Consider the following 51,224-nt stretch of genomic DNA (forward strand, 5'->3'; position numbering starts at 1 on the left):
CTCGTGCGGCAGGTCTTCCTCGCCCCGCCGGGATCGGACCGGCGGCGGTACCGGCTGTCGGACCTGGCGGCGTTCTCCCGGATCGCGGCCCGGGACCTGCGCGTCACCGCCGCCCGCTACCCCGACGACCCCGAGGTGGCGGCCCTGGTGGGCGACCTCCTCGCGGGCAGCGCGGAGTTCGCCCGGCTGTGGGCCGCCCACGACGTGGGCCCGGCCCCCGCCCTGCGCAAGACCATCGAGCACCCGCTGGTGGGGCCGGTCACCCTGGACTGCGACGTCCTGGACGTCGCCGACCGGGACCAGCGGGTCGTCATCTACACGGCCGAGCCCGGCTCCCCGTCGGAGGGCGCCCTGCGCCTGCTCTCGGTGGTCGGCACCCAGCGGCTGGACACCCCCGGCTGAACCGGGCCCCGGGCCGCCCCTCAGAGCCGGGCGACGAGCTGCGCGACCAGGCCGTGCACCAGGGAGCGCGGCTCCATCTGGTTGACGGTGGCGGCCACGTACAGGTCCCGTCCGGGCAGGTGGTAGAGGGCGTTGCCGAAGGCGCCGGAGTGGCCGACCATCGTCGGGACCGGCGCGAACGGCGACAGCACGCGGGGCACCCGGAACCGCATGATCCCGGTCCCGTAGTCGATGGGGGTCAGGCGTGAGAAGACCGGGTTCCAGCGCGCGGTCATCTCGGCCAGGTAGTGCTCCGGGAACAGCCGGCCGCCGGTGAACGCCCGCAGGAACCGCAGCTGGTCGGAGACGGTGGAGACCACCGCGCCGTCGGGCGGGAACGAGGCGATCGCGCGGGGGATGCGCAGGGCCCGGCGGCGGTGCAGGAGCGGGGCGGCCTCGCCGTAGCGGTCCAGGGTGTCCGGGGTGAGCATCCAGGTGTCGCGCAGGCCCAGCGGGCCGGTGATCCGGGTGCGCAGGGCCTCCTCCTGGCTCCCGGAGGTGACGGTCTCGATGATGCGCCCGACCAGCTGGTAGTTGGTGTCGCTGTAGTACGCCCGGCCCGGAGTGGAGGGGGCGAACGGGCTCGGCAGGCGGCGGGCCATGTCGATGAGCTCGTCGGCGGTCCAGGCGGCGTCGGCGCGCAGGACGTCGTCCAGGAAGGTGGTGCCGTCGGGGCGCTTCTGTTCGAAGTAGTCGGGGATGCCGGAGGTCTGCGACAGCAGCTCGCGCACCGTGATGCGCGGTCCGTGGTCGCGCCCGCCGTGGGTGTTGAGGCCGCGCATCGTGTCCGCGCCGATCAGGTCGGCGGCGGGGGTGTCCAGGGTCAGCGCGCCCTCGTCGCGCAGCTGCATGACGACCGCGACGGTGTACAGCTTGGTGATGCTGGCGATGAAGTAGGGGCGCTCGGTGTCGCCGTGGCTCCAGGAGAACCCGGTGGAGGGCTGCTCGATCGCGGCGGCGAAGGCCGACACGGTGGGTCTGGCGGCGTAGCGGGCGGCGATCCGGTGCAGCCGGGCGGCGGGGGGCGGGCTCATGGGGTGATCCGTTCGAGTCGTTGTTCGGTGGCGTCGAGCCAGGCGAGTTCGGCCCGGGCGTGGGCGATGCCGTTGTCGAGGGCGGCCAGGCGCAGCTGGTAGCCCAGCGCGGAGACGCCCTCGGGCAGGTCGGCGGGGTCGGGGGTCTCCACGGCCTCCAGTTCGGCCAGTTCCGCGGCGATCTCCCGGCGGCGGGCGTCCAGGAGCGCGCGGACGTCCTCGGGCGGCAGGCGGTCGGCGAAGAACACCCGGGCCAGGAAGGCGTCGCGGGTGGGCGGGGTCTTGAGGGGCGAGGCGAGCCAGCGGTCGAGCTCGGCCAGTCCTGCCTCGGTGACGGTGTGGGGGTGCAGGGTGGGGCGGCCCTCCTGGACGACGGTGCCGCGGGACGCCAGCCCCTCCTCCACCAGGGCGGAGAGGGTCCGGTAGATCTGCGACTGGTCGGCGGTCCAGAAGTGGCCGACGCTGCCGTCGACGGCCTTCTTGAGGTCGTAGCCGCTCATGGGTCGGATGGACAGGATGCCGAGGATGGCGTGCCGCAATGACATGGATAGAGGATAGCGCACATATGTGCATGGTCCCATAGGTGCGCGGTCCTCTATCGTCTCCGCCGGCCGCCGGGCCGAGGGCGCCCCGCCCGGTGCGGCGCCGCCCGCCCCGGCAGGACCACCGGGACCGCGATCCGTGGTGGTCTCCGTGGCCACCACGGAGGCGCCCCTGACCCGTGCCGGGGCAGGATGGTGGTCACAAGGGGCCGGGACGACCCGGCCGGGCACCATCCACGACGACGGGGAGCGACCATGGCCGACAAGGGAACGTACGAGGGGTTCACCGCCGAGGAGCGGGCGGCGATGAAGGAGCACGCCCAGGAGCAGAAGAAGGCGTCGCGGCGGGCCTCGCGCGAGGAGAAGGCCGCCGAGGCGGTGCGGGACGTGCTCGCCAAGATCGCCGAGATGCCCGACGAGGACCGGGTCCTGGCCGAGCGCGTGCACGCGATCGTCACCCGCGAGGCGCCCTCGCTGGCGCCCAAGACGTGGTACGGGATGCCCGCCTACGCGCTGGACGGCAAGGTCGTCTGCTTCTTCCAGAGCGCGGCCAAGTTCAAGGCGCGCTACGCCACGCTGGGGTTCAACGACCCGGCCCTGCTGGACGAGGGGCCGATGTGGGCGACCGCGTTCGCCCTGGTGGAGGTCACCGACGAGGTCGAGAAGCGGATCGCCGACCTGGTGCGCCGGGCGGCGGGCTGAGGCCCTCCCCCGCCGGGGCCGCCTCCGCGGGGGCCGCGGAGGCCCTCGCGGAGGCGGCCCCGGACGGGCCGCTCAGGTCCCCGGGACCAGGCCCAGGGCGGTGAACGCGGCCTCGCCCGCCGCCCGGTGCCCGCCCCCGGCGAGCACCAGGGTGCGGGCCGCCTGGTAGCGGCAGCCCGCCGCCTCGAACGCCGCCGCGATGGCCGGCAGCCCCGGCGCGTCGCCGTCCAGGAGCGCCCGCGCCCGCTCCACCTGGGCGGTGGCCACCGGGTTCCCGGCCACCACCGCCCGGGCCGCGTCGACCAGCTCCCGGGCGTCGGCGCGCCCGGCGAGCACCGCCGCCTCCGCCCGCAGCGCCGTGTACCAGTGCAGCCACACCCAGCACACCCACTTCCACACCCGCTCCGGCTCGGGGGCGACACGCTCCAGGGCGCTGTCGGCGTCCCCGTGGTGGAGCAGGAGCAGGGCGTCGAAGACCGCCCCGTAGCCCAGGCGGTGGTCGTCCCCGGGCCCCGCCCGGTCGATGACCTCCAGCCACTCGGCCCGGGCGTCGGGGTCCCCGCGCAGGCCGTGGACCATCGCCACCGCCGCCGCGGCCGGACCCAGGGAGCGCGTCCGCAGCCGGCCGCTGCGCTGCCAGGCCTCCCTGAACCTCTCGGCGCCCGCGAGCACCCCCTCGACCTCGCCCGCGAACGCGTCGGCGACCAGGAGCCAGGAGGCGGCGTGGTGCCCCGCCTCGGACAGCAGCGGGTGGTCGGCCATCCGCCGGCCCCACCGGCGGGCCCGGGGCAGGTCGCCGACGCCGATCGCGGTCGCCGCGGCCATGGCCAGGGCGTCCATCAGCTCGTGCGTGGCGGCGGGCGAGGGCGGGACGCGGTCCAGGATCTCGATCCGGCGCCGGGCCGCCTCCGCGGAGGCGAAGGAGTCCCCGGTCCAGCACTGGGCGCCGGAGAGCGCGTCCAGGGCGGCGGACTCGGCCACCGGGTCCCCCGCCTCGCGGGCGAGGTCGACGGCGTGCCGGGCGCTGGCCACCGTCTCCGAGGCCGGATTGTCCGGATCCCCCTGGAGCGCCCCGAAGGCGTCCGCGACCACCGCGGCCTCGGCCAGGGCGAGCGCCGCCCGCGAGGCCGGGGAGTCGTCGGCCAGATCGCGGGCGCGCGCGAGCGCCTCCTTGACCTCCTCGGCGGGGGGCAGCTGCGCGAAGGACGTGGAGAAGCGGTACGCGATCACGGCCGAGTCGGCCAGGTCCCGTGCCGCCGCCGGGCCGTCGCCGGCGCGTTCCGCGGCCACGGCGGCCCAGCGGTGCAGGCGGTAGGAGTCGCCGTCCAGCCCGCGGCACCCGGCCACCGCGGCGGCGCTGCGCAGCGCCGCGACCGCGGGGCCGTCCCGGTCGGCGAGCCCGGCCGCCTGCACGTACCGCTGCTGGGCCTCGCCGAGCAGGGTGCGGGTGAAGGCCAGGCCGCCCATGGACAGGGCGAGCCGGTGGGCCCCGGCGCGGTGTTCGGGCCGTTCAGCGGTGGCGGTGAGGGCGGCGCGCAGGTCCTCGGCGACGGCGTCGAACCGGGTGCGCCAGCCGGCTCCCCCGCCGCCCTCCAGCTCGGCGGCGCGGGCCAGGCACCAGCGCAGGTGGCGGGCGCGCACCTCGTCCTGCTCGCCGGCCCCGGCCAGGTGCTCGGCCCCGTACTGGCGGATGGTCTCCAGGGCGTGGTAGCGGGTCCCGGTCGAGGAGGGGGCGACCGAGAGCAGGCTCTGCTCGGCGAGCCTGCCCAGCCCGTCGACCACCGCGGCCCCGTCCAGGGGCGCGAACCCGGCGATCTCGGCGGCCGCCTCGGGGGTGAACGGCGCCACGAACACCGAGACCCGGCGCAGCAGGGCCCGGTCCTCCGGTTCCAGCAGTCCGTGGCTCCAGTCCAGCACCGCGCGCACCGACCGGTGCCGGTCGTCGGCGCGGGGGCCGCCGGTGAGCACGCGCAGCTGGTCGGCGAGCCCGGCCATGAGGCCGTCCGGGCCCAGCGTGGACCACCGGGCCGCCGCGAGCTCGATGGCCAGCGCCATGCCCCCGAGCCGTTCGCAGACGGCCGCGACCTCCTCGCCCACCGACGTCCCCGGCGGCGGGCCGACCGCCGCGGCGCGCTCCAGGAACAGGGCCGCCGCCTCGGAGTCCTCGCCGCCCTCCAGCGACAGCGGCGGGAGCGGGAAGGTGCGCTCGAAGGGCACCAGCAGCCGGGCGCGGCTGGTGACCAGCACGTGCAGCAGCGGGCAGGCGGTGAGCAGCCGCTCCAGGAACGGGGCGACGCCCTCGCGCACGTGCTCGCAGTTGTCCAGGACCAGCAGGGCCCGGCGGTCGGCCAGGGCCTGCGACACCGCCTCGTCGAAGTCGCCGCCGGGGCGCTCGCCCACGCCGACCGCCGCGGCCACGGCCGCCCCCACCCGCCCGGGCTCGGTGAGCGGGACCAGGTCGGCGAACCACACCCCGTCGGGGAAGTCGTCGGCGGCCTGCGCGGCCACCGCCAGGGCCAGGCGGGTCTTGCCCACCCCGCCGGCGCCGACCACGGTCACCAGGCGGTGCCCGCGGACCGCCTCGGCCAGGTCGCGGCGCTCCCCCACCCGGCCGACGAACGTCGTCAGCGGCGCGGGCAGGGCCGGAGCCGACCGGTCCCGCCCCCCGCCGCGGGAGCGCTCGGCAGCGGCGCGGGCGAGCGCCCGGCGGTCGGGCATTCCGAGCTTGCGCAGCAGGGAGGAGACGTGCGACTCGACGGTGCGCACGGAGATGAACAGCCGTGCGGCGATTTCCGCGTTGCTGAGGTGCCCGCCGAGCAGGTCGAGCACTTCGGCCTCACGGGCCGAGATTTCGGGGGTGGTCACCGGGACATTATCGGGCCGGGCCGATCGGGCTCCGGCACCCGAACCAGAGCATTCCTTGACAGGAATATTCTCTGTAGTGAATACTCGGGTCATGCACGAACGACTGGAGGCGCTGGGCGAGCCCGCCCGGCTGCGCATCGCCCGCATCCTGGCGGAGCGCCCGCTGTCGGTGGGCCTGGTCGCCGAACGCGCCGGACTGCGCCAACCGCAGGCGACCAAACACCTGCAACGCCTGGAGCGGGCGGGCCTGGTGACCTCCCACCGCACCGGCAACCGGCGCATCTACGCCCTGGAGCCCGGCCCGCTCCGCGAGTTGGCCGGCCTCCTGGACGGGCTGGCCGGGCAGGCACGCGAGCACCGCGGGTCCTTCGACGCCTACACCGCGTCGCTGGCCGCCGAGACGCGCGCCGCCGACCGGGAGCGCTGGGCCGACGAGCGGAGCTTCGCCTTCACACGCGTACTGGACGCGCCGCGGGAGACCGTGTGGCGCCACCTCACCGAGCCCGACCTGCTCGCCCGCTGGTGGACGCCGGACGACCTGGCCGTCACCGAGGCCGCCCTGGAGGCGCGGCCCGGCGGCCGGGCGGTGCTGGCCTACCGCGACGCCGCCGACACCTCCGGCGCGGACGGTGTCGTGGGCCGCGCCGAGGGGGTGGTGGACGAGGCCGTCCCGGGCGAGCGGATCGCCTTCCGGCTCTCCCCGCTGCTGCCCGGGGGCGGCGTCGCGTTCACCGGCCACTACGGGTTCGCGCTCGAGGACGCCGGGGACGCGACCCGGCTCCGCGTGCGGCTGCGGATCACCGACAGCACCGTCGCCTCCGCCGACTTCGTCGCCGGCATCGGCCTGGGCTGGGACCAGGCCCTGGACCGGCTCGCCGCCACCGTCGGCGGCACCCCTTCCGACACTCCGAGGAGCACGAAATGACCGGCCACGCCGACCGCAGGGTCATCGCGAACATGAACCTCTCCCTCGACGGGAGGTACTGCGGGCCCGGCGGCCCGCAGGACCACGCCTGGGTGGTGCCGTACGCCGTCACCGACGTCGCCCGCGACCACCTCACGGACCTGTGGCGGACCGCCACCACGGCGCTGATGGGGCGGGTCAACGCCGAGGGGTTCCTGGGCTACTGGCCGCCGGTGGCCCACGACGAGACGGCCGACCCCCGCGACCGGGGGTTCGCCGCCTGGCTGGCCGAGACCGAGAAGGTGGTCCTGTCCCGGACCCTGGACGCCTCCCCGTGGGAGGGCGCGCGGATCGAGAACGCCCCCGCCGCCGAGGTGGTCGACGGGCTCAAGGCACAGGAGGGCGGGGACATCCTCGTGCCGTGCAGCGCCAGCCTGATCAGGCCGCTGCTCGCCGCCGACCGGGTCGACCGGCTGGCGCTGATGATCGTCCCCGAGTTCATCGGCGGCGGCCCGCGCCTGTTCGAGGACGGCCTGCCCGCCGAGAAGTGGGCCCTGGCCTCCCACGCCGCGGGCGAGCACGGGACGGTCACCCTGGTCTACGACCGCCTGCGCTGAGGGCCGCGCCGCACGGCCCGGGGCCCGCGCCGTGCGGTGCGGGCCCCGGGCGCGACGGTCCCCGGCCTCAGATCCGGGTCATGGTGGAGTCGTAGCCGCCCCCGCCGGGGTAGACCCACGCGCCGGTGACGGTGGAGCCGTCCGCGGAGAACTCCCCCGTGAAGTAGGCGGGGCCGCCCCGGACGCCTCCCCAGATGGTCAGGGTGTCGCCGACCAGTTCGTAGACGTAGTCCAGGGTGTTGCCCCGGGAGTCGTAGAACCGGGACACCACGTCGGAGCCGACCGGCTCCCCGAACGGGTGCAGGTTGCCGATGACCTCCATGCCGGTGACCGGCTCGCCGAACTGGGTGAGCTCCACGTGCTGGAGCAGGAAGAACCCGCCCTCCATCCACTCGTACCGCACGGTGCCCTCGGCGCCGCCGGTCACCGCCCAGGTGCCGACGAGCCGGCCCAGGGCCGTGACCGCTTCGCTCGGCCGGGTGTTCTCGTTCATGCCGTCCTCCTCGATCGGGGTTGCACCGACACCTCGCGGCGGGCACGCGCCTTCCGACAGGTTTTCAATGTGATCCAGATCACTCTTTTTGGGTGTCGGAGTCCCGGCGCCGGCTCCGAGGTACCGGAGAGGAACCGCCGGGAAGGACCCGCGGGCGCCGTCGCCGCCACCCGATGACCGCGGTGGCGCGGCGGCCGCACCGACCGGCCCGGACGGTTACCGTGCTCACACCGCCACCGGAAACGAGGACACCGTGAAATACCTACTCCTGGGCTACACCCCGGCCGCGGCCTGGGACGCCGCGACCGCCGACACGCCCTCGCAGGACGCGCTCGACGCGTTCGCCGCCTACCAGCGGCTCGAAAAAGAACTGCTCAACACCGGCGAGCTCGTCTCGACCGAAGGGCTGGGCCACCCCGCCGTCAGCACCACAGTCCGCCGCTCACCCGAGGGGGTGGTCGCCACCGACGGGCCCTTCGCCGAGCTCAAGGAGGTCCTGGCCAGTTTCGCCGTGATCGACGTGTCCGGCCACGAGCGCGCCGTCGAGATCGCCTCCCGGATCGTGGAGGCGCTCGGGGAACCCGTGGAGATCCGGCCGATCATGGGTGAGGACTTCGCCGCGTGAACCCCGAGACCGAGCACCTGCTGCGCACCGAGGCGCCGCAGGTGCTCGGCGCCCTGGTGCGCCGCTTCGGCCGCTTCGACCTCGCCGAGGACGCGGTGCAGGAGGCCCTGCTGGCCGCGAGCCGGACCTGGCCCGAGGAGGGGGTCCCCCGCGAACCCCGCTCCTGGCTCATCCGGGTCGGCTACCGCCGCATGGTCGACCTCCTGCGCTCCGACCAGGCCAGGCGCCTGCGCGAGCAGCGGGCGGCCGAGTCGGTCCTGCTCGACCCCGGCCGGTCCGCGCCCCCGGCGCCGGCGGCCGACGACAGCCTCACCCTGCTCCTGCTGTGCTGCCACCCGGTGCTGGGCCCGGCGGACCGGGCGGCCCTGACCCTGCGCGCCGTCGGCGGCCTGACCACGGCCGAGATCGCCCACGCCCACGGCACGACCGAGGCGACCATGGGCACGCGCATCAGCCGCGCCAAACAGCGCCTGGCCCGCGCGGGCGCCCGGTTCACCCCGCCGACCGACGAGGACCTGGAGCAGCGCCTGGCCTCCGTGATGCGGGTGCTCTACCTCGTCTTCAACGAGGGGTACACCGCCACGACCGGGGGATCGCTGGCCCGCACGGACCTGTCCGCAGAGGCGATCCGGCTGGCCCGCATGCTCCGCGACCTGCGCCCCGACGACGGCGAGGCGGCCGGACTCCTGGCCCTGATGCTGCTCACCGAGGCGCGGCGGCCCGCCCGCACCGGGCACGACGACGAACTCCTGACCCTGGACGATCAGGACCGGACGCTGTGGGACCGCGCACTGATCGACGAGGGGACGGAGCTGCTCGACGCCGCCTGGGACCCGCACGAGACCGGGCCGTACCGGTTGCAGGCGGCCATCGCGGCCGTGCACGCCGCCGCCCCGGCCCCGGAACAGACCGACTGGACCCGGATCGCGGTGCTGTACCTGTGGCTGGAGCGCCTCTCCCCCAGCGCCCCGGTACGGCTGGCCCGGGTGGTGGCGGTCGCCCGCGCCTACGGCGCGCAGCGGGGGCTGGCCCTGCTCGCGGACCTGGACCGGCGCCACGGACTGGCCGAGGACCCGCTGACGCGGCGCAGGCACCCGGCGGTGCGGGCCCACCTGCTGGAGGAGACCGGGGACGCGGCTGGCGCCGTCGCCGCCTACCGCGCCGCGGCCGCCCTGGCGGTCAACCCGGTCGAGGAGAAGTACCTCCTGGACCGGGCCGCCCGCCTCGCCTGAACCCCGGGGGGTCAGTCCAGCAGGGCCGTGGCCTCGACCTCGACCAGCACGTCGGGCTCGAAGAGGTGGTCCACGCCGATGAGCGAGGCCGGGGGCATCGGCCGCGGCAGGCCCAGTTCAGCCGACACCTCCTCCACACCCTCCATGAAGGCGCCGATCTTCTCGGGCTCCCAGTCGGTGACGTAGAAGGTCAGGCGCAGGACGTCGGCGAAGGTCGCCCCCGCCCCGGCCAGGCCGGCGGCGGTGTTGCGCAGGGCATGGGCGACCTGCCCGGCCAGGTCCCCGGGGGCCGACGGGGAGCCGTCGGCGGCGCGGGCGATCTGGCCGCTGACGTGCACGTGCCGGGTACCGGTCCCGACGGCGACGTGGTGGTAGGGGACGGGCTGCATCATGCCCTCGGGGGTGAAGCGGCGGACGGCCATGGCGGTCTCCTCGTGACGGGTGCCGAAGTGGTTTACCCTTGGTACCTGGTAGCCGAAAGAAACTTCAACGAGACCAGGTGTCATGCCGGAAACCTCCCCGCGGGCCCACGACGCCCTGGAGATCACCGCACCCCACCGCGAACTCCTGGACCAGGTCCTGGACAAGTGGTCGCTGGAGGTGCTCGCCGTGCTGTGCGAGAGCCCCTCCCGGTTCAACGGGCTGCGCCGCGCGATCCCCGCCGTCACCCAGAAGTCGCTCACCGCCACCCTGCGCCGCCTGGAGCGCAACGGCATCGTGGAACGGGAGGTGGTCGCCACCCGGCCCGTCGCCGTGGAGTACCGGATCACGCCCCTGGGCAAGACGATGCGGGAACCGGTGGACGTGCTGCTCGCCTGGATCCGGGACCACACCCCCGAGATCGAACGGGCCCGCGACCGCTTCGACGCCGCCGACACCTGACCCCGGCGGCCGGAACCCCTGCGCCGACGGACCTCGCGCACGCGGCGGCCCACCGCATCCTCCACTCCGAGCCCGACCTGCCCGGCCGCCCGTCCCCCGACCGCGCCCTGGAGACGCCGGCCGCCGCCGTCCTGCTCGCGGTGCGCTCGCCGACCGGGGAGAAGGGGGCGGGCTGAGCCGCGCCGCCGCCGGGGCCCTGTCACATTCGGCCGGGGACCGGTGTCCACAGGGGTGAGAACGAACGAGGAGGACCCCTGTGGACATCGCGCTGTGGATCGTCGCCGGACTGCTGGCCGCCGCCTACTTCTTCGGCGGCGGCGGCAAGATCCTCATCCCCAAGGAGAAGATCCTCGCGACCGGGGCCGCCGCGCAGTGGGTCGAGGACGTCCGCCCCGGCACGGTGAAGGCCATCGGCGCCCTGGAGGTGCTGGGAGCGCTGGGCCTGATCCTGCCGCCGCTGCTGGGCATCGCCCCGGTGCTGGCGCCGCTGGCCGCCATCGGCCTGGCCCTGATCATGGTCGGCGCGGCGATCACGCGCATCCGCCGCCGCGAGTTCAAGCTGATGGCGGTCGACCTGGTCTACCTCGCCCTGAACTGCTTCGTGGCGTGGGGCCGCCTCGTCGCCGAGCCCTTCACCGGCTGAGGCACGGGCGCCGGCCCCGTAGAGTGCTCGGGGCCGCGGGGTGGGGGTCCTCGGACGCTGACGGCTACCGGTCGCGGCCGCCGTTGTACTGGACGCCGATCACGTCGCGGCCCGCCGTGGCCCCGGACTGGTCGATGCGGTCCCCCCGGACGGTGTCGCCGACGCCGCCGACGTCGCGGGCCTGCACCACCACACCGCCCGAGACACCGCCGTCGACGGTGTTCGCCGTCCCCTCCGGGGCGGGCGCGTCCAGCCTCCGCAGCAGGTCCCCGAGCCGCTCCGCCGCCCCCGGGTCCGCCTCCAGCAGCCGCCGCAGCTTGGGCCGCCACTCCCCCGCCGCCTCCGGCGCCAGGTCGGGCCGGGCGGCCACCTCGGCGCGGGAGCGCTGCAGCTCCGCAGCGGCCACGTGGCTCGCCCTGGCGAAGAGCTCCGCGTAGCCCTCCAGGGTGAGCCGCCACTGCGGGGCCTCGTCACCGGCCATGGACCGGATCAGGGCGTCGGTGGCCCGGGCGACCAGCCGGGAGGTGTCCTCGTGCACGGTGGCTGCACCCGCTTCCTCGGGTCGGGAGTGCGTCGGGGCCACGTTAACCCGCCGGGAGGTGCTTTTGCGGGGAAGCGTCCGCTCTGCGGCGGGCCGCGTCGGCCCGGACCGCGGCGGCGCCCGGGTCGAACGCGTGCCGGGCCGTGGGGCGCCGGGGTGCGGCCCGCCACCGCGCCCTCCTACCGGATGGGCACGTCGGGGAACTCCCCGAAGGCGCCCGCGTGCAGGGTCATCGACTCCACCTCCGGCCCCGGCGCCGGGAACACCGCCAGGGCCAGGTACTCGTCCCCCGGCGACAGGGTCAGGACCTCGTCCGCGAAGTCCTCGTAGCCGTCCTCGGTGACCAGGCGCACCACGTACCGGGTCGTCCCGCCCGGCTCCAGCAGGCGGAACCCGCCCAGGGTGCCCTCGGTGACCCGGTCCGGCCCGCCCGCCTCCTCCCCGGCGGCGCCCAGGTCGGCCTCCAGGTCCGCCAGGGTCGAGTTCCCCAGGCCCACCATCTGGAACAGGTACGCGCCGTCGCGCACCAGCGGGTACACGTTGAGCTCGACGTCCCCGTGCTCGGCGGCGGCCACCGGTTCCAGCTCCTCGAAGAACACCGCCGGCCCGGCCACGTGCCGGGCCGCGGACTCCAGCCCCCCGTCCCCGCCCGCCGCGGCGGCGTCGGGCACCGTGAAGACGAACTCCACCCGCCGGTTGCGGGCCCGCGCCTGCTCGTCGTCCGCGCCGCCCTCCTCGGCGACCGGGTCCCGGGAGCCGCGCCCCTGCGCCGTGAGCGTGAAGCCCTCCCCCAGCTCCTCGGCCAGCAGGTCGCGCACGGCCTCCGCGCGGCGCAGCGACAGCTCGTCGTTGTGGGCCTGCGAGCCGCTGCCGTCGGTGTGGCCGACCACGGTGACCTCGCCCGACCCCGGGTTCTCCCGCAGGGTCAGGGCGGTGCGCCGGATGGTCTCGGCCGCCTCGGCGGTGGGCTCGGCGGCGTCCACGTCGAACATCCGGTCGGCGTGCAGGGAGATGGTCTCGGTGTCCCCCGACCGGGTGGTGGACGACTCCGGGGTGTCCACGAAGCTCTCGATGCCCTGGCGGAACCGGGACACGTCCATCCCCGGCTCGGGCACCTTCTCCGGGTAGTGCAGCTCCTCGGGCAGCTCCTCGGCGGTCCTCTCGGCGTACTCGTTGAAGTAGTCGTGGATGTCGGGCTCGGGCGAGGGGGTGAACTCGTCCACGTACTCCACCGGCAGCCCCGGCACGTGCCCCAGCCCCGAACCGGTGAAGGTCAGGTGCTCCACGTCCCGGGAGGGCGCCGGGAAGTACCGCCGGAAGGTGGTGGGGACGCCCTCGTGGACGGGGGTGATGTCGGAGCCCTCGTTGAAGTAGGTGCCCAGCGACAGGTCGGTCCCGGGGTCCTTGATGGCGCTCAGGACCTCGCCGGTGACCGGGTCGAGCAGGCGGAGGGGGGCGGTGCGGTCGGTGGCCGTGCCGCCGGTGCGCAGGGGCTCCAGGAAGTCGTGGTCGACCTCGAGCATGAGGTACTCGCCGTTGTGCTGGAGCCTGCGGAAGGTGACCTCCAGCATGACGTCGCTGCCACCCTCCAGGAACATGCGCCCCTGGCGGGTCAGGGGCAGATCGCGGTGGGCCGGGGCGGCCTCCGGCGAGGCCGAGGGGGCCGGATCGCCGGCGTCCCCGCCCCCCGCGCCCAGGCCGGGGACGATGCCGCAGGAGGTCAGCAGCAGGCTCAACGCCAGGGCGGCGCAGGTCGTCGCGGGCACTCGTGCGGTCATCGGGCGCGGTCTCCTCGGGGGGTCGGCACCGCCGTGCCGGATCCGGGGAGCGCGGGTCGCGGGTCTGGGGGCGGGGAGGGCGGTGCGGGGTGCTCAGTCGGGGGGAGGGGTCAGGTCGCGGCGCGACCGCAGCCCGAGTTTGGACAGGGCGTTGGCCACGTGCGTCTCCACAGTACGCGGGGACAGGTGCAGCAGCGCGGCGATCTCCCGGTTGGTGCGGCCGCGCGCGGCCAGGTCGGCGATCTCCCCCTCGCGCGGGGAGAGCCTGCGGTCGTGGTGGGGCCGGGCCGGGGCGGCGGCGGGGGTGACGCCGTGGGAGCGCATCAGGCGGCGGACCCGGGCTGCGTCCCAGGTCGCGCCCAGCCCCGCGTACTCCTTCAGGGCGGCGCGCAGGGCGGCCACCCCCGGTTCGGCGCCCTCACCGCGGGGGCGGGCGAAGTGGACGCGGGCACAGGCCTCGCGCACCTGGGCGGCGTCGTAGGGGCGGGGCATGGCGCGGTAGGCGTCCTCGGCCTCGGCGTACAGCAGCAGGGCCCGGTCGTGGTGGCCGCGGTGGCCGGCCAGGGCCGCCTCCAAGCGCAGCAGGCAGGTGGCGGCGGCCGGGGCGTCGGTGTCGCGCAGCCCCGCGCGCAGGCGGGTGCACAGGTCGCGGGCGACGGCGCCGCGACCGCACTCCACCAGGGCCTCCATACCGGGGAGCAGGTCCGCGGCCCACACCCAGATGCCCTTGGCCGCGATGAGGGAGACCAGGTCCTCCACATGCTCCCAGGCACGGGCCGGCTCGCCCTGGGCGGTGGCCATGCGGGCCAGCAGCCCGGCGGCGAAGGCCCGCACCGGAACGGTGTAGTCGGGCGGGGCCTCCTGCCCGCCGCCCCGCGCCGGACCGTCCGGGGCCTCCAGGGCCTCCGCAGCGCCGCCGGGCCCGGGGCGGATACGGACCAGCAGGGTGCGGGCCAGCCCGGGGTCGCCCTGGGCCAGGGCCAGGGCGGCGCGCAGCAGCCCGAGCTCGGCGGTGACCGAGTGCAGGTGGGCCAGGCGGGGCGATTCGCGGTGGCGGTCGACCTCCTCGGCCAGGCCCTGCCAGCGGCCGCGCGCCCAGTCCAGGGTCAGGCGCAGCGCGCGCACGCTCTCGTGGATGTAGGGGGCGTCGTCGGCGCCCGACCACGCGGCCGCGTCGTCGAGGTGGCCGTCGGCGCGCTCGTAGTGGCCGAGCATGACGGCGGCGTCGGCGAGGTTGAGCGAGCCCCGGGCGAACTCGCGGCGGCGGGCCAGGGTGTCGGGGGTGGGCGGGTCGTGGGGTGTGCCCGGGGCGGGCAGCTCCACCTTCCAGGCGGCGGGGTCGCCGACCTGGGCGAGCAGGGTGGCGTGGTTGACGGCCACGGTGTGGGCGACGGTGGTGTCGTGGCTGCTGTGGGCGGCGGCCAGGGCCTGGTCCATCCAGCGGCGGTGGGTGTCGACGGAGTCGGGGGTGCTGCGGGGCACGGCCAGCGCGCACATGGCGCGGGCGGCCAGGTCGGGGCGTTCGGCGAGCTCGGCGGCGGCACGGACCAGCTCGCCGCGGGCGCTGCGGTTCTGGGCGGCCTGGTTGAGCAGCAGCAGGCCCAGTTCCATGCGCAGTTCGCCGCGCTCGGCGGCGGGCAGGCCGGGGGTGGCCAGGACCTCGCGCAGCCGGGCGATCGCGTGCTCGGCGGAGATACCGGTCAGGGCGGCCCGGCCGAGCTTGAGGGCCAGGTCGCGGCGGCGCCGCGAGGGCAGGTCGGGGCGGGTCAGGGCATCGCGCAGCAGGACCACCGCCGTGCTGTCCTCACCCTGCTCCAGGGCATGGTCGGCGGCGCGTTCGGCGTGGTCGGTCCACTCCTCCAGCAGCCCCGCCTCGCGGGCGTGGCGGGCCAGCCGGGCGTGGGGCGGCTCCGCCGACAGGGCCAGGGCGGCCAGGGCGACGCGGTGCAGGCGGCGGCGCTTGCCGTGCGGCAGGGACGCGTGGCAGACCTGGGCGAGCAGCGGGGTGGCGGGGGCCAGGGTGGCCGGGGCGGTGGGGGTGAGCAGGCCGCTGCGGCAGGCGCGGGACAGGGCCCTGTCGGCACGGGCGGGGGTGAGCTCGGCGACGTGGGCGATCAGGGGCTCGGTGGCGGGACCGCCCAGGACACAGGCGGCGCGCACCAGCCGGCGGGCGTCCCCGTCCAGGGCGTGCAGGCGGTCCAGGAGCCAGTCGCGCAGGGAGGGCGGCACGGGCGGCCGGTCGGGGATCCGCGGCCGGGGGTCGGAGCCGTCCCCGGAGGCGGCCAGGCCGTACAGGGTCTCCACCGCGGCCAGGGGCAGCCCGCCGGTCCAGGCGTGCAGGCGGCGGGCGTCCTCCAGGGTGGGCGCACCGCCGGGGAGGGCGTGCTCGGCCAGGGCGAGCAGGTCGTGGGGGGTGAGGGGGCCCAGGGTCAGCTCCCGGTGGCCGGTGCCGGGGGGAGTGCGGGCGGCCAGGGCGGCCACCGGGAAGGAACGGGGCAGGTCCTCGGGCCGGTAGGTGAGGACCAGGCCCAGGTGGGCGGGCAGCCGGGGGGTGAGGTAGGCGAGCAGGTCGCGGGTGTCCGGGTCGGCCCAGTGGACGTCCTCCAGGACCAGGACGGTGGGCTCCAGCGCGTCGAGGAGCTCGGTGAGGGCGCGGTAGAGGCGGTGGCTGCCCGACGCCGGGTCGGCGGCCGGCTCCGGGGCCGGGGGGAGGCGGTCGGCGTGTTCGGGGAGCAGGGCGCGCAGGGCTCCGCACAGGGGGCTGAGCCCGCCGGGGACGGGGACCCGGCGCAGGGCTTCGATGAGCGGCGCGAAGGGGAACGGTTCGGCGCCCGGCGAGCAGTGTCCGGCCAGGACCGCCGTCCCGGGCGGGTCGTGCAGTTCCCGGACCAGGCGGGTCTTGCCGGTTCCGGCGGCGCCCGCCAGGAGGGTCACGGTCCCGGGGGTGGCCGCCGCGCGCAGTAGCCGTCGTTCCCGCTCGCGCCCCACGAGCGGGGAGGAGCACATTACCCGACGGTATAGCGATACGACCTTCCGGAAAAGAGGGATAATGGTGACATTCCGTGGTCATATTCATGTAACCACGGAGAAAGTATTCATGTTCGGCCGGGTGTGCGGCGCATTCCGCCGATTCTTACAGGCCTTGAGGACATGGCCGCGACGGTGGCACCGGGCGTACAATCCGCCCAGATACTGCGGGCTTCACGAAAAAAGAGCATGGGGTGGCCGGTTGTTGGCGGGCATGGTGTACGCGGTGGTGCCGGTGTTGTCCGTGGTGTTGACGGGATTGTTCGCCGGCCTGTTCTTCGCCTTCTCCATCGCGGTGATGCCGGGGCTGGGCCGGGCGGGCGACCGGTCCATGGTCGAGGCGATGCAGGGCATCAACGTCGCCATCCTCAACCCGTTCTTCGCGGTGGTGTTCATCGGCGCCCCCGTGGTCCTGCTGGGGCAGACGGTCCTGCACTGGGCCGCGGGCCACACGTCCTCGGCCTGGTGGGCCGGGGCGGCCCTGGCCCTGCTGGTCCTGGTGCTGGTGGTGACGTTCGCCGTGAACGTGCCGCGCAACAACGCCCTGGACCGGGCCGGGTCGGCGGAGCGGCTGGCCGACCCGGCCGCGGTGCGCGGCGACTTCGAGGCGGTGTGGGTGCGCTGGAACCACCTGCGCACCCTGGCCTCCGCCGCGGCCCTGCTGTGCACGGCCCTGGCCGTGACCACCGGCTGACCCGGGGCGCTCAGGCGCCGGCGCCCCCGGCGGCGGGAGCGCCGGTGAGCGCGGCGCGGTCGGCGCGGACGCGCTCCACCAGCTTCTCGCGTCGGACCCCCAGCTCGGCGGTGGCGGCCACCACGCGGACCACACCCTCCCGGACCTCCTCGCGCACCACCCCGGGCAGGTGCTCGTCCAGGGCCTTGAGCACACCCGCGGCCCCCTCGGCCGGGTGGGCGTCGACCAGCGCCCGGGCGGTGTCCGGCTCCACGCCGCGCAGCGCGGCGGAGGAGCCGGGGTCGCGGGGCCGCAGGAAGTGCCAGAACCCGACGGGCGGGTAGAACGGCAGGCCTCCACGCCCGGAGCCGGGCGACGTGCGCACCTCCCACTGGAGGGTGTCGTCCTCGACCGCGAGGGCGAAGGCCTCGTTCAGGTCGCTGTGACGGGGCCCCCAGGTGACGACGAGGTCGACCCCGGTGCCGGGGAACCGCAGGATCCCCATGGGCCCGCCGGTGGCGCCCCGCACCAGGTGGCGGGCCCGGCGGCCGTCGGCCCCCTCCAGGACGTGCTCCCCCGTCCCGCCGTGGTGGTCCTCGACCGCGGCCCGCAACCCGCTGAGCCCGTCCTTGTGGCCAAGCGGCGAGTCCACCCCCTCGGGCAGGCGGACCAGGGACAGGTGCTCCGAATCCCAGCGCATCCCCTCACCGGGGCCTCCCGAGAAGAACCCGGGCAGGGACGTCCTCTGCTCGACCCCCGCGCCGGTCAGCACATGCCAGGTGTACCGCTCGAAGTAATCGTGGTGGACCCAGACGGCCGTGCCGTCGCTCATCTGCCGCATGACGCTGTGCTGTGACGGACTCGGCGCGAACCGGTACCCCGAGCGCTCGCCCTCGTCGCGGAGGGACTGCTGCTCGGACCAGTTCACGATGTCCGGGTCCGCGGAGGGGGCCGGGACGAACGTGTCGCCGGGCCGGTCGGACCAGTACGCGCGCCCGGACACCGCGACGAGGAAGCGGCCGTCCAGATAGCGCACCACCGGGGTCTCGCCCCTCCCGGCCGAGAACCCGATCGAGTCCCGGCGGCCGGTGTGGTCCACGGCGATCGCACGGTCGGCGCCCACCAGGGTGAGGACCGGCCAGGAGGGGCACAGCCGCCGCACCCCGCCCGGCCCGCCGAGCTCGGCGACGGCCTCGTCGAAGGCGGGCCAGCCCAGTTCCTCGGGCAGGCCGCCGTGCAGGGCGCGCAGCAGCGGGCGCAGCGGGTCGACCGCGGCCAGCTCGTCCTCGATCCCCTCCAGCGCCGCGACCGCGGCGCCGTCGAGCAGGTCGTCCAGCTCCCCCAGCGCGAAGCGGGCCTCGGGCAGCCCCGCCCGCCCGACCCGGGAGACGCACCCCTCGGCCCGGGCGCGCACCACCGGGACCGCCTCGGGCACCCCGGGGTAGAACCCGATCGCGCTGCGCACGCCGGGCGGCGCGCCGGTGTAGTGGCGGTGCAGGCGGGAGATCTGGAGCTCCGCGCGCGGCCCCAGCACGGGGTGCGCGAGCAGGCAGCCCAGGTGCGGAGAGTCCTTGATGTAGGAGAACTCCATCGTGCGCGGCGGGATCAGGACCGGGATCCCGTGGGCCAGGCAGGCCGCGAGCAGCATGCCGTCGAGATTGCCGTGGCCCGAGCCGGAGGTCCAGGTGTCCAGGGGCCGGCCCTCCGCCCGCAACCGCGGGGCCAGGCGCGGCAGGAGCGCGTACAGCTCCTGCGGCATGCGCTGCACGATGACCCCGTCACCGGAGGCGACGAACAGGTGCAGGCGGACGAAGCGCTGGAGCCAGCCCGCCACCCCCGCCTCGGGGGTCACCTCGCCGCGGACCAGGGCGTCGACCGCCCCGGAGGCGTCGAGCATGCGCAGCCACGTACCGCCGTCGTTCTTGGCGTAGCGCCCCGGGGGGAACAGCTCCCAGAACGCCGCCAGGTGCCCGGCGGGCGGCGGGGTCCGGGCGAACACCCCGGCCGCCCCCGTGAACAGGGCGGAGGGGACCGCGGTCCCGCGGGAGGCGGCGAGCACCCCGGCCAGCGCCCGGGACTGCTCCTGCTCCCCCACCCCGGCGGCCTTCGCGGTCTTGGCCAGCAGGGTGTGGGTGCCCGCCGCCGGTGCGCTGCCGCCCGCGGCGCGGGCGGTGATCAGCCCGGTCAGGGCGGGGTAGGCGCGCTCGGGGGGCAGGGTCTGCGTGATCCACGTCTGGAAGGCGCGCACCTCCTTGGCGGGCAGGACACCGCTGCGGGCCACGAAGAGGGTGTGGGAGGCGTGGTGGTCGGGGTCCACGGGCAGGCCGTGGTCGGCCTCGGCCCGGCGGGCCCGGGCGTGGGCGCGGGGCGCCGCCCACCGGCACTTGTCCCCGCCCTGCAACAGCAGCGCCTGGGTGACACCGTCCCAGAACCAGGGACGCAGTTCCGGGGGCAGGTCCTCGGCCCGGCGGTCCATGAACCGGAGGAACCGGTCGGCCTTGTGAACGGCCGCCGGGAGCTCCCCGTGCATGTCCTGCTGGGCCTTCTCGGCGGCGGGCAGGTCGGCGGGGCGGTTCTCGCGCGTCCAGTCGACCAGCAGGGACACCCGGTCGCGGGAGGTGGGGAGGGCGAAGGTCATGCCCGCATGCTGGCACGGCCCGGTGACAGCCGGTGTCCCGGGCCCCGCTCCGCGCCCTCCCGTCCCGGGGGAGGGCACGGCCCCGTCCGGGACGACGGGGCCGTGCGCGCCGCCCGCCGCCCGGAGAGGGGAGGTGAGGGAGGGCGTCCGGGCTGCGGGCGGCGGCCTTTCAGCGCACCGGCCTCAGGACACCGGGGCCTTGGTGTCCCACCCCGACAGCAGGGCGTTGACGTCGCGCACGCACCCGCCGCAGCCCGTGGTCGCCCGGGTGGCGGCGGCGATCGACTCGCGGGTGCGCGCCCCGTCCAGCCACGCCTGCTCCAGGTCGTCGCGGGTCACCGCGTTGCACCGGCACACCACCGGCGCCGGCCGCTCCCCCGCGTCCCCGGCGGGCGCCGCGGGCACGGTCCCCTGGAGCAGGGCCAGCCGGTCGGCGGGCACCGGGGCACCGGAGTCGTGCAGCTGCGACAGCACCGCCGCGGCCTCCGGGAACCCCAGCAGCACCGAGCCCACCAGCCGGTCCGCGCGCACCACCAGCTTGGCGTAACGGCCCCCGTGCGGGTCGCTGACGGTCAGCATCTCCAGGTCCCCGCCGTCCTCCTCGTCGGTGTGCACCTCACCGAACGCCGTCAGCTCGATCCCCTCGGCCTTGAGCCGCGTCACCGGCCGCGAACCGGTGTAGCGGGCCTGCGGCTCGGTCCCGGTCAGCCGCCGGGCCAGCACCGCGGCCTGCTCCCAACCGGGCTGCACCAGGCCGGCGCCGCCGCCGGGGTGCTGGGCGCAGTCGCCGATGGCGTGCACGCGGGCGTCGGAGGTGGCCAGGGCGTCGTCCACCAGGACCCCGTGCTCCACCTCGATCCCCGCGTCCTTGGCCAGCTCGATGTTGCCGCGCACCCCGGCGGTCACCACCAGGGCGTCCCCCGGCAGCACCCGCCCGTCGTCCAGCTCCAGACCGGTGCCGGGGATCCAGCGCGAGGCCACCCGCCAGGAGTGCACCTTCACGCCCAGCGCGTCGTAGCGGCGCCGCAGGATGTCGGCGGCCGCGCGGTCGATCTGGCGGCGCATGATCCACGGCGAGGACTCCACCACCGACACCCGGGCCCCGCGGCTCTGGAGCCCCCGGGCGGCCTCCAGGCCCAGGACGCCGCCGCCCAGCACCACCACGGGGGCGCCGGGGCGCACCAGGGCCAGCAGCCGGCGGCAGTCGTCCAGGTCGCGCAGGGCGCACACCCCCTCCCCCGGGGCGCCGTCGGCGGCCGAGACCCCCGTGACGGGCGGGAAGGCCGCACGGGCACCGGTGGCCAGCACGAGCTCGTCGTAGTCCAGGCGGGTGCCGTCGTCCAGGGCGACGGTGCGCGCCGCGGTGTCCAGGGAGACGGCCGACAGGCCGGTGCGCACGGTCACGCCCGGGGTGTCGGGAACGGGCAGCCGGATCTGCTCGGCGGTGTAGTCGCCCGCCACCAGACCCGACAGCAGGACCCGGTTGTAGGCGGGGTGGTGCTCGGCCCCCACCACGGTCACGTGGACGCGCTCGCCCGCCGGGTCCAGGCGGGCCACCTCCTCGGCGAACCGGGCGCCGACCATTCCGTTGCCGACGACCACGATCCGGCGTGCACCCTGCACGGTGTTCAACTGCTGCCTCCTACGGGGTGGGGTGTCGCGCCGGACGGCGTCGGCCGGGCGGGGACGGACACGGGGCGCGGGCCGCGCGTGCCCGGGGCTCTGCGGGGTCACGGGCCCGGTTCCGGCGGGGCCGGCTCCAGGCGCACGGCGCTCACCTTGAACTCGGGCATCCGGCTGACCGGGTCCAGGGCCGGGTTGGTGAGGTTGTTGGCGGCCTGCTCCCCGGCGTAGTGGAAGGGCAGGAAGACCGTGTCGAGGCGGGCCTCGGGCTCCAGCCGCACCCGGGCGCGCGTGGCGCCCCGGCGCGAGGTGACCAGCGCCGCGTCGCCCTCGCCCAGCCCGGCACGGGCGGCCGTGTCGGGGTGCACCTCCACGTACACCTCGGGCTCGGCCCCGGCCAGCTCGGGCACCCGGCGGGTCTGGGCGCCGGACTGGTAGTGGCCCATCAGCCGCCCCGTGGTGGCGATCAGCGGGAAGGCCGCGTCGGCCGACTCGGCGGGCGGCCGGTGGGCGACCGGGACCAGGCGCGCCCGGCCGTCGGGGTGGGCGAAGGAGTCCAGGAACAGGCGCGGCGTGGGCCCGGCGCCCCGCCGCACCGGCCAGTACAGGGCCTCGCCGGCGGCCAGCCGCTCGGGGGTGACCCCGGAGTAGTCGGCCGGGGCGCCCTCGGTGGCCCGGCCGAGCTCGGCCAGCACCGCGTCGGGTTCGGTGGGGAACCGGTCGGCGGGCTGGCCCAGCCGCACCGCCAGCCCCGCCAGCACCTCCAGGTCGGTGCGCACCCCCTCGGGCGGCGCGAAGGCGCGGTTGCGGCGCAGCACCCGCCCCTCCAGGTTGGTCATGGTGCCCGACTCCTCCGCCCACTGGGCGACCGGCAGCACCACGTCGCCCAGGGCCGCCGTCTCCGACAGCACGAAGTCGGCGGTGACCAGCAGGTCCAGGGACTCCAGCCGGGAGCGCACCCGGGTGCTGTCGGGGGCCGACACCACCGGGTTGGAGCCGAACAGCAGCAGGGCGCGGGCGCCGCCGCCCTCCCCCAGGGAGTCCAGCAGCTCGAACGCGGAGCGGCCCGGCCCGGGCAGGGCGCCCGGGTCCACCCCCCACACCGCCGCCACGTCGGCGCGGGCGGCGGGGTCGTCGATACGGCGGTAGCCGGGCAGCTGGTCGGCCTTCTGGCCGTGCTCGCGGCCGCCCTGGCCGTTGCCCTGCCCGGTGATGCACCCGTACCCCGACCCCTCGCGGCCGGGCAGTCCCAGCGCCAGGGCCAGGTTGATCCAGGCGGTGACGGTGTCGGTGCCCTTGGCGTGCTGCTCGCTGCCCCGGCCGGTGAGGATGTAGGCCGAGCGCGCCCGGGCGGCGGCCCCCAGCACGTCGGCGGCCTCGCGCAGGCGGACGGCGGGCACCCCGGTGACCTGCTCGGTGCGCTCGGGCCACCAGGCGGCGGCGTGCGCCCACGCGTCCTCGAACCCGGTGGTGCGCTCGTCCAGGTAGGCGCGGTCGATCCAGCCCCGCACCCCGGCCAGGTGCAGCAGCCCCAGGGCCAGCGCCAGGTCCGTGCCCGGCCGCGGGGCCAGGTGCAGGCCGCCGTTGTCCAGGGCCACCCGGGCGGTGGCCGAGCGGCGCGGGTCGATGACGATCAGGCGCGGCGCCGACAGGTGGCCCATCATCGGCGGCATGGTCTCGGCCGGGTTCGCGCCCGCCAGCAGGACGACCTCGGAGGCGCCCACGTCGGTCAGCGGGAACGGCATCCCCCGGTCCAGGCCGAACGCCCGGTTCCCCGCCGCGGCCGCCGAGGACATGCAGAACCGGCCGTTGTAGTCGATCTGGGAGGTGCCCAGGGCCAGTCGGGCGAACTTGCCCAGGGTGTAGGACTTCTCGTTGGTCAGCCCCCCGCTGCCGAACACGGCCACGGAGTCCGGGCCGTGCTCGGCGCGCAGCGCCAGCAGGCGCTCGGCGACGTGGTCCAGCGCGGTGTCCCAGTCGACCTCGCCGAACTCCCCCGTGCGGTCCTTGCGCAGCAGGGGGCGGGTGAGGCGGTCGGGGACGCCCAGGACCTCGGCGGAGGTCCACCCCTTGCGGCACAGCCCGCCACGGTTGGTGGGGAAGGGGGCCGGCCGGGCGGCGGGGCGGCCGTCCGGACCGGTCTCCAGGTGCATGGCGCACTGCAGCGCGCAGTAGGGGCAGTGGGTGGTGGTCATCGCTGCGCGGACTCCACGGCGTCGTCGGTGCGGTCGGCGGCGCCGGGGGCGGCGGTGCGGGGGCGGCGCAGGTAGACCGCCCAGGTGACCGCGGCGCACACCAGGTAGAAGCCGAGGAAGGCGAGGAACCCGGGGGCGGCCGACTCCGTCATCCGGAAGGACTCGCGGAAGACCAGGTTGATGGCCACACCGCCCAGGGCGCCCATCGCCCCGATCAGCCCCAGCATGGAGCTGGCGATGCGCTTGTTGTAGGAGTGGGCCTCCAGGGGGTCCTCGCCCCGCGAGACCGCGTCCTGGGCCCGGGCCGCGTAGATGGACGGGATCATCTTGTACGTCGAGCCGTTGCCCAGGCCGGTGAGGACGAACACCACCCCGAAGGCGCCCACGAACAGGGGCAGCGAGTCGGCGTTGATCGCGAACACGACCACCGCGGTGCCCGCGACCATCGCCAGGAAGTTCCACAGGGTGACCCGGGCGCCGCCCAGCCGGTCGGCCAGGCGCCCGCCCACCGGGCGGACCAGCGAGCCGATGGCCGGGCCCAGGAAGGTGATGGAGGCCGCCTGGAGGGGCTCCAGCCCGAACTGGTTCTGCAGCAGCAGGCCGAAGGCGAACCCGAACCCGATGAAGGAGCCGAAGGTGCCCACGTACAGGAACGACATGATCCAGAAGTGCCGGTCCCGGGTCGCCGCCAGCTGCGCGGCCACATCGGTGCGGGCACCGGTGAGGTTGTTCATGTGCCGGAAGGCGACCCAGATGGCCAGGAGTAGGAAGGGTACGTAGAAGAGCGGCACCAGCCGGGCGCCGTCGAGGGTGAACAGGGCGATGACGCCCAGGCCCACCAGCTGCACCGTGGCCACGCCGATGTTGCCGCCGCCGGCGTTCAGGCCCAGCGCCACCCCCTTCTCCCGCTCGGGGAAGAAGAAGTTGATGTTGGCCATGGACGAGGAGAAGTTGCCCCCGCCCAGCCCGGCCGTCGCCGCCAGGACCACGAACACCCAGTAGGGGGTGTCCGGGCTGCCGATCAGGTACACGGCCAGCAGGGTGGGCAGCAGCAGCGCGGCCGCCGAGATGATGGTCCAGTTCCGGCCGCCGAAGAACGGCACCGCCAGGGTGTAGGGGACGCGCAGGACCGCGCCCACCAGGGAGACCACCGACACCAGCAGGAACTTCTGCTCCGGGGACCAGTCGAACCCCGTCTGGGGGGTCATGAACAGCACCAGCACCGACCACAGGCTCCACACGGAGAAGCCGATGTGCTCGGAGAAGATGGACGCCCACAGGTTGCGGCGGGCGGTGCGGCGGCCTCCGTCGTTCCAGAAGGCGGTGTCCTCGGGATCCCAGTGGGAGATCCAGCTCTTGCCCGTGCGCGGTGCGCGGCGGCCTGTCTCGGGGGTCACGGCCGGCCCTTCCTGTTCGGTGTCGGCTGACGTTATCGAAGGTAGGAAGGGTGCGTTGCCTGGACGTGTCGGGCCGTAACACGGGGGAAACAGTGGGCTCACCCGGAGGCCGGGGCGTCCGTGAGAACCCCCTGTTCGCGCAGGTTACCGGCGGTACCGAAGGCCCGGGTGTGGCCTTCGACACCTGTGTCACCTCGCCTCAGCCGACCCGGGCCGACCCCCGCCACGCCTTCAGGGCGCGCCGGTCCCCGGCCAGGGCGCCGGGGCCGGGCTCGGCCCGGTTCCACAGCACCGGGTACAGCTCGGCCGCCGGCGCGGCCAGGACGGCGTCGGGGGCGTCGGTGTCCCCGCGGGTCGGGGACGAGCCCTGCGGGGTCATGGCCGCGGTCCAGGCGTGGCCGGTGTCGGTGGAGCGCACCGCCAGGGTCAGCGGCGGGTCGGAGGCCGGCCGGTTCCCGGGCCGGGCCAGGAAGCCCATGAGGAGTTCGTCGACGCCGTCGGCCGCGACCTCGGGGGCGACCGCCGGGTCCGGCGCGTTCGCCGGAGGGCGCAGCGCGCTCTGGGCGTCGATGCGGTGGACGGTCGTCTCGTGGCACTGCCGCCGGGCCCAGAACGCCAACGGGGAGGGGGCCGGCAGGAAGGCGAAGCACTCGGTGTCGGGGGCGGCGCCGGTGAGCGTGGCGACCAGGGCGGCGTGCCCCTCGCGGAACCAGGCCAGGAGGCGGGCGTCCTGCGGCAGGTGGCCGTCGGGGGCGGCCTGCGGGGGCGGGCCGCCGTTGCCCGAGGCCACGTGCGAGGCGGCCCAGCGGTGGACGCGGCCGGTGTGGGCGAGCAGGTCGCGGACCGTCCACCCGGGGCAGGTGGGGACGGGGGCGTCGAGCCCGGCGCGTTCGGCGGCCTCGGCCAGGAGGCGGCCCTCGGCGGCCAGGGCGTCGATGTGGTGGGGAATGTCCATGGGGACATCCTGGCCGGGGGCGCCGGGGCCGGACCGCCCCGGGGTGCCCTCGGCGGCCGCCCGCCCCCGGCACGGGCGGCGGGGTCAGGAGTCGTCGCGCTTGGAGCCGGCGGCCGACGCCCCGGCCCCGAAGGCCACACCCAGGGCCACACCCATGGCGATCCCCAGCGCGATGTTGTCGAAGAGCATGCCGAAGACGATGCCGAAGGCCACGCCGAGCGGCAGGGAGAAAGCGGCGTTCTTCGCGTTCATGGGCGGCCTTTCCGGGCGGTACGGGTTCCCCCCTCTGACGCACCCGACCCCCAGCCGGTTCCCCCGCCCCGCGTGCGCACCCCCTTTTCCCGGCTCAGCCGGTGCCGGGCTCCAGCGGCTCGGCCACCGTCTTCACGACGCTGTCGTAGATGATCTGGCTGCGAAAGCCCGCCACCTCCCGGCGCTCGGTGAGCCGGTCGATGAGGAAGGAGTGCAGCGCGTCCAGCGACGGCGCGGACACGTGGACCAGGAAGTCGTGCTCCCCCGCGACCACGTACACCGCCGACACCTCCGGCAGGGCGTGCATCGCCGCCTTGAAGCCCTCGATCGCCCGGCGGCTGGGCGGGCGCAGCTGCACCGACACGAACGCCTGCACCCGGCGGCCCAGTGCCTGCGGGTCGATGTCGGCGTGGAAGCCGCGGACGACGCCGCGCCGCCGGAGCAGGCGCACCCGCTCCAGACAGGTGGAGGGCGCCACCCCCAGCTTCGCGGCCAGCGCCCGGTTGGTCTGCCGCGCATCGCGCTGGAGTTCGCGCACGATCGCCGAATCTAGTTCGTCCACGGTCCGTTCCCCGCCCCTCGCTCCGAATGATGTTCGGCATTGCACCACCGACGGCCTCCGCCTGTCTAGCCTGATGCGCGTCCACTTGGCGGATGAACGGAACACGGGAGCGGGGCGGACCATGGCAATGGACACCAAGATCGTCGTCGTACTGCGCGAGGACCTGCCGCCCGGGCAGGCGGCCAACGCGGGCGCGGTGCTCGGGCTCGCACTGGGCGGCCGGCTGGAGCACTCGGTGGCGGCCGACGGCAAGGACGCGGGCGGGCGGGTGCACGCCGGCCTCAACCCGCACCCGGTGCCCACCCTGACCGCCACCGGGGAGCGGCTGCGCGAGATCAAGGAGGAGGCCGAGGACCGGGGTCTGCTGGTGGTCGGGTTCAACGAGGTGGCCCGCCGCTCGCGCGACTACGTCGCCTACCTGGACGCCCTGGCCGACACCGCCCCGGAGGAGGTGGAGTACACCGGACTGGCGCTGCTGGGGGCGCGAGGGGAGGTCAACAAGCTCACCAAACGGCTGCCCTTGCTGCGCTGAAGCGGGACAGGGGCGGGGGTGGTGTGAAACGGTGGACGTGTGAGTCCAGTGGTGGAGGTCTTCGATCCCCTCACGGCCGCCCCCGCCGACCTGGCGGCGTGGAGCGCGGTCCATGTGGCGGGGCGACGTGAACTGTCCGCAAGCGCCCCCGAGCCCGACGAACTGGCCCAGCGGCTGGGGCAGGGGCGCGGCGGCCGGGCCTGGCGGTGGGCGGCCCGCCCCGACGAGGGGGGACCGATCCTGGGCACCGCCGAGTTGCGGCGCCAGCCCCACGACGAGGGCATCGGGTTCCTGCGGCTGTTCGTGGACGCGCCCGCCCGCCGCCGCGGCCTGGGCACCCGGCTGCGCGCGGCGGCCGCCGCGCGGGCCCGCGCCGAGGGCATGACCCGGCTGCAGAGCACCGTCCTGGCCGGCCGGGCCGGGGAGGCGTTCGCCCGCACCAGCCCGAACCTGCGCACCCTGCTGCACCTGGAACTCCAGGTGCAGACCTTCGACGAGGAGACCCTCCAGCGGTGCTGGCGGCTGGCGTCGGCGCCCAAACGCGGGTACCGGATCACCCACTGGGTGGGGTCGGCGCCCCCGGCGCTGGTGAAGTCCTTCGGCGAGGTGATGAACCACCTGCTGGACGCGCCCGGCGCCGCCTTCCAGGAGGAGCCGCGCCGGTGGGGCCCCGACGACGTGCGGGCCTGGGAGCGGCGGATCACCGAGGACGGCTCGCGGCTGCTGGTGGGCGCGGTGGTCGACCGGTTCTCCGACGAGGTGGTGGCGGCGACCGTGTGCACCGTGACGCACGGGCCGGTCGCCGACCAGCACGACACCGCCGTGCTGCCCGCCCACCGGCGGCGGGGCCTGGCCAGCAGGGTCAAGGCCACCCAGACCCTCCGTGTGCACGACAACTTCCCGCACGTGCAGGCGATGGCGGTGACCCTGAACCGGGAGAACACCGCGATGCTCCAGGTCAACCGGCTGCTGGGCTACGAGAAGACCGCCGAGCGGCTGCTGGTGGAGGAGGACCTCACCGCACAGGGCTGAGGCGCCCGGGCCCGGTCACCGGCGGGCCGTCAGGCGCAGCAGGTCCTCGAGGGAGGCCACGCTCTCCACCTGGGCGTCGGTGAGCCCGTCGATCAGGCGGCGGTAGGCCTGGGCCTGCGCGGTGGTCGGCATGCGGCCCGCGTACACCTCGGGCAGGCTCAGCTCCATCCCGCACACCGCGCGCGGCGCATACCGGTGCGGGTGGCGGGCCACCGTCCAGGCCACCCGCACCGCGTGCTCGTTGCGCGGCGCGACGGCGGGGCGGTCGACCTCTCGGGCGGCGTACCGGTTGCCGTCGGCCAGGTCGCAGGGGGCGCAGCCGCGCTCCCCCGACCCCAGGGGCGCACCGCAGTCGGGGCAGGCGAGCAGGTCCAGGGCGGCGTCCACGACGCGCCACTCGAACCGGTCGGGCGCGTCGGCGACCAGCGCGGCCAGGTCGCGCTCGGCCGGGGTGCCCGGGGCCGCGCCCCACTCGGCCAGGGTCCGTTCCCAGGCGCGGTCGGCCTCGGCGGCGATGGCCGCCACCGTCTCGGCCAGCGCGGGGGCGCGCCAGCGGGTGCGGGTGATGTTCACCGGGGTACGGTAACCGCCCCCGGCCGCCCCGTGCCAGGCGTTTTCCCGCCCCCGGGCACGTGAGGGGCCCCGCCCTTCCGGGCGGGGCCCTCACACCGCGCTCAGCGGTTCTTGTCGTCGGAGGTGAAGGCGTCCTTCACCTTCTCGCCGGCCTGCTTGAGCTTGGCCTTGTTCTGCTCGACCTTGCCCTCGGCCTCCTGCTCGCGGTTGCCGGTGACCTTGCCCGCCTGCTCCTTGGCCTTGCCGCGGAGCTCGTCGAACTTGTTCGGGCCCTTGTTCTCCTCGGCCATCGTGTCCTCCTTCGATACGGGTTCAACGGGGCCACTGACCGTTCCGCCGGACTTCATGCATCGCCACGTCCCGCACACTCCTTCCCCGGGGGTGGAACGGCACGAAAGTCGGTACTCTGCCTGCGCGATCCGAGCGTGGTCGAAGGAAGACGAGGAACCCCCTATGGACCCCCAGGCCGACATCTCCATCCAGCTCCCGCCGGGCAAGCCCGCTCTCTCCGGGGCCGGCGAACCCGTCATGTGGATCAGCGACGGCACCGCCCCCGACGGGCTGTGGCAGGAACTGCGCGCCGCCCACGCCGACTCGGGGTGGTGGCCGCTGCTGCTGACCTCCATGAGCGACGAGGACGGCGACCGCCCCTGGGAGACCGGCGAACTCTCCCCGCCCGCCCCGGGCACGGCCGCCGACCACGACGTGGAGGCCGTCCTGGCCAAGGCCTGGAGCGGCTCCACCGAGGTCGACGAGGAGTACGACCACCTCGTCCCCGAGCAGCGGCTCGCCGTCACCGCCCCCCACGGCCTCACCTGGCCGGGCCTGGCCCCCGAGGCGCCGCTGACCGCCGACCCCGGCGAGTGCGCCGACCGCAGCGCCGCCTGGCTCGCCCAGCGGCCCGACCCCCGCCTGGGCCTGGTCCGGGCGGCCTCCGGCGCCGAGGCGCTCAGCGTCATCGGCTGGCAGGGGGCGGTCAACCACGGCCTGGACGTCACGGCGATCTCCGCGGTCCTGGCCGACTGGGAGCGCCGGTTCGGGACGCGGCTGGTGATGGCCGGGTTCGACACCCTGGTGCTGAGCACGGCCTCCGTCGTCACCGACCGGGAGCGGGCGATGCGCGTGGCCGCCGAGCACTTCGCCCTGTGCCCCGACAACGTCTGGCAGGGCACGGGCAGCCTGGAGTCCTACGCCGAGTCGCTGATCGGCGACGAGACCTGGTCCTTCTGGTGGGACTGACCGCTCACGCCCGGCAGAGCAGGTAGAGGAGGGCGCTGACGGTGGTGGCGCCGACCAGCTCGCCGCGGGCGATCAGCGCGGGGACCTCCGCCAGCGGCACCCAGTCCCGGCGCTCGGACTCCCAGGCGTCGGCGGGCTCGCCCACGTGCACCGCGTCGTCGGTGACGAACACGTGGTGCTCGCTGTCGGTGAGGCCGCTGGAGGGCTGCACCCGCAGCAGCGGCTCCAGGGTGCCCGGCCGCCAGCCCGTCTCCTCCTCCGCCTCACGGGCGGCGGCCGCGCACGGGTCCTCGCCCTCGTGGACGCCGCCCATGGGGATCTCATAGCCCCAGGTGTCGGTGATGAACCGGTGCCGCCACAGCAGCAGCACCCGGCCGCCGTCGCGCAGCACCGCCCCCGCGCCGCGGGGGCGGCGGATCAGCCGGTGGTCGAGGTGCCGGCCGTCGGGGAGCTCGACGTCGGCGACGCGCACGTCCAGCCACGGGTCGGTGTAGAGGGGGCGCTCCGAGTGGACGGTCCAGCGCACGGGCGGCTCACTTCCCAGTGAATTCGGGCGTTATGTGGATTTTCCTGTGGAACTGTGCACCGTGTCCGCGCCGACACGCCACCCGTTTTCAGCCTTCCGCCCGCCACAGCAGGGAGTGGCGCCAGAACAGGTGCCGCCGCAGCCGCACCCCCGGCAGGATCCGGCCCGCCACGCGGGCGATCTCGGGCAGTGTCATGGCGGCCGGCGCGGTGCGGGCCGTCATCGCCTCCGGGCGCGGGCGGCGCCCGCGCGCCCAGCCCACGGCGAGGTTGGCCGGGACGGCGGCGGCGCCCAGCAGGTGGTCGGTGAACTGCGACGGCTCGTGCACGCCCAGCACCAGCAGCGTCCCGCCCGGGGCGAGCCGGTCGCGCATACGCTCCAGGGCCGGGGCGAACGGCAGGTGGTGCAGCACCGCCACGCAGGTGACGACGTCGAAGGGCCCCTCGGGCAGGTCCTCGGCGGCGTCGGCCACCCGGAAGGAGACGCCCGGGCACCGCCCCGTCGCCGCGCGGGCCAGGTCCACCACACGCGGGTCGGCGTCCACCCCCACCACCTCCGCGGCCCGCCCGGCCAGCGCCCGCACCAGGTCGCCGGTGCCGCAGCCCACGTCCAGGGCGCGGTCCACGCGCGCCGGGAGCTGTTCCAGGAGCCACCGGTGGTAGTGGGCGTTGTGGTCCCAGGGGTGGGCGTCGTTGAACCGGTCGGCGGCGGCCAGGAGTCCGGGCATGTCTCCTCGTTCGGGACGGGGGCGGGGCGGGCACGTTAGGTTAGACCACCCGTGGGACGAGAGGAACGCCCGATGCACACTGTCCGTTTCGCCGAGTACGGCGCCCCGTCGGTGCTCACCGTCGAGGAGGCCGACCGCCCCGAACCCGGGCGCGGGCAGGTACGGGTGGCGGTCAAGGCGGCCGGGGTCAACCCCTTCGACGTCAAGGTGCGCTCGGGCGCCATGCGGTTCGGGACCCTGCCGCGCGGCCTGGGCTCGGAGGTCGCCGGAACGGTCGACGCCCTGGGCGAGGGCGTCACCGACACGGCGGTGGGCGAGGCGGTGGCGGGCTGGGCACTGACCGGCGGATACGCCGAGTACGCGCTGGTGGGGACCTACGCGGCCAAGCCCGAGGAACTGGACTGGGCGCAGGCCGCGGCGCTGCCGGTGGCCGGGGAGGCGGCGCTGCGCGGACTGCGGGAGCTGGCGCCCCGCAAGGGCGAGACGCTGCTGGTGCACGGGGCGTCCGGAACGGTCGGGGCGATCGCCGTGCAGTTCGCGGTGGCTGACGGGGTGACCGTTGTCGGCACCGCCGGGGAGGCGAACCTGGAGCGGGTGCGTGCGCTGGGCGCGATCCCGGTCGCCTACGGCGAAGGGCTGGCCGACCGGGTCCGCGAGGCCGCCCCCCAGGGGGTGGACGCGGTGCTGGACGCCGCCGGGCACGGGGTGCTGCCGGACGCGATCGCGCTGCGCGGCGGCACCACAGAGCGGATCGTCACCCTGGCCGACGGCGCCGCCCAGGAGCTGGGGGTGCGGTTCTCCTCCGGCGGCGCGGCGGGGCAGACCCCCGAGGTGCTGCGCACCCTGCTGGACGCCCAGGCCCAGGGGCGGCTGGTGATGCCCGAGCCCCGCCTGATGAGCCTGGCCAACGCCGCCCAGGCCCACGCCGAGCTGGAGGCGCACGGCTCGGGCAAGATCGTCCTCATCCCCTGAGCCCGCGTCCCCCGCCCCGGGGCCCCGGGGCGGGGGACGGTCAGGCGCGCTCGCGGCGGTCGGCGTTGGCGGCGAAGGCCTCGCGCAGGTAGAGGCTCAGCCCCGGGGCGCCGGCGTCGATGGTGGCGGTGAACCGCTCGTCGTCGACGTACAGGGCGCCCAGGCCGCGGTGGATCTCGGTGGTGCAGTCGTAGTACCAGCGGGTGATGTGCTCGCGGTGGCGCTCGGCCAGGTCCATGGCCCGCTCGCCGTCGGCGGGCGCCCCCTCGGCCATCGCGTCGGCCAGGGCCCGGTAGATCTCGGCGGCCTCGGCCTGGTTCCGCTGCCAGTCCTCCTTGGTGTAGGAGCCCACCTTGCGCTGGGACTGCGCGTAGGCCTCGCAGCCGCCCCAGCGCCGTTCGGCCTCGGCGGAGTGGGACTCCACGTCGAAGTCGCCGAAGAGCTCCAGGCGTTCCTCGGGGGTGATGTTCAGTTCCATGGTGTCGGCCTCCAGCAGGAGTTCCAGGCTGCGCGCCAGGGCGCGCAGGCGTTCGATGCGTTCGGTGACCAGCCCGTGCTGGCGCAGCAGGTGGGAGCGGGTGTCGGCGGCGGGGTCGTCGAGGATCCCGGCGATCTCCTCCAGGCCGAAGCCCAGCTCCCGGTAGGTGAGGATGCGGCGCAGCCGCTCCAGGTCCCCGTCGCTGTAGCTGCGGTAGCCGGAGGGGGTGCGCTCGGCCGGGACGAGCAGCCCGATCCGGTCGTAGTGGTGCAGGGTGCGCACGGTCTGCCCGCTCAGGCGGGCGACCTCGCCCACGGTGCGGCCCATCGGCCCTCCTTGTGTCCGCGCAGGTGACGGGGGTGTTCCCGGTGTCTTCGACGCTAGGCCCTGACGCCGCGTCAGGGTCAACCCGTTTCGCGCCCGCGCCCCCGACCGGTTCCTACTCGTCGGTAACATTGCGGCATGAGCCCTGACCCCATCACCGAGCAGTACCGGTTCGACCGCGACACCCGCGTGGAGAAACTGGCCGACGGCGAGTTCGCAGCCACCCTCACCGACGCCTGGACCACCTTCACCTCCCACCCCAACGGCGGGTACGTCCTGGGCACCGCCCTCAACGCCCTGCGCCAGAACCTCGGCCAGCCCGACCCGCTGGCCGTCTCCGCGTTCTTCCTGCGCCCCGCCGCGCCGGGCCCGGCCACCGCCCGCACCGAGGTGATCCGCGAGGGCCGCCGCACCGCCACCGGCCAGGTGGTCCTGGAGCAGAACGGCAAGGAGGTCATCCGCGCCACCGCCACCTACGGCGACCTCACCCCGAACCCCGCCGCCCGGGTGCTGACCCTGGACACCCCGCCCGACCTGCCCGCACCCGGGGACTGCCCCGTCCCCGACGAGTTCGCGGACAAGCCCGACGGGCTCGGCATCGCCCACAGCGTCGAGTACCGCTACCCCACCCGCCCCGGCTGGCTGGACGGCAAGAAGGACGGCCGCCCCCACGCCGAGTTCTGGATGCGCTTCGCCGACGGCCGCGAACCCGACGTGCACGCACTGCCCGCCATGGTCGACTTCGCCCCGCCCGCCGTCCTGGACATCGGAGAGTTCACGACCATCACCGTCGAGCTGAGCGTCCACGTGCGCGCCCGGCCCGCCCCCGGCTGGCTGGCCTGCCGCGTCTTCACCAAGCACGTCTCCGGCGGCCTGCACGAGGAGGACATGGAGATCTGGGACTCCACCGGGACCCTGGTCGCCCAGTGCCGCCAGCTCGCCATGCTCCTCTGACCGGGACCGGCGACTCCCCCCACTCGCCTAGAATCCCAACGGGTCCGACGGCGCCCGGCCCGACCTGCCCGGGCCCGTCGAACCGGGAAGCGCTCCGACCAGGCCGCGCCCGCGCGGCCACCGGTTCGGTCGGGACCTTCCGCCCGACGGGGCCGCCACCGACTCGTGGCGGCCCCGAAGTGCTCCCCGGCACCGCCGCCTCCCGCGCACACGACCCGCCCCCCGTCGACATGACCCGACCGGCGAAAACGTGGCGCCACTCCCCGCGCGCACGGCGCGCCCGCCCGCTCAGACCTCTGCCCCGGCGCGCATCACCGCGCGGAAGTGCGTGCTCAGCCGCTGGTCCTCGTCCAACAGGTGGAACGCCACCCCCGGCGGCTGGGTGCGGTCGGCGGCCGGCTCGCCCTCCCAGGGCATGCGCAGCGTCCACGTCACCCCCGGCGCCAGCAGCAGCGGCCGCCCCGCGAACATCGTCGCGCCACCGGTGTGCATGTGGCCCACCAGGATGCCCGCCACCCGGGGGTGGGCGCGCAGCAGCCCCGCCAGGTCGTCGGCGTTGCCCAGGCGCATCGAGTCCGGCAGCGGGTGGTGCATCCGCACCGGCGGGTGGTGGAAGGCCAGCAGCGCCGGGACGTCCGCCGGCAGATCGCTCAGCGTCTCGTTGATCCACACCAGCGTGGCCGTGTCCAGCCGCCCGCCGTCCTCGCCCGGAATGGTGGAGTCGCAGGCCAGCACCGCCGCCCCCGCCACGTGGTGCACCCGGTTGAACGGCTCCGCCGACGCCCCCTCCCCCAGCAGGTGCGTGCGCAGCCCCGCCCGGTCGTCGTGGTTGCCCGGGCACACGATCACCGGGAACGGCAGGTCCAGCAGCCGGGCCGCCTCCTCGTACTCCTCGCGCGCGGGGGTGTCGGCGATGTCCCCCGTGACCAGCAGGGCGTCCGGGGCCTGCGGCAGGTCGCGCAGGTAGGCCACGGTGCGCTCGGCGCGCTCGGTGGCGCGCTCGGAGCCGTCCAGGTGCAGGTCGCTGATGTGCGCGAGAAGAAGAGTCATCGGGGTCCTTTCCGGGTTCACCGGAGACGAGGTTCTAACGGATAAGTTAGTGTTAACCGTTAGAACGCTAGCCCGTGGGGAAGGATGCGGGCAAGTGGGGTTGCGGTGAACGAACGGGGGATCATGGACGGCCGACTGGCACTCGAACTGGCCGGGACGATCCGCCACGACGGCTCCGGCGTGGCGGACGACCTGGACGGCGTCGAGGGGACCGCGCACTGGCTGGCCGCCGCGGCCCACCTGCTGCCCGAGGGCGCGGCACCGCCGGTGGACGAGGAGCTGCACGCCCAGGTGGTGACCCTGCGCGGGGCGGTGCGCACGCTGTTCGCCCGGGTGGTCGGCACGGCCCGGCCCGGCCCCGCCGACACCCGCCTGCCGCCCCCCGACCGGGAGGCGCTCGCCCTGCTCAACGCGGCGGCGGCCCGCCAGGCGGTGGTGCCCCGGCTGCGCTGGGAGGGACCGGACGTGCCCACCGTGGAGTTCGCCCCCGGCGGGGGCTGCCCGGACACCGTCGCGGCACTGGCCCGCGCCGCCATCGCCTTCCTGGAAGGGCCCGACCGCGAACGGCTGCGGGTCTGCACCGCCCCGCGCTGCGAGCGCTACTTCGTCCAGGCCCACGGACGCCAGCAGTGGTGCGGCACCTCCTGCGGCAACCGGGCCCGCGCCGCCCGCCACTACCGCCGCCACGCCGCCGCCCGCACCTGAACCGGGCACCTGCCCGCCCGGCCCACGGCGCGGGCGCCGACCGTCGCGGGGATGCGGTGTACTGGCTCCATGCCGATCTACGACTACCTCGCCGCCGCCGACGACACCGCGGCCGCCGCCCTGCTGGAGGCCGACCTCGCCGAGGCCGGCGTGCCGCTGCTGTCCGTCAAGGGGGTCGACCCCGCCGTCGACCTGGGCGGGCTGGAGGCGGCCCTGACCGGACTGTCGGCCGACGAGGTCGGCCGGGACCCCCGGGCGGCGGCGCTGCTCACCGACCCGGCCCACGGCGGCATGTGGATGATGACGCTCACCGACCGGCTGCGCGACGCCCTGGCCGCGGCCACCCCCTCCGAGCGGGAGCGCGCCGCGGCCGCGTGGGCGGCCGGCCTCCTCCCGGACGGCGCCGACACCTCGGGCCCGGCCGGCTTCACCGAAGCGCTCGCCGACCTGGCCCGCACCGCGGCAGCCCGGGGACACCGCCTCTACTGCCGGGCCGTGCTCTGACCCGCGGGCCGGCGCCGCCGCCGGCCCAGAACACCGTGCAGCGGCGAGAACAGGTAGGCCAGCGCGAACGCCGTCGCCTGCGCCAGCACCACGGACCCGCCGGTGGACACGTTCAGGTGGTAGCTGGCGAACACCCCCGCCACCGCCGCCACCACGGCGACCCCCACCGAGATCGCCAGCATCCGCTCGAACCGGTCGGTGAGCAGGTAGGCGGTCGCCCCCGGGATGATCACCATGGCCACCACCAGGATGATCCCCACCGCCTGCAGCGCCACCACCACCGTCACCGCGAGCAGCCCCAGCAGCAGCGTCTCCAGCAGGCGCGGGTTGATCCCCACCGCGTGGGCGTGCACCCGGTCGAACGCGTACAGCGTCAGGTCGCGGTGCTTGAACCACACCACGCCCAGCACCACCGCCGCCAGCACCAGGATCTGCGCGATGTCGGCGTCGGACACCCCCAGCACGTTCCCGAACAGGATGTGCCCCAGGTCGGTCTGGCTGGGCACCGCCGACACCAGCACCAGCCCCAGCGCGAACATCGCGGTGAACACCACCCCGATGACCGCGTCCTCCTTGACCCGGGAGGTGCGGTTGACCACCCCGATCAGCGCCACCGACCCGGTGCCGAACACCAGGGCGCCCAGCGCGAACGGCAGCCCGAACATGTACGACAGCACCACCCCCGGCAGCACCGCGTGGGAGACCGCGTCCCCCATGAGCGACCAACCCACCAGGGTCATCCAGCACGAGAGCACCGCGCACACCACCCCGGCCGCCACGGCCACCAGCAGCGCCCGGCGGACGAAGTCGAACTGCACCGGCACGGCGAACCAGTCGACGACCGCGGTCAGCGCCTCCACCGCTCCCCCTCCTCCTCGACGTGGACGCCGAAGGCCTCCATGACGGTCTCCGGACGCAGCACCTCCTCGGGCGCGCCCCGGGCGACGACGCGCCGCTGCAGCAGCACCGCCTCGTCGCACAGCTCCGGCACCCGGGCCAGGTCGTGGGTGGACAGCAGCAGGGTGCGGCCCTCGTCGCGCAGCCTGCGCAGCAGCGCGGTGATGGTGGCCTCCGACCCCTTGTCGACCCCGGCGAAGGGCTCGTCCAGCAGCAGCACGTCGGCGCCCTGGGCCAGGGCGCGGGCGACGAACGCCCGCTTGCGCTGGCCGCCCGAGAGCGCGCCGATGCGGCGCTCGGCCAGGCCCGCCAGGTCGGTGCGCTCCAGCGCGTGCTCCACCGCCTCGCGGTCGGCCGCGCGCGGGCGCCGGCGCGGCCCCATGCGCCCGTAGCGGCCCATCATGACCACCTCGCGCACGCTCACCGGGAAGTCCCAGTCGACCTGCTCGGTCTGGGGCACGTACCCCACCAGCCCCCTGCGGCGGGCGGTGGCGCCGTCCAGGCCCAGCAGCCGCACCCGGCCGCGGTCGGCGCGCACCAGCCCCAGGACGGTCTTGAACAGGGTGGACTTGCCCGAGCCGTTGGTGCCCAGCAGTCCGCAGATCCGGCCCGGCCCCACCGACAGGGACACCCCGTCCAGGGCGAGCACGTCGCCGTAGTGGACGGTGGCGTCCACGACCTCCACGGCGGGCGCCGGGGGCGCCGCGGCGCTCACGGCCGCCCCCCGGCGAGCCCGGCCACGATGGCCTCGGCGTCGTGGCGCAGCAGGTCCAGGTAGGTGGGCACGGGACCGCCCCCCTCCGACAGGGAGTCGACGTACAGGGGTCCGGCGAGCTCGGCCCCGGTCGCCCGGGCGACCGAGCGCTGGGTGCCGTCGTTGACGGTGCTCTCGCAGAACACCGCGGGCACCCCGTTGTCCTCGACGTACCGGGTGACCTCCGCGATGCGCTGCGGGGTGGCCTCGCTCTCGGCGTTGACCGGCCACAGGTACATCTCGGCGAGCCCGGCGTCGCGGGCCAGGTAGGAGAAGGCGCCCTCGCAGGTGACCAGGGCGCGGGCGGGCTCGGGGACGGAGCCCAGCTCCTCCTCCAGGTAGTCGCCGACCTCGGTGATCTCGGCCTTGTAGGCCTCGGCGGCGGCCGTGTACCCGGCCTCGCCCTCGGGGTCCAGCCCGATCAGGGCGTCGCGGATGTTGTCGACGTAGACCAGGGCGTTGTCGGGGGACATCCAGGCGTGCGGGTTGGGCTCGCCCTCGTAGTCGCCGGAGGAGATGGGGATGGTCTCCACGCCTTCGGAGAGCACGGCGGTGGGGGCGTCCACCCGTTCGGTGAACCGGGCGAACCAGGCCTCCAGGCCCAGGCCGTTCTCCAGGATCAGGTCGGCGTCCTGTCCGCGGACGAGGTCGTCGGGGACGGGCTCGTAGCCGTGGATCTCGGCGCCGGGGCGGGTCAGGGAGGCGACCCGGACGCGGTCGCCGGCGACGTTCTCGACCATGTCGGCCAGGACCGTGAACGTGGTCAGGACCAGGGGGCGCCCGTCGTCGGCGCCGGCGGAGGAGCCCGCGGAGGAGGAGCAGGCGGTCAGGGCCAGGGCGAGGACGAGCGGAGCGGCGGCCCAGCGCGGTGAAGGGTTCCAATCTCTGAAGTTCGGCACACCTAACTTTTTACCACGTACGGGCGAAACCATGCGTGTCGGACGTGGCGTCCCCCATTCCCGCCCCCGTCGGCGCCCCGGCCCTCCCAGCTCAGGCCGGTGCGCACCCGCCGACGGGCGAAGGCCCCGCCCCGGGGGCGGTCCGGGGCGGGTGCGCACATCACTACAATCGTGCCCTGGCCGCCCCCCGTGCGCGCCTTTTCCGTACACGACGGCCCGCACCCGAGGGAGCCCGATGGGGTCCGAGACCGAACCCGAGCGCCTGCTGCGCGAGCGCTACCGCCTCACCGCCGAACTCGGCCGCGGGGGGATGGGACGGGTCTGGAAGGCCCACGACGACGACCTCAACCGCACCGTCGCCGTCAAGGAGATCCTGTTCGGCCCCGGGCTGAGCGAGGAGGAGCGGGCCCGCGCCGCCACCCGCGCCCGCCGCGAGGCCCAGGCCGCCGCCATGGGGTCGCACCCCAACATCGTCACCGTCCACGACGTCTTCGAAGAGGACGGCCGCCCCTGGATCGTCATGGAGTTCCTCACCGGGTGCTCCCTGTACGAACTGGTCCGCCGGGAGGGCGTCCGCCCCGCCCACGAGGTCGCCCGGTGGGGCCTGGACCTGCTCAGCGCCCTGGACACCGCGCACCGGCAGGGCATCACGCACCGGGACGTCAAACCCGAGAACGTCATGGTGACCGACAGCGGACGGGTGGTGCTCACCGACTTCGGCATCGCGACGATCGCCGACACCACGGCCGTCACCCAGACCGCCGGGATCATGGGGTCGCCCGCCTACCTGCCCCCCGAACGCCTCTCGTCGGGACCGGCCACCCCCGCGGGCGACCTGTGGTCGCTGGGGGCGACCCTGTACCTCGCGGCCACGGGGATGTCCCCGTTCCGCCGCGAAGGGGTCCCGGCGACCCTCAACGCCATCCTCCACCAGGAACCGCCGGAACGGCTGGCCCCGGGGCCGCTGCGCGAGGCGGTGCACGGACTGCTGGCCAAGGACCCGCAGCGGCGCCTGGACGCCCGGCGCTGCCGGGCGCTGCTGGAGGCCGGCACGGCCCCCGCGGCCACGGCCCCCGTCCCGGCGGCGGCACCGCAGGTCCCCCCGCCCGGCACCGGACCCCAGGCGCCGGCCGCACCGCCGGCCCCTGTCGGCCCCCCGCCGCAGCCCGGCCCCGCAGCGGCCGGCACCACCCGGCAGGTCGCCCTCACCGGCTCCTTCATCCCGCCCCGCACCGCCCCCACCCTCCCGGTCCAGCCCCCGCCCCCGGGCGCCCCCGACGGGCACCCCCGGCCCCGCGCGGACCGGCCCGCCCCGCGCGGCCGCCTCTCCTGGCCGGTGGTGGTCCTGACCCTGGGCCTGGCCCTGGTCGTCGCCGGGGCCGCCGTCCTGGTGGTGGTCGACCCCTGGGGCGCCCCCACCGGGACCGCCCTGTCCGGCACCGGCCCCGGCGACGGCGCGCCCTCCGACGACGCGGACGCCGCCGACACCACCGCCGCCGACGCCACCCCCGGGACCGGGCAGACGCAGGAGGAGCCGCAGGAGCCCGTCCACAGCGGCATGACCTGGACACCGGACCCCGAGAACGGCTTCTCCGTCCTGGTGCCCGACGGGTGGATCCGCCGGGTCGACGGCACCAGCGTCTTCTACGACTCCCCCACCGACGCCACCTACCTCCAGATCGACAGCGCCGAGCACCCCACCGAGGACGAGTACCAGCACGTGCTCGACCAGGAGCAGGGGGTGATCGACTCCGGGCGGCTGCCGGACTACCGGCGGATCCTGGTCGAGGACGTCACCGACCGCACCCCCTTCCAGTCGGCCGCCGACTGGGAGTTCGGCTGGACCGGCGACGGGCAGCAGCGCCGCGTCCTGGCCCGCAACATCACGGTCTCCCCCGGCGTGTACTACACCGTCGCCTGGGCCGGCCTCGAAGGGGACTGGGCCGGGTACGAGGACATGCGCGCGGCCGCCCTGGACTCCTTCGCCCCCTGACCCGCCCCGGTGCCGTCGGCGGCCGCCGACGGCACCACGGGCCCCGCACACCCATTACCGTTGTTGCAGTCATGACTGCAACGACGGTAATCTGGCCGCATGAGCGCACCCACCGACGACGAGGCCGCCTTCGTGGACGAGGTCGCCGCGTTCTTCGCCCGCGAGGGCCTGCCCCTGATCTCCGGCCGGGTGGTCGGCTGGCTGCTGATCTGCGACCCGTCCGAGCAGAGCCCCGCCCAGATCGCCGAGGCCCTCCAGGTCAGCCGCAGCTCGCTGAGCACCGCCGCCCGCCTGCTCACCCCCAGCGGCCTGGTCGAGACCGTGCGCCGCCCCGGCGACCGCAACGCCTACCTGCGCATCTCCGCCGACGGGTGGAGCCGCATGCTGGAGCGCCGCTACGCCCAGGCCTCCGGCTTCCGCGAGGTCACCGAGCACGGGCTGCGCGTCCTGCGGGACGCCTCCGCGCAGCGCCGCGAGCGCCTGGCCAACGTCAACGAGCTGTACCGGTTCCTGGAGTCGGAACTGCCCGCCCTCTTCCAGCGCTGGCAGCAGACCCGCGGAAAGGACCCCGCACCGTGACCCACGACCCCTTCGACCGCACCGTCATCACCCGCCCCGAAGGCCCCCTCAGCGTCGCCGTCGCGGGCGACCAGGGCCCGCCGGTCCTCCTGCTGAGCGGCGCGGGACAGGACAACGCCCTGCTCAGCTGGCGGCACCTGATCCCCGCCCTGGCCGCGGACCACCGCGTGTTCGCCCCCGACTGGCCCAAACAGGGCCGCAGCCGCCCCTGGCGGGGCACCGCCGACCACGGCGTGCTGCTGGGCGTCATCGACACCGTCCTGGACCACTTCGCCCTGGACCGGGCCGCCCTGGTGGGCCTGTCCCAGGGCGGCGCGCTCACCCTGGCCTACGCCATCGAGCGCCCCCGCCGGGTGGAGCGCCTGGTGGCGATCGCCCCCGCCGGAACGCTCTCCTTCCCGCCCGTGGTGCACCAGCTGCTGTGGCTCACCGCCCGCAGCCGGTTCCTCAACACCACCCTGCCCGGGATGATGCTGCGCTCGCGCGCGGGCGTGGAGCGCTTCGTGCGCTCCGCCCTGATCCCCGGGCCCGTCGAGGACTTCGACGCCATCGTGGACGAGGTCCTCCAGGAGGCCCGGACCAACGGAACGGGCTCCTCCGACTGGCAGAACGCCTCCATCGGCCCCATCCGCATGAACGTGGACCTGCGCCCGCGCCTGGGCGAGATCTCCTGCCCGGCCCTGTTCGTCCAGGGCGACCGCGACATCGGCGTCGCCCCCGCCCGCACCGCCGCGGCGGCCGCGGCGGTGCCCGGGGCGCGGCTGGAGGTGGTCCAGGGGGCCGGGCACTGGGTCAACCGCCAGTGCCCGGACCGCGTGGCCGAACTGGTCCGCGGCTTCCTGGCCTGACCCCCGGGCCGTTCAGGACCCCGTGGCCGGAACCGGGCAGGGCGGCCCCCGGTCAGGACCGGACCACCTGGAGCAGCAGCGCGTCGGCGGTGTGCTCGCGCCACCACTCCACCGAGCGGCCCAGGTGCACGGTGTACAGGGTGAACAGCTCCGGGGAGAGCAGGCCGACCATGAGGTCGGCGGCCTGTTCGGCGTCCAGCCCGGGGCGCAGCGCCCCCCGGTCGGCCAGGGCGCCGGCGAAGACCCGCTGCACGGTACGGCGCTGCTCGACGTTGGTACGCCACAGCCCGGCGAGGTCGGGGTCGGCGGCCCCGCCCCGCACCGCCTCCAGAAGCCCGGCGACCCGCTCCATCACCGCACCGGTCCCGGCCACCTGCAGGCGCACCTGGCCGCGGGCGTCGGGGGCGGCCAGCGCCTCGCGCACCCAGGGGCGCTCCAGAGTCGGGACGGGCTCGGCGTCCCCGGCCACGGCCTGGTCCACGGCCTCCCCGAGCACCGCCGCCTTGGTCTTGAACGTGTAGTACACCGTCTGCACGCCCACCCCCGCCTCGGCGGCGATCGCCGCGACGCTGGTGGCGGCGTACCCCCGCTCGGTGAACAGGGCGGCGGCGGCCCGCGCGATCCGGGCGCGGGTGGCCAGGGAGCGGGCGGTGCGCCCGTCGACGGCGTGCGTGTCCATGGCCACGATCCTAGGACTTGACTGTAGTGCCACTCCGCATATCTATTTGGAGTATGACTACAAGAACTCTGCGGGTGCTGGTCCTGGGCGGCTACGGCGCGGTGGGCGCACCCGCCACGGCCGCACTGCGCGCGGCCGGGCACACCTGCCTGGCCGCCGGACGCGACCCCCGCCGCGCCGACCTGCCCCTGGACCTGACCCGCCACGACGACTACCGCGACGCCCTGGAGGGGATCGACGTCGTGGTCAACGCCGCCGGGGCCGAGGACCCCGCACTGGCCGCGATCGCCGCCGACCACGGGGCGGCCTTCGTCGACCCCACCGCCACCGCCGGCTACACCGCCCGGCTCGAACGCCTGGCCCCGCGCGCGCCGGTGCTGCTCAGCGTGGGCCTGGCCCCGGGCCTGACCACCCTGCTCGCCGCCGACCTGCACGCGGCCCACCCGGGCACCGCCCCCATCGACGTGGCCGTACTCCTGGGCGAGGGCGAGGCGCACGGGGCGGCCGCCACCGCGTGGACCCTCGGACTGCTCGGCCGCTCCTTCCCCGACCCGGCCACCGGGGAGACGGTGCGCAACCTGTCCCGGGGCGCACGGCTCGACCTGCCCGGACAGGGGCGGCGACGGCTGCTGCGCGCCGACTTCGCCGACCAGCACGTGCTCACCCGCGACCTGGGCCGCCCGGTCCGCACCCACCTGGGGCTGGACTCCCCCGCCCTGACCCGGGGCCTGGGGCTGCTGGCCCGCCTGCCCGGCGCGGGCCGCCTGCGCGGGGTCCCGCACCTGCCGGGCACGGACGCCTGGACGGCGGCCGCCCGCAGCGGCCCCCACCTGCGCCGGGCGCGCGGCCGCGGCCAGTCCCGGGCCACCGCCCTGGTGACCGCCCACGCGGCGGCCCTGGCCGCGGACCTGCCGCCGGGCGTGCACCACCTGCACCGGGTCACCGCACTGGCCGACCTGCCCGCCCTGCCCGGCGTCACCCTGGACCCCCGCGGCGCCTGAGCCCCTACCCGGCAGAAGGGGGCGGCGCCGCGGCCGCGACGAGGCGCTCCAGCAGGCCCGGATCGCCCTCGACCTCCAGCCGGCCCGCGGCGACCGCGCCGGCCACAGGCTCCTCCCGCGCCAGGACCCGCCGCCAGGTCTCCTTGGTGGTGCGCACCACCACGTCCGCCCCCTCCGGGTCCCGCCCCCGGGCCAGGTGCGCCAGCCGCCCCCGCTCGACACCGATCCGGTAGCGCTCGCGCCCCAGCAGCACGTCGTAGCGCGCCGACCAGGGCTCGTGCCCCTCGGGCGGGGCGAAGAAGGTCCGCAGGCCCAGCATCACGGAGTCGGCGCTGACCTGCCCCGACAGCGGCACGACCGGGGAGCGCACCCCCCACCGGGCCAGCGCCCGGAAGACCGGCTCCAGCTCCGCGCCCCACTCGGTCAGCTCGTACACCCGGCCCGCCGCCGGGGGCTCCGGCTCCCGGCGGCGCAGGACGCCGACGGCCTCCAGGTCCTTCAGGCGCTGGGAGAGCACGGTGGGCGCGATGGCGGGCAGCGCCTCCTGCAGGTCGCTGTAGCGGCGCGCCCCCAGCCGCAGCTCCCGGACGACGAGCAGCGCCCACCGCTCGCCGACCAGGTCCAGGGAGTGCGCGATCGGGCACCCCTCGCCGTAACTCCGCTTACCGGGCACTTGTCCTCCTCACGAAACTATGAAAATAATAGTAGCAGCTATTAATTCAGTAGTTAGGAGAGCGCCATGTCCAGCGACCCCGCCCGCTCCGGAGAACTGCTCCTGCCCTCCGGCGACGCCCTGATCTGCACGCAGGCCTTCGGCTCGGCCCAGGACCCGACCGTCCTGCTCATCGGCGGCGCGGCCTCCTCCATGGACTACTGGGAGGACGGCTTCTGCGCCCGGCTCGCCGCCGCCGGACGCCACGTGGTCCGCTACGACCTGCGCGACACCGGCCGGTCCACCGCCTACCCGGCCGGCGCGCCCGCCTACACCCGCAAGGACCTGGTGGCCGACGCCCTGGCCGTCCTGGACGGGGTGGGCGCGCACACCGCCCACCTGGTGGGGATCTCCATGGGCGCCGACCTCGCCCAGCGCATCGCCCTGGACCACCCCGGGCGGGTGGCGACCCTGACCCTGCAGTCCACCACCCCCGGCGGCACCGGCGGCCCGGACCGGCCCGAGCTGCCGCCGATGGAGCCGCGGCTCCGGGCCGTGTTCGCCGACCAGGGCCCCGGTCCGGACTGGAGCGACCGCGAGGCCGCCATCGAGGCGATGGTCGAGGGCGAGCGCGCGTTCGCCGGGTCGGTCTTCGACGCCGAGCGCTCGCGCGCGCTCTCCGCGCGGGTCTACGACCGCACCGCCGACATGGCGGCGACGCAGACCAACCACTGGATCCTGGAGGAGGACGGCTCGCCCGACCCCGACCCGGCGGCCCTCACCGCCCCCACGCTGGTGCTGCACGGCACCGAGGACCCGATGTTCCCCCTGCCCCACGGGCGGGCGATGGCCGCGGCCGTCCCCGGCGCCCGGCTGGTGCCGCTGCCCGGCGTGGGCCACCAGTACCCGCCCGAGCCGCTGTGGGACCTGGTGCTGGCCGAGATCACCGCGCACACCGCCCGCTGACACCCGGCCCGCCGCCCCGTCCGGGGCGGCGGGCCCGACCCCCGGAAATGTAAGCGCTTTCCGTTTTCCGGGGGCGCGATCGGCCCTCCGGAGCGTCGGCGGCCCCCGGTGGGACCGCCCCCGCGGGGCGGTCGCGGCGGCGGAGTCCGCCCAGGTCGGGCCCGCCGGGAAAACCGGGGAAAGCGCGCCCGGCCCGTCGGGGTGCGCGGCCGCGGCGGGCCCGGTCCGCGCGCGGAACCGCGACGGACCCCCGCCCCCGCCGCGACCGGTGACCAGCCCCTTCACCCTCCCGAGCACCGCACCCGGCCACCCCCGCCGTCGGCCGCACGCTTCGCCACTGGTGTGGAGGCGAACTTTGCCGTAAGGTGGAAAGCGCTTTCACAAGAGAGGTGGTCACATCAGATGAGCGATCGCGTACTGGGCATCGCCATGAACGGCGTCACCGGGCGCATGGGATACCGACAGCACCTGACCCGGTCCATCCTGGCCATCCGGGACGACGGCGGCATCGCACTGCCCGACGGCTCCCGGCTCCTGCCCGAACCCATCCTGGTCGGCCGCTCCGAGCGCAAACTGCGCGAGATCGCCGACCGGCACGGCCTGACCCGCTGGTCCACCGATCTGGACGCCGTCCTGTCCGACCCGCAGGTCTCGGTCTACTTCGACGCCCAGATCACCCACGCCCGCGAAGCGGCCGTCCGCTCGGCCATCGCCGCCGGCAAGCACATCTACGTCGAAAAGCCCACCGCGTCCACCCTGGACTCGGCCCTGGACCTGGCCAAACTCGCCGAACAGGCGGGCGTGCGCAACGGCGTCGTCCAGGACAAGCTCTTCCTGCCCGGCCTGCTCAAACTGCGCCGCCTGGTGGACTCCGGCTTCTTCGGCGAGATCCTGTCCGTACGGGGGGAGTTCGGCTACTGGGTCTTCGAGGGCGACTGGCAGCCCGCCCAGCGCCCCAGCTGGAACTACCGCGCCGAAGAGGGCGGCGGCATCGTCCTGGACATGTTCCCCCACTGGCACTACATCCTGGAGCACCTCTTCGGCCCGGTGCGCACCGTCACCGCCCGCACCGCCACCCACATCCCCCGCCGCTGGGACGAGAACGGCGCCCCCTACGACGCCACCGCCGACGACGCCGCCTACGGCATCTTCGAACTGGAGGGCGGCACCGTCGCCCAGATCAACTCCTCCTGGAGCGTGCGCGTGGACCGCGACGAACTCGTGGAGTTCCAGGTCGACGGCACCCACGGCAGCGCCGTGGCGGGCCTGCGCTCCTGCCGCGTCCAGCCCCGCGCCCTCACCCCCAAGGCCGTCTGGGACCCCGACGCCGCCGACCCCGGCCGCTACCGCGAGCAGTGGGAGCACGTCCCCGACAACACCGACTTCCCCAACGGGTTCCGCGCCCAGTGGGAGGACTTCCTGCGCCACGTGGCCACCGGCTCGCCCTTCCCCCACGACCTGCTCTCGGGGGCGCGCGGCCTGCAGATGGCCGAGGCCGGCCTGGAGTCGGCCCGCACCGGCCGCACCATCGAACTCGGCGAGGTCTCCATCCGATGAGCCCCCTGCTGCTGCCCGAGGGCGACGGCACCCTCGCCCCCTTCACCCCCGCCGGCCCCGCCGCCGACGCCTCCCCCCTGCCCCCCGCCCGCACCCGCACCGCCTACGCCGCCGCGCACGTGGTCGCCGACCCCCTGCTGCCCAACGCCCCCGGCGCCCCGGCCCGCCTGGACTGGGACGCCACCCTGGCCTTCCGCCACCACCTGTGGGACCAGGGCCTGGGGGTGGCCGACGCCATGGACACCGCACAGCGCGGCATGGGCCTGGACCCCGACACCGTCGCCGAGCTCATCCGCCGCTCGGGCGCCGAGGCCGCCGCCCGCGGCGCCGCCCTGGCCTGCGGCGTGGGCACCGACGGACTGGAGCCCTCGCACGCCGACCTGGAAAGCGTTATCACCGCCTACGGCGACCAGCTCGACCTGGTCCACAAGGCCGGGGCCGTCCCCGTCCTGATGGCCTCGCGCGCCCTGGCCGCCGTCGCCACCGGACCCGCCGACTACACCCGCGTCTACTCCGCCCTGCTCGACCGCGCCCAGGGCCCGGTGATCCTGCACTGGCTGGGCGCCGTCTTCGACCCCGCCCTGGACGGGTACTGGGGCTTCCCCGACCCGGCCGACGCCATCGAACCCGTGGCCGCCCTCATCGCCGACCACGCCGACCGCGTCGACGGCATCAAGGTCTCCCTCCTCGACGCCGGCCTGGAGGTCCGGCTGCGCCGCCTGCTGCCCCCCGGAGTACGCCTGTACACCGGCGACGACTTCCACTACCCCGACCTCATCGAGGGCGACGACCACGGCCACTCCCACGCCCTGCTGGGCGTCTTCGCCGCCATCGCCCCGGCCGCCGCCCGCGCCCTGGCCGCCCTGGACGCCGGCGACACCGACCGCTACCGGGCCCTGCTCGAACCCACCGTCCCCCTGGCCCGCCACCTCTTCGGCGCGCCCACCCCCCACTACAAGACCGGCATCGCGTTCCTGGCCTGGCTCAACGGCCACCAGCGCGGATTCCACATGGTCGGCGGGATGCAGTCCGCCCGCGACCTGCCCCACCTGGCCCGCACCCTGCGCCTGGCCGACACCGCCGGAGTCCTCACCGACCCCGACCTGGCCGTCGAGCGCATGCGCGCCCTGCTGCACGTGGCGGGGGTGCACCAATGAGCACCCCCGTCCCCACCGCCGTGGACGTCCCCACCGGACTCCCGGCCACCGTCCCCACCCCCGGACCCGGCGACCCCCGCCTGGCCCGGCTGTCCCTCAACCAGGCCACCGTCCGCCCCGCCACCCTCGTCCAGGCCGTCGACGGCTGCCTGCGCGCCGGCGTCCCCGCCATCGGCCTGTGGCGCGAACACGTCGCCGACCTGGGCCTGGACAAGGCCGCCGCCCTGGTGCGCCGCTCAGGGCTGCGGGTCACCTCCTACTGCCGGGGCGGCTTCCTCACCGGCCACGACCCCGCCCCCGCCCTGGACGACAACCGGCGCGCCATCGACGAGGCCGCCGCCCTGGGCGCCCCCGTCCTGGTCATGGTCGTGGGCGGCCTGCCCGAAGGCGACCGCGACCTGCCCGGCGCGCGCGCACGCGTCGCCGACGCCCTGGCGGCCCTGGCCCCCTACGCCGCCGAGCGCGGCGTCCGCCTGGGCCTGGAACCCCTGCACCCCATGTTCTGCGCCGACCGGGCCGTGCTGTCCACCCTGGGCCAGGCCCTGGACCTGGCCCGGGACCTCCCCGCCGAAGCGGTCGGCGTCACCATCGACACCTACCACGTGTGGTGGGACCCCGACGTGCAGGCCCAGATCGCCCGCGCCGGCCGGGAGGGGCGCATCGCCCTGTTCCAGGTCTGCGACTGGGTCCTGCCCCTGCCCGCCGACGCCCTGCTGGGTCGCGGCATGGTCGGCGACGGCCACATCGACGTGCGCTCCCTGCGCGAATCGGTGGAGGCCGCCGGCCACACCGGCGACATCGAGGTCGAGATCTTCAACGCCGACATCTGGGCGGCCGACATCGACGACGTCATCGCCACCACCGCCCGCCGCCACATCGAACACGTCCTGTGACACCCCCCTTCCCCCCGAGGAGAGCCATGCGCTTCGACGGAATCCTCTTCTTCCCCCTCACACCCTTCGGCCCCGACGGGGCCGTGGACCTCGACGTCCTCTCCGACCACGTCGCCTCCGGCGTCGCCCACGGCGCCGGAGGGGTGTTCACCGCCTGCGGCACCGGCGAGATCCACGCCCTGTCGGCCGCCGAGCACGCCGCCGTGGTCGCCCGCACGGTCCACACCGTCGCCGGGGCCGTCCCGGTCGTGGCCGGCGCGGGCGGCAGCGTCGCCACCGCCGCCGAACAGGCCCGCGCCGCCAAGGAGGCCGGCGCCGACGCCGTCCTGCTCCTGCCCCCCTACCTCGTCGCGGCCCCCCGCGAGGGAATGGTCGAGTACGTGCGCACCGTCGCCGCCGCGGCCGACCTGCCGGTCATCGTCTACCAGCGCGGCACCCTGGTCCTGACCCCCCAGACCGCCGCCGAGATCGCAGCACTGCCCTCCGTCGTCGGCATCAAGGACGGCATCGGCGACCTGGGGCTGATGCACCGGATCGTGCTCGCGGTACGCAAGGTCCGCGGCGACGACTTCACCTTCTTCAACGGCCTGCCCACCGCCGAACTGACCGTCCCCGCCTACCGCGGCGTGGGGGTGCCCCTGTACTCCTCGGCGGCGTTCGCCTTCGTCCCCGAGGTCGCCGACGCCTTCCACAAGGCCGTCCAGAACGGCGACCCGCTGGCCGACCGGCTCCTCGCCGAGTTCTTCGACCCCCTCGTGGCCCTGCGCGACCGCTCCCCCGGCTACGCGGTCTCCCTGGTCAAGGCGGGGGCGCGCCTGCGCGGCGTCCCCGTGGGCGGGGTCCGGGCCCCGTTCACCGACCCCACACCCGAGGAGGAGGCCGACCTGGCCGCACTCATCGAGACCGGCCTGGCCCTGGTCGGGAAGGGCTGAACACGTGCGCGTCACCGCAATGCGCGCCCGCGCCCACCGCCTGCCCCTGCACCGGGCGTGGGACGGCGGGGTGGACCGCAACGACATCGTCGTGGTGGAGGTGGACACCGACACCGGCCTCACCGGAACGGGATTCTCCTGGACCCCGCTCATCGGCGCCCGCTCGGTGCGCGCGCTCCTCGAAGACGACCTGAGGCCCGCCCTGGTGGGCGGGCCCGCCCACCCCTCCCGCTGGGACGAGCTGCGCCGGCACCTGCGCGAGGCGGGCACCAGCGGCATCACCCTCATGGCCCTGGCCGCGGTCGACATCGCCCTGTGGGACCTGTCGGCCAAGGCCGCCGGCCTGCCCCTGGTCGAACTCCTGGGCAGGCGCCGCACGACGGTCCCCGCCTACGGCAGCGGCGTCAACCTGGACTACCCCCTCAGCGACCTCCAGGACCAGGTCCGCCGGTGGCTGGCGGCCGGACACCGGGCCGTCAAGATCAAGGTCGGCTCCCCCGACCCGGCCCGCGACGCCGAACGCGTACGGGCGGTGCGCACCCTCCTGGGCGCCGACGGCCTCCTCATGGTCGACGCCAACCAGCGCTGGGACGTGCCCGCCGCGGCCCGCGCCCTGGCGGCACTGGCCGAGCACGAACCCCACTTCATCGAGGAACCGCTGCCCGCCGACGACCTGCGCTCCCACGTCCGGCTGCGATCGCGCACCCCCGTGCCCTTCGCCCTGGGCGAGAACCTGCGCACCGTCGAGGAGTTCGAACGCTACATCGACGCCGGGGTGTGCGACATCGTCCAGCCCAACGTCGTACGCGTAGGCGGCATCACCCCCTTCCTGCGCATCGCCGAGGCGGCCGACCGCCGGGGCGTCCCGGTCGCCCCCCACCTGCTGCCCGAACTGTCCGGGCAGCTGGCCCTGTGCCTGTCCCGACCCGCCATGGTCGAGGACATCGACCGCGCCTCCTTCGCAGACCTGGGGGCATTGGCCGCCCCCAGCGGCGTGCGGGTGGAGCGCGGAGCGCTGTCGGCGGACACCGGCCTCGGGCACGGTGTGGTGTTCGCCGACACGCTCAATCCCCTCCCCTAGCACCGGACGGGAGGTGGGGGGGGGGGGGCCCCCCCCCCGCCCCCCCCCCCCCCCCCCCCCCCCCCCGCCCCCCCCCCCCCCCCCCCCCCACCCCCCCCC

Annotated in this window: 52 protein-coding genes (1 of these 52 running past the window's edge); 26 read left to right on the forward strand and 26 right to left on the reverse strand. The window is 75.5% G+C overall.

The features are described 5' to 3' along the window. Nucleotides 1-402: the 3' end of a helix-turn-helix transcriptional regulator gene (locus ACFVNO_RS23420; RefSeq protein ID WP_355268895.1), read on the forward strand. Its footprint begins 450 nt before the window's first position; 402 of the gene's 852 nt are visible here — the last part of the coding sequence; the start codon falls outside the window, past its left edge; the stop codon is at nucleotides 400-402. Nucleotides 403-422: 20 nt separating this feature from the next. On the opposite strand, the gene ACFVNO_RS23425 is transcribed toward ACFVNO_RS23420, so the two are convergent. Further along, the gene (locus ACFVNO_RS23425; RefSeq protein ID WP_378895702.1) at nucleotides 423-1,475 is read right to left on the reverse strand and encodes a serine hydrolase domain-containing protein; all 1,053 of its coding nucleotides are present in this window, start codon (nucleotides 1,473-1,475) and stop codon (nucleotides 423-425) included. Then, nucleotides 1,472-2,020, reverse strand: coding sequence for a PadR family transcriptional regulator (locus ACFVNO_RS23430; RefSeq protein WP_220561207.1), 549 nt, complete (start codon nucleotides 2,018-2,020; stop codon nucleotides 1,472-1,474). Before ACFVNO_RS23430 ends, ACFVNO_RS23425 begins: the two co-directional genes overlap by 4 nt. Nucleotides 2,021-2,272: 252 nt before the next feature. On the opposite strand from ACFVNO_RS23430, the gene ACFVNO_RS23435 reads away from it, so the two are divergent. Beyond that, nucleotides 2,273-2,719, forward strand: coding sequence for a hypothetical protein (locus tag ACFVNO_RS23435; RefSeq protein ID WP_220561209.1), 447 nt, complete (start codon nucleotides 2,273-2,275; stop codon nucleotides 2,717-2,719). A gap of 72 nt (nucleotides 2,720-2,791) precedes the next feature. Here ACFVNO_RS23435 and ACFVNO_RS23440 read toward each other — a convergent pair whose 3' ends face one another. Next, nucleotides 2,792-5,584 (reverse strand): ATP-binding protein, encoded by a 2,793-nt coding sequence (locus ACFVNO_RS23440; RefSeq protein ID WP_378895704.1) that lies wholly within the window; start codon nucleotides 5,582-5,584, stop codon nucleotides 2,792-2,794. A gap of 91 nt (nucleotides 5,585-5,675) precedes the next feature. Between ACFVNO_RS23440 and ACFVNO_RS23445 the strand changes: the two genes are divergently transcribed. Together ACFVNO_RS23445 and ACFVNO_RS23450 are read left to right on the forward strand one after the other, a co-directional pair. Next, nucleotides 5,676-6,509 (forward strand): metalloregulator ArsR/SmtB family transcription factor, encoded by an 834-nt coding sequence (locus ACFVNO_RS23445; RefSeq protein ID WP_355268901.1) that lies wholly within the window; start codon nucleotides 5,676-5,678, stop codon nucleotides 6,507-6,509. Then, nucleotides 6,506-7,105, forward strand: coding sequence for a dihydrofolate reductase family protein (locus tag ACFVNO_RS23450; protein ID WP_378895706.1), 600 nt, complete (start codon nucleotides 6,506-6,508; stop codon nucleotides 7,103-7,105). Before ACFVNO_RS23445 ends, ACFVNO_RS23450 begins: the two co-directional genes overlap by 4 nt. A gap of 67 nt (nucleotides 7,106-7,172) precedes the next feature. Here ACFVNO_RS23450 and ACFVNO_RS23455 read toward each other — a convergent pair whose 3' ends face one another. Further along, nucleotides 7,173-7,598 carry a hypothetical protein gene (locus tag ACFVNO_RS23455; protein ID WP_355268905.1) on the reverse strand — a complete coding sequence of 142 codons (426 nt, stop codon included), beginning with the start codon at nucleotides 7,596-7,598 and terminating at the stop codon, nucleotides 7,173-7,175. Between the two features lie 253 nt (nucleotides 7,599-7,851). On the opposite strand from ACFVNO_RS23455, the gene ACFVNO_RS23460 reads away from it, so the two are divergent. Both ACFVNO_RS23460 and ACFVNO_RS23465 read left to right on the forward strand, forming a co-directional pair. Beyond that, a complete protein-coding gene (locus ACFVNO_RS23460) occupies nucleotides 7,852-8,223 on the forward strand; it encodes a YciI family protein (protein WP_378895708.1) in 372 nt (123 codons plus the stop codon). After that, a complete protein-coding gene (locus ACFVNO_RS23465; RefSeq protein WP_378895710.1) occupies nucleotides 8,220-9,455 on the forward strand; it encodes an RNA polymerase sigma factor in 1,236 nt (411 codons plus the stop codon). Before ACFVNO_RS23460 ends, ACFVNO_RS23465 begins: the two co-directional genes overlap by 4 nt. An 11-nt stretch (nucleotides 9,456-9,466) precedes the next feature. Here the strand turns inward: ACFVNO_RS23465 and ACFVNO_RS23470 are convergent, their stop codons facing one another. Then, on the reverse strand, nucleotides 9,467-9,877 hold the full coding sequence (locus tag ACFVNO_RS23470; RefSeq protein ID WP_355268911.1) for a RidA family protein: 411 nt from the start codon (nucleotides 9,875-9,877) through the stop codon (nucleotides 9,467-9,469). An 82-nt stretch (nucleotides 9,878-9,959) separates the two neighbouring features. On the opposite strand from ACFVNO_RS23470, the gene ACFVNO_RS23475 reads away from it, so the two are divergent. Both ACFVNO_RS23475 and ACFVNO_RS23480 read left to right on the forward strand, forming a co-directional pair. Further along, nucleotides 9,960-10,337, forward strand: a complete 378-nt coding sequence (locus ACFVNO_RS23475) for a helix-turn-helix domain-containing protein (RefSeq protein WP_355268913.1) — start codon at nucleotides 9,960-9,962, stop codon at nucleotides 10,335-10,337. A gap of 256 nt (nucleotides 10,338-10,593) precedes the next feature. Beyond that, nucleotides 10,594-10,980, forward strand: a complete 387-nt coding sequence (locus ACFVNO_RS23480) for a DoxX family protein (RefSeq protein WP_220561230.1) — start codon at nucleotides 10,594-10,596, stop codon at nucleotides 10,978-10,980. 64 nt (nucleotides 10,981-11,044) lie between these two features. Here the strand turns inward: ACFVNO_RS23480 and ACFVNO_RS23485 are convergent, their stop codons facing one another. From ACFVNO_RS23485 to ACFVNO_RS23495, 3 genes are all read right to left on the reverse strand, one after another. After that, nucleotides 11,045-11,518 carry a hypothetical protein gene (locus ACFVNO_RS23485; protein ID WP_378895712.1) on the reverse strand — a complete coding sequence of 158 codons (474 nt, stop codon included), beginning with the start codon at nucleotides 11,516-11,518 and terminating at the stop codon, nucleotides 11,045-11,047. Between the two features lie 182 nt (nucleotides 11,519-11,700). After that, nucleotides 11,701-13,299, reverse strand: coding sequence for an OmpA family protein (locus tag ACFVNO_RS23490; RefSeq protein ID WP_355268917.1), 1,599 nt, complete (start codon nucleotides 13,297-13,299; stop codon nucleotides 11,701-11,703). Nucleotides 13,300-13,392: 93 nt separating this feature from the next. Beyond that, on the reverse strand, nucleotides 13,393-16,305 hold the full coding sequence (locus ACFVNO_RS23495) for an AAA family ATPase (protein ID WP_378895713.1): 2,913 nt from the start codon (nucleotides 16,303-16,305) through the stop codon (nucleotides 13,393-13,395). Nucleotides 16,306-16,531: 226 nt separating this feature from the next. On the opposite strand from ACFVNO_RS23495, the gene ACFVNO_RS23500 reads away from it, so the two are divergent. Beyond that, nucleotides 16,532-17,020 carry a DUF1772 domain-containing protein gene (locus ACFVNO_RS23500; protein WP_220561241.1) on the forward strand — a complete coding sequence of 163 codons (489 nt, stop codon included), beginning with the start codon at nucleotides 16,532-16,534 and terminating at the stop codon, nucleotides 17,018-17,020. Nucleotides 17,021-17,030: 10 nt separating this feature from the next. Here ACFVNO_RS23500 and ACFVNO_RS23505 read toward each other — a convergent pair whose 3' ends face one another. The 7 genes from ACFVNO_RS23505 to ACFVNO_RS23535 form a co-directional block, all read right to left on the reverse strand. Then, a complete protein-coding gene (locus ACFVNO_RS23505; RefSeq protein ID WP_378895714.1) occupies nucleotides 17,031-19,637 on the reverse strand; it encodes a hypothetical protein in 2,607 nt (868 codons plus the stop codon). Between the two features lie 183 nt (nucleotides 19,638-19,820). Continuing rightward, complete coding sequence (locus tag ACFVNO_RS23510) at nucleotides 19,821-21,269, reverse strand: FAD-dependent oxidoreductase (RefSeq protein ID WP_378895716.1); 1,449 nt, start codon at nucleotides 21,267-21,269, stop codon at nucleotides 19,821-19,823. Nucleotides 21,270-21,367: 98 nt separating this feature from the next. Continuing rightward, nucleotides 21,368-23,455: a molybdopterin oxidoreductase family protein gene (locus ACFVNO_RS23515; protein ID WP_355268926.1), complete on the reverse strand. Its 2,088-nt coding sequence runs from the start codon at nucleotides 23,453-23,455 to the stop codon at nucleotides 21,368-21,370. Next, complete coding sequence (locus ACFVNO_RS23520; protein ID WP_355268928.1) at nucleotides 23,452-24,852, reverse strand: nitrate/nitrite transporter; 1,401 nt, start codon at nucleotides 24,850-24,852, stop codon at nucleotides 23,452-23,454. The genes ACFVNO_RS23515 and ACFVNO_RS23520 overlap by 4 nt, the downstream gene beginning before the upstream one ends. A gap of 199 nt (nucleotides 24,853-25,051) precedes the next feature. Continuing rightward, nucleotides 25,052-25,807: a maleylpyruvate isomerase family mycothiol-dependent enzyme gene (locus tag ACFVNO_RS23525; RefSeq protein WP_378895719.1), complete on the reverse strand. Its 756-nt coding sequence runs from the start codon at nucleotides 25,805-25,807 to the stop codon at nucleotides 25,052-25,054. Between the two features lie 84 nt (nucleotides 25,808-25,891). Further along, a complete protein-coding gene (locus ACFVNO_RS23530) occupies nucleotides 25,892-26,059 on the reverse strand; it encodes a hypothetical protein (protein ID WP_220561249.1) in 168 nt (55 codons plus the stop codon). A gap of 94 nt (nucleotides 26,060-26,153) precedes the next feature. Continuing rightward, on the reverse strand, nucleotides 26,154-26,621 hold the full coding sequence (locus ACFVNO_RS23535; protein WP_220561250.1) for an Lrp/AsnC family transcriptional regulator: 468 nt from the start codon (nucleotides 26,619-26,621) through the stop codon (nucleotides 26,154-26,156). Between the two features lie 121 nt (nucleotides 26,622-26,742). On the opposite strand from ACFVNO_RS23535, the gene ACFVNO_RS23540 reads away from it, so the two are divergent. Both ACFVNO_RS23540 and ACFVNO_RS23545 read left to right on the forward strand, forming a co-directional pair. Beyond that, on the forward strand, nucleotides 26,743-27,153 hold the full coding sequence (locus ACFVNO_RS23540; protein WP_355268933.1) for a DUF2000 domain-containing protein: 411 nt from the start codon (nucleotides 26,743-26,745) through the stop codon (nucleotides 27,151-27,153). Between the two features lie 39 nt (nucleotides 27,154-27,192). Then, nucleotides 27,193-28,185, forward strand: coding sequence for a GNAT family N-acetyltransferase (locus tag ACFVNO_RS23545; protein ID WP_355268935.1), 993 nt, complete (start codon nucleotides 27,193-27,195; stop codon nucleotides 28,183-28,185). Between the two features lie 15 nt (nucleotides 28,186-28,200). Here the strand turns inward: ACFVNO_RS23545 and ACFVNO_RS23550 are convergent, their stop codons facing one another. Then, the gene (locus tag ACFVNO_RS23550; protein ID WP_355268937.1) at nucleotides 28,201-28,758 is read right to left on the reverse strand and encodes a hypothetical protein; all 558 of its coding nucleotides are present in this window, start codon (nucleotides 28,756-28,758) and stop codon (nucleotides 28,201-28,203) included. A 101-nt stretch (nucleotides 28,759-28,859) separates the two neighbouring features. Further along, the gene (locus ACFVNO_RS23555) at nucleotides 28,860-29,048 is read right to left on the reverse strand and encodes a CsbD family protein (RefSeq protein WP_220561253.1); all 189 of its coding nucleotides are present in this window, start codon (nucleotides 29,046-29,048) and stop codon (nucleotides 28,860-28,862) included. A gap of 163 nt (nucleotides 29,049-29,211) precedes the next feature. Here ACFVNO_RS23555 and ACFVNO_RS23560 point away from each other — a divergent pair, with 163 nt between their 5' ends. Further along, on the forward strand, nucleotides 29,212-29,997 hold the full coding sequence (locus ACFVNO_RS23560) for a DUF4253 domain-containing protein (protein WP_378895724.1): 786 nt from the start codon (nucleotides 29,212-29,214) through the stop codon (nucleotides 29,995-29,997). A 4-nt stretch (nucleotides 29,998-30,001) separates the two neighbouring features. On the opposite strand, the gene ACFVNO_RS23565 is transcribed toward ACFVNO_RS23560, so the two are convergent. Continuing rightward, on the reverse strand, nucleotides 30,002-30,523 hold the full coding sequence (locus tag ACFVNO_RS23565; protein ID WP_355268941.1) for an NUDIX domain-containing protein: 522 nt from the start codon (nucleotides 30,521-30,523) through the stop codon (nucleotides 30,002-30,004). 88 nt (nucleotides 30,524-30,611) lie between these two features. After that, on the reverse strand, nucleotides 30,612-31,250 hold the full coding sequence (locus ACFVNO_RS23570) for a class I SAM-dependent methyltransferase (protein ID WP_378895726.1): 639 nt from the start codon (nucleotides 31,248-31,250) through the stop codon (nucleotides 30,612-30,614). Nucleotides 31,251-31,322: 72 nt separating this feature from the next. On the opposite strand from ACFVNO_RS23570, the gene ACFVNO_RS23575 reads away from it, so the two are divergent. Beyond that, nucleotides 31,323-32,222, forward strand: coding sequence for an NADP-dependent oxidoreductase (locus ACFVNO_RS23575; protein ID WP_355268945.1), 900 nt, complete (start codon nucleotides 31,323-31,325; stop codon nucleotides 32,220-32,222). Nucleotides 32,223-32,262: 40 nt separating this feature from the next. Here ACFVNO_RS23575 and ACFVNO_RS23580 read toward each other — a convergent pair whose 3' ends face one another. Next, nucleotides 32,263-33,027: a MerR family transcriptional regulator gene (locus ACFVNO_RS23580; protein WP_355268947.1), complete on the reverse strand. Its 765-nt coding sequence runs from the start codon at nucleotides 33,025-33,027 to the stop codon at nucleotides 32,263-32,265. A gap of 135 nt (nucleotides 33,028-33,162) precedes the next feature. Between ACFVNO_RS23580 and ACFVNO_RS23585 the strand changes: the two genes are divergently transcribed. Beyond that, nucleotides 33,163-33,978, forward strand: coding sequence for a thioesterase family protein (locus tag ACFVNO_RS23585; protein ID WP_355268949.1), 816 nt, complete (start codon nucleotides 33,163-33,165; stop codon nucleotides 33,976-33,978). 288 nt (nucleotides 33,979-34,266) lie between these two features. Here ACFVNO_RS23585 and ACFVNO_RS23590 read toward each other — a convergent pair whose 3' ends face one another. Then, nucleotides 34,267-35,028 (reverse strand): metallophosphoesterase, encoded by a 762-nt coding sequence (locus ACFVNO_RS23590; protein WP_355268951.1) that lies wholly within the window; start codon nucleotides 35,026-35,028, stop codon nucleotides 34,267-34,269. A gap of 105 nt (nucleotides 35,029-35,133) precedes the next feature. On the opposite strand from ACFVNO_RS23590, the gene ACFVNO_RS23595 reads away from it, so the two are divergent. After that, entirely contained in the window at nucleotides 35,134-35,733 is a 600-nt protein-coding gene (locus ACFVNO_RS23595) for an ABATE domain-containing protein (RefSeq protein WP_355268953.1), read from the forward strand. Between the two features lie 69 nt (nucleotides 35,734-35,802). Then, a complete protein-coding gene (locus ACFVNO_RS23600; RefSeq protein ID WP_378895730.1) occupies nucleotides 35,803-36,237 on the forward strand; it encodes a hypothetical protein in 435 nt (144 codons plus the stop codon). Here ACFVNO_RS23600 and ACFVNO_RS23605 read toward each other — a convergent pair. Genes ACFVNO_RS23605 through ACFVNO_RS23615 form a run of 3 tightly spaced genes read right to left on the reverse strand, consistent with a single transcriptional unit; the run spans nucleotide 36,216 to nucleotide 38,787 of the window. Then, nucleotides 36,216-37,097 carry a metal ABC transporter permease gene (locus ACFVNO_RS23605; protein ID WP_355268957.1) on the reverse strand — a complete coding sequence of 294 codons (882 nt, stop codon included), beginning with the start codon at nucleotides 37,095-37,097 and terminating at the stop codon, nucleotides 36,216-36,218. The two genes, ACFVNO_RS23600 and ACFVNO_RS23605, sit on opposite strands and share 22 nt — an antisense overlap. Then, entirely contained in the window at nucleotides 37,085-37,849 is a 765-nt protein-coding gene (locus ACFVNO_RS23610; RefSeq protein WP_378895732.1) for a metal ABC transporter ATP-binding protein, read from the reverse strand. The genes ACFVNO_RS23605 and ACFVNO_RS23610 overlap by 13 nt, the downstream gene beginning before the upstream one ends. Next, a complete protein-coding gene (locus ACFVNO_RS23615) occupies nucleotides 37,846-38,787 on the reverse strand; it encodes a metal ABC transporter substrate-binding protein (protein WP_355268959.1) in 942 nt (313 codons plus the stop codon). Before ACFVNO_RS23615 ends, ACFVNO_RS23610 begins: the two co-directional genes overlap by 4 nt. 235 nt (nucleotides 38,788-39,022) lie before the next feature. Between ACFVNO_RS23615 and ACFVNO_RS23620 the strand changes: the two genes are divergently transcribed. The 3 genes from ACFVNO_RS23620 to ACFVNO_RS23630 all read left to right on the forward strand — a co-directional run bounded on the left by ACFVNO_RS23620 (nucleotide 39,023) and on the right by ACFVNO_RS23630 (nucleotide 42,207). Further along, a complete protein-coding gene (locus ACFVNO_RS23620) occupies nucleotides 39,023-40,780 on the forward strand; it encodes a serine/threonine-protein kinase (RefSeq protein ID WP_378895734.1) in 1,758 nt (585 codons plus the stop codon). A 99-nt stretch (nucleotides 40,781-40,879) separates the two neighbouring features. Beyond that, entirely contained in the window at nucleotides 40,880-41,359 is a 480-nt protein-coding gene (locus ACFVNO_RS23625) for a GbsR/MarR family transcriptional regulator (RefSeq protein WP_378895736.1), read from the forward strand. Beyond that, complete coding sequence (locus ACFVNO_RS23630; protein WP_355264601.1) at nucleotides 41,356-42,207, forward strand: alpha/beta hydrolase; 852 nt, start codon at nucleotides 41,356-41,358, stop codon at nucleotides 42,205-42,207. Before ACFVNO_RS23625 ends, ACFVNO_RS23630 begins: the two co-directional genes overlap by 4 nt. Nucleotides 42,208-42,259: 52 nt before the next feature. On the opposite strand, the gene ACFVNO_RS23635 is transcribed toward ACFVNO_RS23630, so the two are convergent. Continuing rightward, entirely contained in the window at nucleotides 42,260-42,886 is a 627-nt protein-coding gene (locus ACFVNO_RS23635) for a TetR family transcriptional regulator (RefSeq protein ID WP_355264598.1), read from the reverse strand. 53 nt (nucleotides 42,887-42,939) lie between these two features. Between ACFVNO_RS23635 and ACFVNO_RS23640 the strand changes: the two genes are divergently transcribed. Beyond that, nucleotides 42,940-43,887 (forward strand): NAD-dependent epimerase/dehydratase family protein, encoded by a 948-nt coding sequence (locus ACFVNO_RS23640; RefSeq protein ID WP_378895739.1) that lies wholly within the window; start codon nucleotides 42,940-42,942, stop codon nucleotides 43,885-43,887. A gap of 4 nt (nucleotides 43,888-43,891) precedes the next feature. Here ACFVNO_RS23640 and ACFVNO_RS23645 read toward each other — a convergent pair whose 3' ends face one another. Next, nucleotides 43,892-44,560 carry a winged helix-turn-helix transcriptional regulator gene (locus tag ACFVNO_RS23645; RefSeq protein WP_355264592.1) on the reverse strand — a complete coding sequence of 223 codons (669 nt, stop codon included), beginning with the start codon at nucleotides 44,558-44,560 and terminating at the stop codon, nucleotides 43,892-43,894. A 66-nt stretch (nucleotides 44,561-44,626) separates the two neighbouring features. Here ACFVNO_RS23645 and ACFVNO_RS23650 point away from each other — a divergent pair, with 66 nt between their 5' ends. The 6 genes from ACFVNO_RS23650 (at nucleotide 44,627) to ACFVNO_RS23675 (ending at nucleotide 51,125) form a co-directional block, all read left to right on the forward strand. Beyond that, a complete protein-coding gene (locus ACFVNO_RS23650; protein ID WP_378895741.1) occupies nucleotides 44,627-45,505 on the forward strand; it encodes an alpha/beta fold hydrolase in 879 nt (292 codons plus the stop codon). A 402-nt stretch (nucleotides 45,506-45,907) separates the two neighbouring features. Then, nucleotides 45,908-47,062 (forward strand): Gfo/Idh/MocA family protein, encoded by a 1,155-nt coding sequence (locus tag ACFVNO_RS23655; protein WP_378895743.1) that lies wholly within the window; start codon nucleotides 45,908-45,910, stop codon nucleotides 47,060-47,062. Further along, nucleotides 47,059-48,219 (forward strand): dihydrodipicolinate synthase family protein, encoded by a 1,161-nt coding sequence (locus ACFVNO_RS23660; RefSeq protein WP_355264583.1) that lies wholly within the window; start codon nucleotides 47,059-47,061, stop codon nucleotides 48,217-48,219. The genes ACFVNO_RS23655 and ACFVNO_RS23660 overlap by 4 nt, the downstream gene beginning before the upstream one ends. Continuing rightward, nucleotides 48,216-49,112 carry a sugar phosphate isomerase/epimerase gene (locus tag ACFVNO_RS23665; RefSeq protein WP_355264580.1) on the forward strand — a complete coding sequence of 299 codons (897 nt, stop codon included), beginning with the start codon at nucleotides 48,216-48,218 and terminating at the stop codon, nucleotides 49,110-49,112. The genes ACFVNO_RS23660 and ACFVNO_RS23665 overlap by 4 nt, the downstream gene beginning before the upstream one ends. Before the next feature lie 26 nt (nucleotides 49,113-49,138). Continuing rightward, nucleotides 49,139-50,044, forward strand: coding sequence for a 5-dehydro-4-deoxyglucarate dehydratase (locus ACFVNO_RS23670; protein WP_378895746.1), 906 nt, complete (start codon nucleotides 49,139-49,141; stop codon nucleotides 50,042-50,044). A gap of 4 nt (nucleotides 50,045-50,048) precedes the next feature. After that, entirely contained in the window at nucleotides 50,049-51,125 is a 1,077-nt protein-coding gene (locus tag ACFVNO_RS23675) for a mandelate racemase/muconate lactonizing enzyme family protein (RefSeq protein WP_378895748.1), read from the forward strand. Nucleotides 51,126-51,224: the final 99 nt, after the last annotated feature.

The sequence above is a fragment of the Nocardiopsis sp. NPDC057823 genome, from assembly GCF_042797335.1.
GTDB lineage: Bacteria > Actinomycetota > Actinomycetes > Streptosporangiales > Streptosporangiaceae > Nocardiopsis > Nocardiopsis changdeensis.

Coding starts and splice junctions, on each gene's coding strand:
- ACFVNO_RS23425 (WP_378895702.1), bottom strand. CDS start 1,475: ATGAGCCCGCCCCCCGCCGCCCGGCTGCACCGGATCGCCGCCCGCTAC.
- ACFVNO_RS23430 (WP_220561207.1), bottom strand. CDS start 2,020: ATGTCATTGCGGCACGCCATCCTCGGCATCCTGTCCATCCGACCCATG.
- ACFVNO_RS23435 (WP_220561209.1), top strand. CDS start 2,273: ATGGCCGACAAGGGAACGTACGAGGGGTTCACCGCCGAGGAGCGGGCG.
- ACFVNO_RS23445 (WP_355268901.1), top strand. CDS start 5,676: ATGCACGAACGACTGGAGGCGCTGGGCGAGCCCGCCCGGCTGCGCATC.
- ACFVNO_RS23450 (WP_378895706.1), top strand. CDS start 6,506: ATGACCGGCCACGCCGACCGCAGGGTCATCGCGAACATGAACCTCTCC.
- ACFVNO_RS23455 (WP_355268905.1), bottom strand. CDS start 7,598: ATGAACGAGAACACCCGGCCGAGCGAAGCGGTCACGGCCCTGGGCCGG.
- ACFVNO_RS23470 (WP_355268911.1), bottom strand. CDS start 9,877: ATGGCCGTCCGCCGCTTCACCCCCGAGGGCATGATGCAGCCCGTCCCC.
- ACFVNO_RS23475 (WP_355268913.1), top strand. CDS start 9,960: ATGCCGGAAACCTCCCCGCGGGCCCACGACGCCCTGGAGATCACCGCA.
- ACFVNO_RS23490 (WP_355268917.1), bottom strand. CDS start 13,299: ATGACCGCACGAGTGCCCGCGACGACCTGCGCCGCCCTGGCGTTGAGC.
- ACFVNO_RS23495 (WP_378895713.1), bottom strand. CDS start 16,305: ATGTGCTCCTCCCCGCTCGTGGGGCGCGAGCGGGAACGACGGCTACTG.
- ACFVNO_RS23505 (WP_378895714.1), bottom strand. CDS start 19,637: ATGACCTTCGCCCTCCCCACCTCCCGCGACCGGGTGTCCCTGCTGGTC.
- ACFVNO_RS23515 (WP_355268926.1), bottom strand. CDS start 23,455: ATGACCACCACCCACTGCCCCTACTGCGCGCTGCAGTGCGCCATGCAC.
- ACFVNO_RS23525 (WP_378895719.1), bottom strand. CDS start 25,807: ATGGACATTCCCCACCACATCGACGCCCTGGCCGCCGAGGGCCGCCTC.
- ACFVNO_RS23530 (WP_220561249.1), bottom strand. CDS start 26,059: ATGAACGCGAAGAACGCCGCTTTCTCCCTGCCGCTCGGCGTGGCCTTC.
- ACFVNO_RS23540 (WP_355268933.1), top strand. CDS start 26,743: ATGGCAATGGACACCAAGATCGTCGTCGTACTGCGCGAGGACCTGCCG.
- ACFVNO_RS23555 (WP_220561253.1), bottom strand. CDS start 29,048: ATGGCCGAGGAGAACAAGGGCCCGAACAAGTTCGACGAGCTCCGCGGC.
- ACFVNO_RS23560 (WP_378895724.1), top strand. CDS start 29,212: ATGGACCCCCAGGCCGACATCTCCATCCAGCTCCCGCCGGGCAAGCCC.
- ACFVNO_RS23570 (WP_378895726.1), bottom strand. CDS start 31,250: ATGCCCGGACTCCTGGCCGCCGCCGACCGGTTCAACGACGCCCACCCC.
- ACFVNO_RS23575 (WP_355268945.1), top strand. CDS start 31,323: ATGCACACTGTCCGTTTCGCCGAGTACGGCGCCCCGTCGGTGCTCACC.
- ACFVNO_RS23580 (WP_355268947.1), bottom strand. CDS start 33,027: ATGGGCCGCACCGTGGGCGAGGTCGCCCGCCTGAGCGGGCAGACCGTG.
- ACFVNO_RS23585 (WP_355268949.1), top strand. CDS start 33,163: ATGAGCCCTGACCCCATCACCGAGCAGTACCGGTTCGACCGCGACACC.
- ACFVNO_RS23590 (WP_355268951.1), bottom strand. CDS start 35,028: ATGACTCTTCTTCTCGCGCACATCAGCGACCTGCACCTGGACGGCTCC.
- ACFVNO_RS23600 (WP_378895730.1), top strand. CDS start 35,803: ATGCCGATCTACGACTACCTCGCCGCCGCCGACGACACCGCGGCCGCC.
- ACFVNO_RS23620 (WP_378895734.1), top strand. CDS start 39,023: ATGGGGTCCGAGACCGAACCCGAGCGCCTGCTGCGCGAGCGCTACCGC.
- ACFVNO_RS23625 (WP_378895736.1), top strand. CDS start 40,880: ATGAGCGCACCCACCGACGACGAGGCCGCCTTCGTGGACGAGGTCGCC.
- ACFVNO_RS23635 (WP_355264598.1), bottom strand. CDS start 42,886: ATGGACACGCACGCCGTCGACGGGCGCACCGCCCGCTCCCTGGCCACC.
- ACFVNO_RS23640 (WP_378895739.1), top strand. CDS start 42,940: ATGACTACAAGAACTCTGCGGGTGCTGGTCCTGGGCGGCTACGGCGCG.
- ACFVNO_RS23650 (WP_378895741.1), top strand. CDS start 44,627: ATGTCCAGCGACCCCGCCCGCTCCGGAGAACTGCTCCTGCCCTCCGGC.
- ACFVNO_RS23655 (WP_378895743.1), top strand. CDS start 45,908: ATGAGCGATCGCGTACTGGGCATCGCCATGAACGGCGTCACCGGGCGC.
- ACFVNO_RS23660 (WP_355264583.1), top strand. CDS start 47,059: ATGAGCCCCCTGCTGCTGCCCGAGGGCGACGGCACCCTCGCCCCCTTC.
- ACFVNO_RS23665 (WP_355264580.1), top strand. CDS start 48,216: ATGAGCACCCCCGTCCCCACCGCCGTGGACGTCCCCACCGGACTCCCG.
- ACFVNO_RS23670 (WP_378895746.1), top strand. CDS start 49,139: ATGCGCTTCGACGGAATCCTCTTCTTCCCCCTCACACCCTTCGGCCCC.